54 protein-coding genes and 1 other RNA gene (2 of these 55 only partly in view) are annotated in these 54,954 nt (G+C 66.2%); 33 read left to right on the top strand and 22 right to left on the bottom strand.

Annotated features, from left to right (window positions below; translation table 11 throughout):
- Positions 1-709, top strand: partial view of an ABC transporter permease gene (locus ACCQ06_RS19445; RefSeq protein WP_316688780.1) — the 3' portion only. It extends 53 nt beyond the left edge of the window; the window shows 709 of its 762 coding nt (coding positions 54-762); its start codon lies beyond the left edge, outside the window; its stop codon occupies positions 707-709.
- A gap of 431 nt (positions 710-1,140) precedes the next feature.
- Here the strand turns inward: ACCQ06_RS19445 and ACCQ06_RS19440 are convergent, their stop codons facing one another.
- Positions 1,141-1,407, bottom strand: coding sequence for a DUF3297 family protein (locus ACCQ06_RS19440; protein WP_115562962.1), 267 nt, complete (start codon positions 1,405-1,407; stop codon positions 1,141-1,143).
- A gap of 164 nt (positions 1,408-1,571) precedes the next feature.
- Here ACCQ06_RS19440 and ACCQ06_RS19435 point away from each other — a divergent pair, with 164 nt between their 5' ends.
- Complete coding sequence (locus ACCQ06_RS19435; protein ID WP_055847893.1) at positions 1,572-2,123, top strand: DUF6630 family protein; 552 nt, start codon at positions 1,572-1,574, stop codon at positions 2,121-2,123.
- Positions 2,124-2,127: 4 nt separating this feature from the next.
- Here ACCQ06_RS19435 and ACCQ06_RS19430 read toward each other — a convergent pair.
- The 3 genes from ACCQ06_RS19430 to ACCQ06_RS19420 form a co-directional block, all read right to left on the bottom strand.
- Positions 2,128-2,203: non-coding RNA, sX9 sRNA (locus tag ACCQ06_RS19430), on the bottom strand.
- A 127-nt stretch (positions 2,204-2,330) separates the two neighbouring features.
- Positions 2,331-4,235, bottom strand: a complete 1,905-nt coding sequence (locus ACCQ06_RS19425; RefSeq protein WP_316688779.1) for a S8 family peptidase — start codon at positions 4,233-4,235, stop codon at positions 2,331-2,333.
- A gap of 63 nt (positions 4,236-4,298) precedes the next feature.
- Positions 4,299-6,740: a YadA family autotransporter adhesin gene (locus tag ACCQ06_RS19420; RefSeq protein ID WP_316688778.1), complete on the bottom strand. Its 2,442-nt coding sequence runs from the start codon at positions 6,738-6,740 to the stop codon at positions 4,299-4,301.
- A 203-nt stretch (positions 6,741-6,943) separates the two neighbouring features.
- Between ACCQ06_RS19420 and ACCQ06_RS19415 the strand changes: the two genes are divergently transcribed.
- Positions 6,944-8,347, top strand: coding sequence for a sensor histidine kinase (locus ACCQ06_RS19415; protein WP_316688777.1), 1,404 nt, complete (start codon positions 6,944-6,946; stop codon positions 8,345-8,347).
- Here the strand turns inward: ACCQ06_RS19415 and ACCQ06_RS19410 are convergent.
- The 7 genes from ACCQ06_RS19410 to msrB all read right to left on the bottom strand — a co-directional run bounded on the left by ACCQ06_RS19410 (position 8,329) and on the right by msrB (position 14,034).
- Positions 8,329-9,015, bottom strand: coding sequence for a response regulator transcription factor (locus tag ACCQ06_RS19410; protein WP_316692692.1), 687 nt, complete (start codon positions 9,013-9,015; stop codon positions 8,329-8,331). The genes ACCQ06_RS19415 and ACCQ06_RS19410 overlap by 19 nt on opposite strands.
- Positions 9,016-9,488: 473 nt before the next feature.
- On the bottom strand, positions 9,489-9,773 hold the full coding sequence (locus tag ACCQ06_RS19405) for a DUF4031 domain-containing protein (RefSeq protein ID WP_104615032.1): 285 nt from the start codon (positions 9,771-9,773) through the stop codon (positions 9,489-9,491).
- Positions 9,774-9,781: 8 nt separating this feature from the next.
- Positions 9,782-10,366, bottom strand: coding sequence for a hypothetical protein (locus ACCQ06_RS19400; protein WP_316688776.1), 585 nt, complete (start codon positions 10,364-10,366; stop codon positions 9,782-9,784).
- A 185-nt stretch (positions 10,367-10,551) separates the two neighbouring features.
- Positions 10,552-11,730, bottom strand: coding sequence for a flagellar motor protein MotB (gene motB / locus ACCQ06_RS19395; RefSeq protein ID WP_104615034.1), 1,179 nt, complete (start codon positions 11,728-11,730; stop codon positions 10,552-10,554).
- Between the two features lie 10 nt (positions 11,731-11,740).
- Positions 11,741-12,595, bottom strand: a complete 855-nt coding sequence (gene motA, locus ACCQ06_RS19390) for a flagellar motor stator protein MotA (RefSeq protein WP_228323607.1) — start codon at positions 12,593-12,595, stop codon at positions 11,741-11,743.
- 97 nt (positions 12,596-12,692) lie between these two features.
- Positions 12,693-13,175, bottom strand: coding sequence for an MliC family protein (locus ACCQ06_RS19385; RefSeq protein WP_316688774.1), 483 nt, complete (start codon positions 13,173-13,175; stop codon positions 12,693-12,695).
- Between the two features lie 394 nt (positions 13,176-13,569).
- Entirely contained in the window at positions 13,570-14,034 is a 465-nt protein-coding gene (gene msrB, locus ACCQ06_RS19380; RefSeq protein ID WP_104615037.1) for a peptide-methionine (R)-S-oxide reductase MsrB, read from the bottom strand.
- 586 nt (positions 14,035-14,620) lie between these two features.
- On the opposite strand from msrB, the gene ACCQ06_RS19375 reads away from it, so the two are divergent.
- Positions 14,621-15,049 carry a hypothetical protein gene (locus ACCQ06_RS19375; RefSeq protein ID WP_228323646.1) on the top strand — a complete coding sequence of 143 codons (429 nt, stop codon included), beginning with the start codon at positions 14,621-14,623 and terminating at the stop codon, positions 15,047-15,049.
- A gap of 256 nt (positions 15,050-15,305) precedes the next feature.
- Here the strand turns inward: ACCQ06_RS19375 and ACCQ06_RS19370 are convergent, their stop codons facing one another.
- Positions 15,306-15,785: an Lrp/AsnC ligand binding domain-containing protein gene (locus tag ACCQ06_RS19370; protein ID WP_104544170.1), complete on the bottom strand. Its 480-nt coding sequence runs from the start codon at positions 15,783-15,785 to the stop codon at positions 15,306-15,308.
- A gap of 147 nt (positions 15,786-15,932) precedes the next feature.
- On the opposite strand from ACCQ06_RS19370, the gene ACCQ06_RS19365 reads away from it, so the two are divergent.
- Complete coding sequence (locus tag ACCQ06_RS19365; RefSeq protein ID WP_316688773.1) at positions 15,933-17,222, top strand: D-amino acid dehydrogenase; 1,290 nt, start codon at positions 15,933-15,935, stop codon at positions 17,220-17,222.
- Positions 17,222-18,307 (top strand): alanine racemase, encoded by a 1,086-nt coding sequence (alr, locus tag ACCQ06_RS19360; protein ID WP_316688771.1) that lies wholly within the window; start codon positions 17,222-17,224, stop codon positions 18,305-18,307. The genes ACCQ06_RS19365 and alr overlap by 1 nt, the downstream gene beginning before the upstream one ends.
- 382 nt (positions 18,308-18,689) lie before the next feature.
- On the opposite strand, the gene ACCQ06_RS19355 is transcribed toward alr, so the two are convergent.
- On the bottom strand, positions 18,690-19,265 hold the full coding sequence (locus ACCQ06_RS19355; RefSeq protein ID WP_228323603.1) for a DUF3016 domain-containing protein: 576 nt from the start codon (positions 19,263-19,265) through the stop codon (positions 18,690-18,692).
- Between the two features lie 248 nt (positions 19,266-19,513).
- Here ACCQ06_RS19355 and ACCQ06_RS19350 point away from each other — a divergent pair, with 248 nt between their 5' ends.
- The 5 genes from ACCQ06_RS19350 to ACCQ06_RS19330 all read left to right on the top strand — a co-directional run bounded on the left by ACCQ06_RS19350 (position 19,514) and on the right by ACCQ06_RS19330 (position 24,347).
- Complete coding sequence (locus ACCQ06_RS19350; protein WP_228323602.1) at positions 19,514-19,960, top strand: hypothetical protein; 447 nt, start codon at positions 19,514-19,516, stop codon at positions 19,958-19,960.
- Complete coding sequence (locus ACCQ06_RS19345) at positions 19,947-20,237, top strand: hypothetical protein (RefSeq protein WP_104615043.1); 291 nt, start codon at positions 19,947-19,949, stop codon at positions 20,235-20,237. The genes ACCQ06_RS19350 and ACCQ06_RS19345 overlap by 14 nt, the downstream gene beginning before the upstream one ends.
- Positions 20,238-20,361: 124 nt before the next feature.
- Positions 20,362-22,395: a hybrid sensor histidine kinase/response regulator gene (locus tag ACCQ06_RS19340; RefSeq protein ID WP_104615044.1), complete on the top strand. Its 2,034-nt coding sequence runs from the start codon at positions 20,362-20,364 to the stop codon at positions 22,393-22,395.
- A gap of 217 nt (positions 22,396-22,612) precedes the next feature.
- Positions 22,613-22,921 (top strand): DUF3247 family protein, encoded by a 309-nt coding sequence (locus ACCQ06_RS19335; protein WP_104615045.1) that lies wholly within the window; start codon positions 22,613-22,615, stop codon positions 22,919-22,921.
- 88 nt (positions 22,922-23,009) lie between these two features.
- Positions 23,010-24,347 (top strand): PQQ-dependent sugar dehydrogenase, encoded by a 1,338-nt coding sequence (locus tag ACCQ06_RS19330; RefSeq protein ID WP_316688766.1) that lies wholly within the window; start codon positions 23,010-23,012, stop codon positions 24,345-24,347.
- Positions 24,348-25,036: 689 nt separating this feature from the next.
- Here ACCQ06_RS19330 and ACCQ06_RS19325 read toward each other — a convergent pair.
- A complete protein-coding gene (locus ACCQ06_RS19325; RefSeq protein ID WP_082862103.1) occupies positions 25,037-25,297 on the bottom strand; it encodes a hypothetical protein in 261 nt (86 codons plus the stop codon).
- Positions 25,298-25,523: 226 nt separating this feature from the next.
- On the opposite strand from ACCQ06_RS19325, the gene ACCQ06_RS19320 reads away from it, so the two are divergent.
- The 3 genes from ACCQ06_RS19320 to ACCQ06_RS19310 are packed head-to-tail and all read left to right on the top strand — an operon-like array spanning position 25,524 to position 27,978.
- Complete coding sequence (locus ACCQ06_RS19320) at positions 25,524-26,591, top strand: class I SAM-dependent methyltransferase (protein ID WP_316688763.1); 1,068 nt, start codon at positions 25,524-25,526, stop codon at positions 26,589-26,591.
- The gene (locus tag ACCQ06_RS19315) at positions 26,588-27,301 is read left to right on the top strand and encodes a pseudouridine synthase (RefSeq protein WP_228323599.1); all 714 of its coding nucleotides are present in this window, start codon (positions 26,588-26,590) and stop codon (positions 27,299-27,301) included. The genes ACCQ06_RS19320 and ACCQ06_RS19315 overlap by 4 nt, the downstream gene beginning before the upstream one ends.
- Positions 27,298-27,978, top strand: coding sequence for an HAD family hydrolase (locus ACCQ06_RS19310; RefSeq protein ID WP_228323598.1), 681 nt, complete (start codon positions 27,298-27,300; stop codon positions 27,976-27,978). The genes ACCQ06_RS19315 and ACCQ06_RS19310 overlap by 4 nt, the downstream gene beginning before the upstream one ends.
- A gap of 464 nt (positions 27,979-28,442) precedes the next feature.
- On the opposite strand, the gene ACCQ06_RS19305 is transcribed toward ACCQ06_RS19310, so the two are convergent.
- The 6 genes from ACCQ06_RS19305 to ACCQ06_RS19280 form a co-directional block, all read right to left on the bottom strand.
- Positions 28,443-29,249, bottom strand: a complete 807-nt coding sequence (locus ACCQ06_RS19305) for an SDR family oxidoreductase (protein ID WP_316688759.1) — start codon at positions 29,247-29,249, stop codon at positions 28,443-28,445.
- 189 nt (positions 29,250-29,438) lie between these two features.
- Positions 29,439-29,999 (bottom strand): DUF1415 domain-containing protein, encoded by a 561-nt coding sequence (locus tag ACCQ06_RS19300; protein WP_104615113.1) that lies wholly within the window; start codon positions 29,997-29,999, stop codon positions 29,439-29,441.
- Positions 30,000-30,129: 130 nt separating this feature from the next.
- A complete protein-coding gene (locus tag ACCQ06_RS19295) occupies positions 30,130-30,987 on the bottom strand; it encodes an alpha/beta hydrolase (RefSeq protein ID WP_316688758.1) in 858 nt (285 codons plus the stop codon).
- Entirely contained in the window at positions 30,965-32,704 is a 1,740-nt protein-coding gene (locus ACCQ06_RS19290; RefSeq protein ID WP_228323594.1) for an ATP-binding response regulator, read from the bottom strand. Before ACCQ06_RS19290 ends, ACCQ06_RS19295 begins: the two co-directional genes overlap by 23 nt.
- Positions 32,697-33,158: a hypothetical protein gene (locus ACCQ06_RS19285; RefSeq protein ID WP_228323593.1), complete on the bottom strand. Its 462-nt coding sequence runs from the start codon at positions 33,156-33,158 to the stop codon at positions 32,697-32,699. Before ACCQ06_RS19285 ends, ACCQ06_RS19290 begins: the two co-directional genes overlap by 8 nt.
- A gap of 152 nt (positions 33,159-33,310) precedes the next feature.
- Complete coding sequence (locus ACCQ06_RS19280) at positions 33,311-33,796, bottom strand: YajQ family cyclic di-GMP-binding protein (protein WP_228323592.1); 486 nt, start codon at positions 33,794-33,796, stop codon at positions 33,311-33,313.
- A gap of 106 nt (positions 33,797-33,902) precedes the next feature.
- On the opposite strand from ACCQ06_RS19280, the gene ACCQ06_RS19275 reads away from it, so the two are divergent.
- The 5 genes from ACCQ06_RS19275 to ACCQ06_RS19255 all read left to right on the top strand — a co-directional run bounded on the left by ACCQ06_RS19275 (position 33,903) and on the right by ACCQ06_RS19255 (position 38,783).
- Positions 33,903-34,799, top strand: coding sequence for a DMT family transporter (locus ACCQ06_RS19275; RefSeq protein WP_228323591.1), 897 nt, complete (start codon positions 33,903-33,905; stop codon positions 34,797-34,799).
- Between the two features lie 160 nt (positions 34,800-34,959).
- Positions 34,960-35,967: a methionine ABC transporter ATP-binding protein gene (locus ACCQ06_RS19270; protein ID WP_228323590.1), complete on the top strand. Its 1,008-nt coding sequence runs from the start codon at positions 34,960-34,962 to the stop codon at positions 35,965-35,967.
- Positions 35,968-35,969: 2 nt separating this feature from the next.
- The gene (locus ACCQ06_RS19265; RefSeq protein WP_316692691.1) at positions 35,970-36,662 is read left to right on the top strand and encodes a methionine ABC transporter permease; all 693 of its coding nucleotides are present in this window, start codon (positions 35,970-35,972) and stop codon (positions 36,660-36,662) included.
- A gap of 208 nt (positions 36,663-36,870) precedes the next feature.
- Entirely contained in the window at positions 36,871-37,671 is an 801-nt protein-coding gene (locus ACCQ06_RS19260) for a MetQ/NlpA family ABC transporter substrate-binding protein (RefSeq protein ID WP_055847969.1), read from the top strand.
- A gap of 554 nt (positions 37,672-38,225) precedes the next feature.
- Positions 38,226-38,783, top strand: coding sequence for a CcdC protein domain-containing protein (locus ACCQ06_RS19255; RefSeq protein WP_316688756.1), 558 nt, complete (start codon positions 38,226-38,228; stop codon positions 38,781-38,783).
- A 131-nt stretch (positions 38,784-38,914) separates the two neighbouring features.
- Here the strand turns inward: ACCQ06_RS19255 and ACCQ06_RS19250 are convergent, their stop codons facing one another.
- Positions 38,915-39,586 carry an OmpW/AlkL family protein gene (locus ACCQ06_RS19250; protein WP_228323588.1) on the bottom strand — a complete coding sequence of 224 codons (672 nt, stop codon included), beginning with the start codon at positions 39,584-39,586 and terminating at the stop codon, positions 38,915-38,917.
- Between the two features lie 144 nt (positions 39,587-39,730).
- Between ACCQ06_RS19250 and ACCQ06_RS19245 the strand changes: the two genes are divergently transcribed.
- From ACCQ06_RS19245 to ACCQ06_RS19215, 7 genes are all read left to right on the top strand, one after another.
- Positions 39,731-40,291, top strand: a complete 561-nt coding sequence (locus tag ACCQ06_RS19245; RefSeq protein WP_316688753.1) for a DNA-deoxyinosine glycosylase — start codon at positions 39,731-39,733, stop codon at positions 40,289-40,291.
- Positions 40,292-40,499: 208 nt separating this feature from the next.
- Entirely contained in the window at positions 40,500-41,267 is a 768-nt protein-coding gene (locus tag ACCQ06_RS19240; RefSeq protein ID WP_316688751.1) for a DUF2884 family protein, read from the top strand.
- 127 nt (positions 41,268-41,394) lie between these two features.
- The gene (locus ACCQ06_RS19235; RefSeq protein WP_316688750.1) at positions 41,395-43,158 is read left to right on the top strand and encodes a dihydrolipoyllysine-residue acetyltransferase; all 1,764 of its coding nucleotides are present in this window, start codon (positions 41,395-41,397) and stop codon (positions 43,156-43,158) included.
- The gene (locus ACCQ06_RS19230) at positions 43,155-43,802 is read left to right on the top strand and encodes a hypothetical protein (protein ID WP_104615063.1); all 648 of its coding nucleotides are present in this window, start codon (positions 43,155-43,157) and stop codon (positions 43,800-43,802) included. Before ACCQ06_RS19235 ends, ACCQ06_RS19230 begins: the two co-directional genes overlap by 4 nt.
- 16 nt (positions 43,803-43,818) lie before the next feature.
- On the top strand, positions 43,819-45,624 hold the full coding sequence (gene lpdA / locus ACCQ06_RS19225) for a dihydrolipoyl dehydrogenase (protein WP_316688748.1): 1,806 nt from the start codon (positions 43,819-43,821) through the stop codon (positions 45,622-45,624).
- A gap of 467 nt (positions 45,625-46,091) precedes the next feature.
- Complete coding sequence (locus ACCQ06_RS19220; RefSeq protein ID WP_316688747.1) at positions 46,092-47,369, top strand: Xaa-Pro dipeptidase; 1,278 nt, start codon at positions 46,092-46,094, stop codon at positions 47,367-47,369.
- A 297-nt stretch (positions 47,370-47,666) separates the two neighbouring features.
- On the top strand, positions 47,667-48,350 hold the full coding sequence (locus ACCQ06_RS19215) for a DUF6624 domain-containing protein (RefSeq protein ID WP_316688746.1): 684 nt from the start codon (positions 47,667-47,669) through the stop codon (positions 48,348-48,350).
- A 52-nt stretch (positions 48,351-48,402) separates the two neighbouring features.
- Here the strand turns inward: ACCQ06_RS19215 and ACCQ06_RS19210 are convergent, their stop codons facing one another.
- Entirely contained in the window at positions 48,403-49,215 is an 813-nt protein-coding gene (locus ACCQ06_RS19210; protein WP_170068561.1) for a hypothetical protein, read from the bottom strand.
- Between the two features lie 633 nt (positions 49,216-49,848).
- On the opposite strand from ACCQ06_RS19210, the gene ACCQ06_RS19205 reads away from it, so the two are divergent.
- The 7 genes from ACCQ06_RS19205 to atpG form a co-directional block, all read left to right on the top strand.
- Entirely contained in the window at positions 49,849-50,214 is a 366-nt protein-coding gene (locus ACCQ06_RS19205) for a hypothetical protein (protein WP_074059361.1), read from the top strand.
- Positions 50,215-50,239: 25 nt separating this feature from the next.
- Positions 50,240-51,040 carry a F0F1 ATP synthase subunit A gene (gene atpB / locus ACCQ06_RS19200; RefSeq protein WP_039421795.1) on the top strand — a complete coding sequence of 267 codons (801 nt, stop codon included), beginning with the start codon at positions 50,240-50,242 and terminating at the stop codon, positions 51,038-51,040.
- A gap of 73 nt (positions 51,041-51,113) precedes the next feature.
- A complete protein-coding gene (gene atpE, locus ACCQ06_RS19195) occupies positions 51,114-51,413 on the top strand; it encodes a F0F1 ATP synthase subunit C (protein ID WP_104615066.1) in 300 nt (99 codons plus the stop codon).
- 114 nt (positions 51,414-51,527) lie between these two features.
- A complete protein-coding gene (locus tag ACCQ06_RS19190) occupies positions 51,528-51,998 on the top strand; it encodes a F0F1 ATP synthase subunit B (RefSeq protein WP_055847997.1) in 471 nt (156 codons plus the stop codon).
- Positions 51,999-52,001: 3 nt separating this feature from the next.
- Complete coding sequence (locus tag ACCQ06_RS19185) at positions 52,002-52,529, top strand: F0F1 ATP synthase subunit delta (RefSeq protein ID WP_104615067.1); 528 nt, start codon at positions 52,002-52,004, stop codon at positions 52,527-52,529.
- Positions 52,530-52,576: 47 nt separating this feature from the next.
- Positions 52,577-54,124: a F0F1 ATP synthase subunit alpha gene (gene atpA, locus ACCQ06_RS19180; protein ID WP_104615068.1), complete on the top strand. Its 1,548-nt coding sequence runs from the start codon at positions 52,577-52,579 to the stop codon at positions 54,122-54,124.
- 181 nt (positions 54,125-54,305) lie between these two features.
- Positions 54,306-54,954 carry the 5' portion of a F0F1 ATP synthase subunit gamma gene (atpG, locus tag ACCQ06_RS19175; RefSeq protein ID WP_005992067.1) on the top strand. 215 nt of this gene lie beyond the right edge of the window, so the window shows 649 of its 864 coding nt (coding positions 1-649); its start codon is at positions 54,306-54,308; the stop codon falls past the right edge of the window.

Here is a 54,954-nt window from a genome sequence, read left to right as displayed (position 1 = left end):
CCGCACGCTCACTCAGTCGATCGCCTCGCCGGTGCTCTCGACCTCGCTGTATTTCGTGGTCTTCGGTGCGGCCATCGGCTCGCGCATGGGCGACATCGACGGTATCAGCTACGGCGCCTTCATCATTCCCGGGCTGGTGATGCTGTCGCTGCTCAACGAGAGCATTTCCAACGCCTCGTTCGGCATCTACATGCCGCGTTGGGCCGGCACCATCTACGAGGTGTTGTCCGCGCCGGTGGCGTGGTGGGAAATCGTGATCGGCTACGTGGGCGCGGCCGCCAGCAAGTCGGTGATGCTGGGCTTGTTGATTCTGCTCACCGCGCGGCTGTTCGTGCCGTATGAGATCGCCCACCCGGTGTGGATGCTGGGCTTTCTGGTGCTCACCGCGCTGACTTTCAGCCTGTTCGGTTTCATCATCGGCATCTGGGCCAACGGCTTCGAAAAGCTGCAGGTGATTCCGCTGATGGTGGTGACGCCGCTGACCTTCCTGGGCGGCAGTTTCTACTCGATCAACATGCTGCCGCCAATCTGGCAGAAGGTCACCTTGTTCAACCCGGTGGTGTATCTGATCAGCGGTTTCCGCTGGAGCTTTTACGGCAAGGCCGACGTTCATATCGCGGTGAGCACCGGCATGACGTTGCTGTTTCTGGTGGTGTGCCTGGGCGTGGTGGCGGCGATCTTCCGCAGCGGTTACCGGCTCAAGGCGTGAGTGGTGAGTGCAGTGGTGTTGTCGGTCGCATTCTGGTGGATGCCGTCGGAAGTCCAGGTCAAACGCTGAGTGGATCGAGTGCGCGGTGCCCTCACCGCTCGCGGGACACGCCGTGAACCCATCCCTGGGGGCTCGGTGGCGGCATCCATGCCGCCACACGGTCCCGCAAGCGGCGAGGACACCGCACCAGACAGGTTGCTGGTTGCTTTGTTGAAAGCCTCGCACACCGACCATCTCGACTGGTCCTTGCCCGCCCACCATCGCGGGACCTTACGCGGCATGGATGCCGCGTAAGAGCCTCCAGGGACGGATTCACGGCGTGTCCCGCGATGGTGGGCGGGCAAGGGCCCTGCAGCAAACTCGCAGCTCAGCAGCTCAGCAGCTGAGCAGCTCTGCAATAGAACAGCTTGAAGTAGTGTGGTCAGCTGCTCTTACTCGGCAGCAGGCTGGGCGTCGCTCTTGGTGTCCAGGAAGTAGGCCACCACCTCACCCTTGACCTTCATCGTCATCGGGTTGCCGCGGCGGTCGCGCGCCTTGCCGACCTGCACCTTGATCCAGCCTTCGCTCATCGAGTATTCCTCCACGTTGTCGCGTTCGACCCCGTTGAAGCGCACGCCGATACCGCGATTTAGGACGTCGGCATCGTGGAACGGGCTGCGTGGGTCGATGGCCAGATGATCGGGAGGGGTATCGCTCATGGGAAAGGCATCATGACGGACCGGGATAGCCGTCTTCGGCCGCACAGGATACGGGCCTGTGCCGGGAAGACCAGCCCTGATGCCACAGACGCGCTCGCCCGCCGGTTTGCTTGCGCCGCGTGAGGCGTCACACTTCGCACCTGCAATCCTTGAGCGAGACCGCCATGCCCGACAACAGTGCCGATTACGAAGACGACGAAGGCCTGCCGCCCGAGACCGACGAAGACGATGTCGACGACCATCCGGCGCGGGTCTGGAATTTGCTGGTGCTGATCAACCCGGGCGACGAAGACACCGCACTGGGGCAGTTCGACGCCTGGCGCGAAACGCAAGCCGAGGCGGACGACGATGAGGGCGACGATGCCTGGCTGTGGGCGCTGAAGGACGCGATCGACTGGCGCTCGGGGTTTTATGTCGACTGGAAGGATACCGATTCGTTCATTGCCGCCATCGACGAACTGAGCGCGCGCTGGAACCTGCGCATCGCGTGGGGCGGCGATCTGGACGATGAAGACTTCGCCAACGGCCTTGGCGTGCCCGACCTGATGGCGGTGGCGTTCGACCGTCTGCGCGAGCATGGCTATTCGCTGTGGAACTGGAACACCGGCGGCGATGCCTATGCCGGCTGGATCGCGCTCAGTCGCGACGACGAGGCGATGCTGGCACTGACCTCGCTGCTGGACGTGGAAGTGCGGCTGGGCAACGAGGCGTTCTAAGAGCGGCGAACACAACGTAGCGAATAGTCGTCAGATGGGTGTGGACGGTGTGGAGGAACCGGAGCGTACGCGTGGTCCATGCCGCACCGAGCACCGGCCGCGCCCGCACCCGCCTGGCGGTGAGCACGGTCCTCTTGTTAGCTGCTGCAAGCCAGCCGCACGCCTGGTGCCGGAGGTGGCGTGTACCCCCTCCGGCACGCTTGCCGATTACTGCCGCGCCATCAGCGACACGTTGTTGAACCCGCCTGAGCCGCCGACCAACTTGATGTAGTAGGTGCCGGTCTGCGGTGCGGTCAGCCGTAGCGTCTGCGCGCTGCCGGTGCGTGCGGACTTCAACGCGTAGCTGCTGGTGGTCGGCTCGACGTCGAAGCTGAGATACAGCGCGACGTTGCCGCCGCCACCGAAGCTGAGCACATTCAAGGCGCTGCCGGCGGTGGCGGCGAAGCGATAAGTTTTTTCCTCGCTTTGACCGCCGCTCTGACCGGTCAGGGCGACGCGGTTGGTCAGGCTCACGGTGACCGGTATGCAGGCGCTGCCGCTGCAACTGTTCTGCACGTAGTCCAGCGCCGCGGTGGCATCGACAATCCCGGTGCCGATCGCGCGGCCGGCCGGTGGTCTGACCGGGAAGGTGCGCGCAGTCTGGCGCAGCATGGCTTCCATCTGCGCAGGGGCCAGCGGGGTCTTGCCGGAGGCGGCCAACGCGCTCTGTACCAGGGCGGCCACCGCGGCCACATGCGGGGTGGCCATCGAGGTGCCGGCAAAGCCGACGTATTCGTACTCGCCGGAGGTGGGCGTGGTTTGGCCGCTGTAGCCGGTCGACAGCACCACCCCGTCCCAGCCGCCGTTGCCGGTATCGTCGGTGGCGCCGCCGCCGGGGCCGGACAGATCCACGCTGCTGCCGAAGTTGGAGTAGAACGCGATCCCGCCGGTGATGCGGGTGGCGCCCACCGTGATCACGTTGCCGCAGCTCGACGGGCTGAACTGCGAGGCATTGCTGGCCTCGTTGCCTGCCGCCACCACCACCACCGCACCGTTGGCCACTGCGGTGTCGATGGCGCTTTGGGTATTGCTGTCGCATGTGCCCGGGCCGCCCAGGCTCAGGCTGATGACCTCGGCCGGATGGGCATTGTCCGGCACTCCGTCGACATGGCCGCCGGAGGCCCACACCATGGCATCGGCGATGTCCGAGCTGGTACCGCCACATTGACCGAGCACGCGTACCGGCAGGATCTGCGCGTCGTAGGCGGCGCCGGCGCCGCCGATCGTATTGTTGGTGAGTTCGCCGACCGTGCCCGCGGTATGGGTACCGTGCCAGCTGCTGGAGCGTGCCGGCAGTCCGCAGAAGTTGTCCTCTTCGGTCCAGTCGCCGTAGTCCAGCGCGCCCGGCACGCGCGCGTCGCTGTCGCGGCGGGAGATCGTCGCATTGGTGATGAAGTCGTAGCCCGGCAGGATGTGGTCGTTGTTCTTCAGGTCCGGATGGTCGGGCAGGATGCCGGTGTCGAGCACCGCCACCACCACGCCGGCACCGGTGGAGCTCTCCCAGGCTTGCGGGGCACGGATGCCGCCGATGCTGTCCTGCAGATGCCACTGGAACCCGGCATACAGGCGGTCGTTGGGGGGCACGGCGGTGGCAGTGGCCTGCGGCGTCGCTGCGACGGCACCGGCCTTGAGCCTGGGCCCTGCAATGTCATCGACCGCGCGCAGCATGCGGTCGAATTCGGCGTATTGCACTTGTGGATCGGCGCGCAGTTCGCCCAGCAACTTGGCCTGGTCGGCGCTGCTGAGCGTGCGCGCAAGGTCCAGCAGGCTGGCGCCGGTGCCGGTACGCCGCAGCACGCGTGCGTTGAGCGGCGTGGCACGCGCCGTGCCGCTGGCCGCGCGCAGGACTCCGGCGCGGTTGGCGGCTGCAGACAGGATCGCCAGACGCGAGCCGTCGGACGGCACGCTGCTTTTGTATTTGACGATCAGGCGAGCGGGGAGTGCGGCAGGGTCGCCGGCCGTCGGCAGGCCGCGCAGGCTGAGTTGGTCGGTGGCCGCATGGGCCTGAAACGTGGCCGTGGCCAGGATTGCGCTCAATAGCAGGGGCTTGAGCGGTAGCGAAGCGTTGTTCATGGGATGGCTCTCGCAAGAATCGATGGAGTTAAGGGGGAAGACGTGTACGGCGCGGCGCAGGACCTACAAGTCCACGCCGAAGCCCAGGCCTGCCGACGCGTCGCTGCCGCTGAACGCACCGCCCAGGCTGAACGAGGCGCGCTCGCCCACCTTCTTGGCGTAGCCGATGGAGAGCGCACGCTCACCGCTCTGGAACCCGGCGCCGACCGCCACGCGACCGCGCGTACTCTGGGTGCCGGCAGCATTGATGCCCATGTTGAGCATCGCCGCGCTCATCGCGCCGATGCGGTCGATGCGGCGATCCATCGTCTGGAAGCGCCGTTCGCTGCCGTCGCGCAGTTGCGTGAAGCTGTCGCTCAGCGCCGACACCCGGCTGTCGGTGTAGCTGTTGGCCGAACTCAGCGTGCGGCTGTTGCTGGCGTTGAGCTGGGCCACGTTGGCGGCGTCGGTATCGCTTTGTCCGGCGGCGACATTGGTGATCTGGCGCGTGTTGCCGGCGCTGCCCACCGAGACGCTATTGGCGCGATCGGCCACCGCACCGCGCCCCAGCGCAACCGCGTTGTCGGCGTCCACGCGCGCGCCCTGGCCGAGCGCGGTGCCCGAAGCTGCGGTGACGCTGGCGCTTTCGCCCACAGCCACCGCGTTGGTGGCGGCGGTGGCAATGCTCGTATTCGCACCGACCGCAGTACTGCCGTCGGCATTGACCCTGGCATTGGCGCCCAGCGCGGTGTCCTGCGGGCCGTAGGCCAGCGCGTCGGCGCCGACCGCCAGACCGTTGTCGCTATTGGCGGTGGCGGACGAGCCGATCGCCACGGCATTGGTGCCGCTGCCGACCACCGGCGCCAGGCTGCCACCACCAACTGCCACGCTACCGGCAGACATGTTCTGCATGGCACCGAGGCGGCCATCGAACACGGTCAGCGCCGCATCGATGGCGCCCATCGCCTCGCCGACATTGCCGTAGTTCGCGCCCTGCACCAGGTAGCTGCCGCTGATCAGAGTGCCGGTGGGGTCGAAAGCACTGCCGGCGCCCAGGGCGGTGGCCACGCTGCGCAGCTGGGCCAGGTTGACCGCGTCGGTGGCTTCGCTGCCGGCCGCCACGCTGGTGATCTGCCGGGTCAACCCGGCCGCGACGTCGCCCACCGCCACGCTATTGCTGCGGGTGGCATGCGAATACGCGCCCAACGCAACTGCGCTGCTGGCCGAGCGGTTCCATGCATCGTCGACCCAGTCGCCGACCTTTGCGCCATAGCCGATGGCGGTTGCATCGACGCCGTTGACCTCGGTGTCGGCACCGATCGCGGTGCTGTTGGGGTTGAACCAGGAGGTTTCGGCATTGGCGCCGAGTGCCACGCTGTTGGCGGTGTAGGTCACTGCACGGTGGCCGATCGCCACCGACTCGGCATCCTGGGTCAACGCGAACCCGCCGATCGACACGGTGTTGGCCGCGAACGAGCCGGCACTGTGGCCGATCGCCACCGAATCGGTGTTGCCCGGCAGGTTGGGGAAGATGTTGGCGTTGTAGCCGATGGCGATGGCGTAGTCGGACTGGGTCTGCGCACCGGCGCCCAGGGCGATGGCGCCGGTGCCGGTGGCCGCCGCGATACCCACACTGTTGCCTGCGCTCTCCGCGGCGGTGCTGATGCCGCCGATCGCCACGCTGTCGGTGCCGCTGGCCAAGGAATTGAAACCGATGGACACGGTACTGTCGGCGACCGCGCGCGCGCCGTTGCCGAGCGCACTGCTGCCCAGCCCGATCGCTTGCGAGCGGGTGCCGATGGCGGTGGCGCCCTGCTCCAGCGCGCGGGCGCGATGTCCCAGCGCAGTGGCCTCGAAGACGCTGGCTTCGGCACCGCTGCCGACTGCAGTGGTCATCGCATCCAGGGCCTTGGCACCGCCGCCGAGCGCAGTGGACACGAAGCCGGTGGCTTCGGTGGACTCGGCGTGCACAGCGAGAATATTGCCGCCGTCGTCGTAATCGAACACGTCGGTGGTGCCACCCACCGCAACCGCCGATTCGCCGGTGGCCGCCGCCGCGTAGCCGGCGGCAATGGCGAACTTTTCGGTGACCGTGGCCCCGGCGCCCAGGGCGATGCCGCCCTCACCGAGCGCATTGCTGGCTTCGCCGATCGCCACGGCATACGGCTCGGCGGCGAACGCGCCTACATCGGTGGTGGCGTCGGCGCCGCCGACGATCTGGAAATGCTTGCCGGTGTCGGCAGCATCGTCCTGGTCGGCATCGGCATCGGCATCGGCCGGCGCGCTGGTGTCTTGATCGGTTGCAATGGCGGCTGCATCGGTCGCGGCTTGATCATGGGTGGTGCCGCTGTTGCGCTGGGTGGTGGCGACCTGCGCAAGCACCGCGCTACTGCTGAGCAGCAACGCGGTCAGCACTGCAACATGCAGCAGCACGCGCTGCGGACGTGTGCCGGCATGGGGGTGCGGCGCGGTGGTGGTCGCGTGCCGGGCGCAGGCCCGGTTCGAGAGGCGATCAATCTGGCTCATGGAGATTCCCTGGCGCGTGGTTGGAGTGGTCGACCGCTGCATATCGGCTCCCAGACATCCCCACATGTCTTGGAATTCCGTACATTTCATGTTGCGGGACAACGCAACATAGTCATGCGCTCGGCCACGTGTCACCAAGCCACGATTGCATCCACTCACCACGAATGTGAGGATGCAAAAACACTCAAAGACGTCCTGTCGCGATGCTGTCTGCCGCAAAATCCAGGTTCGTGCCGCGCTGGTTGGCCACGCGCTGGCGCGAGGATCCGATCGATCGACGGCAGGTGGCCTTCCTGCAACTGCTATTGGTCGCCATCGCGCTGTACAACCTGGGCGATGTCGGATTTTTTCTGTATGTCGCCGGGTTGAGCCGCTTGCAGGCGCGGCCCGATCTGGCCTGCGCGTTGGCCGGTGCCGTGCTCACCGCGTTCGGCGCGCTGGCGGGTGTGCCGATGATCCGGCGCGGACGCAGTGCGGCAGGCGTCAAGGTGTTCATTGCCGCCACGTTGCTCGGCACCTTCGTCACTTACGTGCGGGTCGATATCTTCGACCTGATGACCAATCCGATGCCGGTGATTGCGTTGGTGCTCGCCGGCATGGCGCTCGGTCGGCGCAATCTGTGGCGCGTGTTTGCGCTGCTGGCGACGGTGTGTGCGATGGCGCTGGTCGCGCAATTGCTGTGGTTTCCACCATCGCGTTCGACCTGGGGCAATGTCGGGCTGGGGCTGATGACGGTGGCGGTGTATCTGTTGATCACCTTGATGCTCGACCGCACCATCGCCGCGCTGCGCGACAGCCTGGTGGAATCGGAACGCCGCCGTCGCGAACTCGAAGCGGTGAACCGCAAGCTGGTGCGCGAGATGGCAGAGCGCGAGCGGGTGCAGGAGCAACTGCTGCACACGCAGAAGATGGAAGCGCTGGGACGCCTGGCCTCCGGCGTTGCGCACGATTTCGATAATCTGATCAACGTGATCATCGGCTTTGCGCAGCGTCGCGATGCATTGGAAGGCCGTGGCGAAGCGCCCTTGCTCAAGACGCTGGAAAACATCGAAGCCGCATCGCGCCGCGCGCTGACCGTCAGTCGCAGGATTCTCAACTTCGGCCGTGCCGAACCCGGCATTGCGCGCCTGTTCGATGCGCGCCACGCATTGCTGGAGATCGAACCCACGCTCAGGCAACTGTTCGGCCACGAGATCCGACTGCAAGGCATCGCGTCGGGGCCGCCGCTGTGGATCGCGATGGATCTGGACGAACTGGAACTGGCGTTGCTCAACATCGCCGCCAATGCGCGCGATGCGATGGACGGGCAGGGGCTGTTCCGCATCGAAGGCGAGCAGCAGGCCGGTATGGTGGTGCTGCAGTTTTCGGATACCGGCCCGGGGATTCCCGAACAGTTGCTGGCGCGGATCCTGGAGCCGTTCTACACCACCAAACCGGCCGGCAAGGGCACCGGTCTTGGGTTATCGGTGGTGAACGAAATCGTGATCGCCGCCGGCGGGCGGGTGGAGGTCGGCAACACGGGCGATGGTGCCTGCATCCGCCTGTTGTTGCCGGCTGCGGCGCCGCCGGAGCGAGCGAGTCGTGCCGATCAGGTGGCCAGCAGGTAACCCATTCCGCGCGAGGACAGCAGCGGAAACGCCGGCGCATCGGCTGCGGTGATGCGGGCGGCCTTGCGCCGCAGGCGATGGATCAGCATCTCCAACCGATGCAGGTCGAAATCGCCGACGCAGTCTTCCAATGCCGACACCAGCGTATCGCGCTCCACCGCCTGGCCGCGCTGTGCATCCAGGCAGCCCATCAGGCAGCGCTCGAGCGAGGTCAGCACCACAATCCGCGCATCCGGTGCGACCAGGCACCAGCCATCCGATTCCAATCGCCACGCCGGTTTTTCCGCGCTGCTGGCATCGGCCGGGCGCAAGCGCCGCGATAGGTTGCGTAGCGTCAGCGCCAGGATTTCAGGATCTGCGGGCTTGCGCAGGAACGCGTCGGCGCCACTGCTCAGCGCATGCACGTGGTCCGAGCGGCCGCGGTTGCCGGTGAGTACCACGATGCCCAACCCAGTGAACAGCGAACGCAGATGCGCAACTACGCTCAGGCCGCTTTCGTCCGGAAGCCCAAGGTCCAGCACCACCATGTCGAAGGTCTGCTCCAGCATCAGCCGGTACAGCGCCCCGGCGGTGCCGGCGCCACTGACCGCGAATCCGAACTCCTGCAGGCCGGGAATCAGGATTTCTTCGCGCAGGACGTCGTCGTCTTCGAGAACGGCGACGCGCAACATGGACGGTAGCTCGGAGGGCGGGACGCGAACAGGCAATGCAACGGCTCCGGAAGATAGGTCGCTTCGATAGTGACAGGCTTGTGCGTGGGCGCGGAAGCGGCTTCGCTGGTCACATGGGTGTGTGCGCCACAGGCGTCATCGGGTTGCAAAGATGCATGCGTTGTATGCACGAGCATGATGCGCAGTGGCTGCGCCATGGGTGTTTCGCCTGCGCGCGACTCGCATTGGTTGCGTCGTCGTGCTGATCTGCTTGCTGCTTGCTGCTTGCTGTCTGCTGTCTGCTGTCTGCCGTCTGCCGTCTGCGGCGTCAGGTGTGCGGCTTACGGCGTGATGTGGCGCTGCAACACAAGAGATGCCGGCGTGCTGTTGTCAGCCAACGCCCAGCATTGCGCGACTGGCGCGATGCTGGGGTCATGCGCTTTCGGTGGTGCTGTCCCTGTCGCGTGATTCGCGCGATCGCTGGACCGGCGCTACGGCACCTCACCGCGCGCCTGCGCTCGCGCATTGGCGATCAGCGCCTTGAGCAGTGCGCGATCGGTATGGCGGGAGATGGGGATGGTGCCCAGGGCGATGGCCTCCAGGCGGAGCGGTGCGGGCACGTCGTAATGCGCACCGCTGAGTTTGTTCTGGAAGGCGCGGCGGGGAATGCCCAACCGCGCCGCCATGGCATGCAGCTCGTCCAGCGTATCGCCGAGCAGGTGCGCCCAGCGCTGGTCGCGCCACAGATGCACCGCATCGTCGATGTAGACAGCCATCGGCCGGGTCAGGCCTTCTTGGATGTCTTCGGCTTCTTGCCGGCGTTCTCGCCGTCGGCGTCGTCCGTTGCGGCATCGCCGGCGTCTGCGTCTGCCGTGCTGTCGTCGTCGCTGGCAGCGTCGTCGCCAGCCGCCTCTTCTGCAACGGCGTCGGTGCCGGCATCGTCGGCTGCGTCATCGGCTTCGGCCTCGCCGTCTTCATCGGCATCGGCGTTCTGGAATTCGGCCACCAGCGCGGTCAGATATTCCTCGGCGGTCTGGCCTTCGTCGGCGGCCAGGTCGTCGATCATCTGTTGCAGCTGGGTCGAATATTCCAGCGAGATGGTCTTGCCTTCGGCTTCCTGCAGGTTGGCCAGGTGCTTGAGCATGGCCAGCATCGGGACCGGGTTGTCGGCGCTGCCCATGGTCTGGCCGCCGATCGACAGCATCCACTCGCTGCCGCCCTGCAGACCGATCGCGGCCACCACACGGCCATCGGCGTCCTGCAGCACGGCGTGGTTGGTGACCTGGGACGCCTGGCCCAGACGGACGATGGGGCGCTTGGGTTGCTGCTTCTTGCGCTTGTCGCGCTTGGCCTTGGAATTGCGGGACACGGTGTTCTCGACGCTGGGAATGGCCGGCCATTCTAGAGCGTGCGCCGCACGATGCGATGAGCAGCGGCAAGCGGTCGGGTCACGGGCCAGGCGCGGTGCACGCCCCGGGTGCGATTGCCTGGCAACTTCTGGATCTCAAATCCCGAATCCCGCAGACCCCGCCGATCCCGAATCCCCAGCGCCGATCACTGCCCCTCTACCGCCACCCGCGGCGAGGCCACGGCCGCTTCGGCCGCCTTGGCAAGTGCGGCGGCCGAGGCCACCTGTGCACTGGACGACACGCGCGGTGCGGCGGGGCGTGCCGCGGCGGTGCCGGGCGGTACCGGGGTGGTTCCCGCAGCGTCCTTCCCGGCAGCGGGCGGTGTCGCCGATGCAGCCGCAGTCGGCGCAGCGCCAGCCACGGGTGCGCCTACGCTGGCCGTGCCGGCGGCGGCGCTCAGGTCCGGCACCTGGGTGTCGGCGTCGTGCACCGGCTTGCCCAGTGCCACGCCCTGGCCGGCGCCGGCCAGCGCGGTTTGTTCGGCGTCCTGGGTCATCACCACGATGCTGATGCGGCGGTTGATCGGGTTCTGCGGGTCGGTCTTGTCGAACAGCACCGACGACGACAGGCCAACGACGCGCGTGACCTTGGCGTCGGACATGCCGCCGCCCACCAGCGCACGTCGCGCGGCGTTGGCGCGGTCGGCACTGAGTTCCCAATTGGTGTAGCCGGCTTCGCTGCTGTAGGCAGTGGTGTCGGTGTGGCCGGTGATGCTGATGTGGTTGGGCACCTGATTGATGAAGTTGGCCAGCTCGCGCAGGATGTCCACCGTGTACGGCTTGAGCTGGTCGCGGCCGATGTCGAACATCGGGCGGTTCTGCTTGTCCACGATCTGGATGCGCAGGCCATCGGGCGTGAGGTCCAGCAGCAACTGGTCCTTGAACGGCTCCAGCGCCTGGCTCTTGTCGATGGCTTCCTTCAGGTCCTGCATCAGCGCTTCCAGGCGCTTTTTGTCCTTGGCGCGGCTGTCTTCGCTGGTGTCGGCCGCGTTGTCGCGCTTGCGGCCCATCTCGTCCTTCTGCCCCTTGGCCATGTCGGCGGTGCCGCCGAGCTTGATCATCGAGGTGCTGGCCCCGCCGGGGCCGTTCATGCCGGGCGATGGCGCCGGCGATTTGCCGGACAACGGGCTGGGGTTGCGGAAATATTCGGAGATCGCCGCGCGTTGTTCCTTGGTGGTGGCGGCCATCAGCCACAGCACCAGGAAGAAGGCCATCATCGCGGTCACGAAGTCGGCAAACGCCACTTTCCAGGCGCCGCCATGATGGCCGCCGCCCTGCACCTTCTTGACTCGTCGGATGACGACGGTGGATTTGCCCTCGGCCATGACCGCGGTCCTACTTGATCGTCTTCAGGTGCGTTTCGAAATCGCCGAAGCTCGGACGCACGTTGGACGGCAGGGTCTTGCGCGCAAATTCCAGCGCAATCTTCGGGTTGTAGCCGCGCAGGCAGGCCAGCAGCGCGGTCTTGACCGCTTCGTACATGCGCCCGTCCTGATCGGCGCGCGCTTCCATCGCCGCCGACAGCGGCGCCACGAAGCCATAGGCCAGCAAAATGCCCAGGAAGGTGCCGACCAGCGCGGCGCCGACATGGTGGCCGATCTCTTCGATCGGGCCGCCGATCGACCCCATGGTGATCACGATGCCGAGCACCGCCGCCACGATGCCGAAGCCTGGCAGACCGTCGGAGATCTTGCTCAATGCATGCGATGGCGCCATCGCTTCGTGGTGGTGCTTTTCCAGCTCCAGTTCGAGCAGCGGTTCCAGTTCGTGCGGCTCGATGTTGCTGCCGATCATCAGACGCAGGCAGTCGGTGATGAAGTCCAGCAGGTGATGGTCGGCCACCACCTTGGGGTAGTTGCCGAAGATGGTGCTGTCCTGCGGTTTTTCGACATGGTCTTCCAGCGCCATGAAGCCGTCGCGACGCGCCTTGTTCAGCAGCTCGTAGATCAGGCTCAGGGTGTCCTTGTAGTCGTCGGACTTGTAGCGCGGGCCCTTGAACACGCCCAGCACGTCGGCGATCGTCTCCTTGACGATCTTGGCCGGCGTACTGACCAGGAACGCGCCCAATGCCGCGCCGCCGATGATCATCAGCTCGTACGGTTGCCACAACGCGCCCAGCTTTCCGTGCGACAGCACATAGCCGCCGAGGACGCTGACGATGACGACAATGAAGCCAACGATGATGAGCATGGCGAAGCCGGAAGCAATCTGGGAGTGCTAGTTGTTTCGGCTTGCGCGGCGGATTCTTGAAGCGCACGGCGTGAAGATGTGCGCTGTAACTGAACGCTCAGCCGATTGTCGTGGCGGCCTCATGCACGCATTTCACCGCTTCGCCGCCTGCCAGCGACAGGGTCGCCTCGCCGGCATGCTCCCAGAACTGATTGCCCTGGGCGTCGGCAAACCGCGCTCCGGATGCGGCCTGGGCACTGAGCAGGGTCAGCGTGCGGCCCTCGACGCTCAGCTGCACCGCATCGGTGGCCGGATCGAAGCGGGTGGTGATCGCGCGCGTGCCGCAGCGCCAGGGCACCGCGTCCACGGGACCAGCAAGCGATGCCGGCGCCGGTGGAGCGGCGTGGGCAGGGCGGGGCAACGGACCGGTCACGCTGGCATCGGTGCCGATGGGCGGCGGGCTGGCTGGCCCGCCGGACGCTGCGGCAGGTGACGTGTCTGCCGGGGGTGTGACGGCTGCCGGCGGCTGATCGGCTGCATGACAGCTGGCGAGCGCGGCCGCCAGCAGGCTGGAAAGTGTCAGGGTCGAGAATGGACGCATCTGCGGACTCCTACCTGGGACGTCGAGCCGTCGCCGGGGCAGTGACGGCGGCAACAGGCGCTGGGCGATGGTGCCGACATTGAAACGCCGTGCCGGCAATCGCAACCGAACGCGATTGGGAGAGTACCGGCTAGACGCCGCTACCCGAATCGGCCGCCCGAGCAGTCGTCGCGCTGTGCCTGGCGCCTGCGGGGATGCCGCACTCCGTCAACCGCGATGCCGGGCCGCGCGCGCGCCAGCGGGCCGACCGGCTACCCGTCGCCTGACGGGGATGCGCACCGCTTCAGGGCGCAATCCCGGACCATTCGTGCAGTGGCCGACCGGCTGCCTGGTCAGAACGGAGCTGCCTACCTGCTCCGCCGCTCAGCGACCTCGCCGGACCGCTCGCACTCCATCACGCCGGCTGCGCCTCGGCGCCATCGCGGTGCAGCGGGTTGGGCAGCGCCTGGCCATTTTCGGTAAAGCCCAGCGACACCGAGTTGAGGCAATGGCGCTCGCCGGTCGGCGGCGGGCCGTCCGGGAACACATGGCCCAGGTGGCTATCGCAGCGTGCGCAGACGATTTCGGTGCGGATCATGCCGTAGCTGACATCGCGGATTTCGCGCACATGCGCGGCATCGTAGGGGGCGAAGAAGCTCGGCCAGCCGGTGCCGGATTCGAATTTGGCGCTGGAGCGGAACAGCGGCAACCCGCACAGCCGGCAGGTGTAGACGCCGTCCAGCTTGTTGTCCAGGAAGACCCCGCAGAACGGCGCCTCGGTGCCATGGTGCAGCAGCACGCGCTGTTCCTCGTCGCTGAGCCCGGCGATCAGGGCATCGCGCTGGGCGGGGGAGGGAGGGGTCAGGTCGAACTGGCTCATAGGGCTCTCGCATGCGCGCGCTGGCGACGTACCGGCGTCTGCACAGGTGATATGGGCACGGCGGGGCTGGTTCAACCGTGATGGCTGGCGACGGCCGGCGACCAGCGACCAGCGACCAGCGACCGGTGAACGGTGAACGGTGAACGGGGAACGGGGAACGGGGAGCCGGGAGCGGGGCGCAACGCTGGCCGACCCGTTCACCGGTCGCTGCTGCCCGCAGGCGCTCCCAGGCGAGGGCACACGCTCGCCGAGTCTTGGCGCAGACGTGCGGGGATCGGCCTGGTTGCATCGGTCGTTCGCCGAACTGTCGTGGCGGCAATGCGCACCTGCGGAGCGCTTGCGGGGCAGGGGAGCATTGCCGACAAGGGATGGAACAGTGGGCACCAGGGTCCGCCAACGGTGGTTCCCATGCCTGGTCAGGATCCGCTGCCGCAGACACGTCTATTTCGCGCCCGGGTAGGTCCGTTTCCCGGCACCCGGATGGTTCGTCGAGCACTGACGTTCATGTGCCGGCCGGGCACATCCATTGCCACGCAACGGTGGCGCCCCCACTCCGTGAGTGTCCTTACTCACTGCGGTGGCTGACATGGCGATCCATCCTTCCACGCGCGCCCTGATGGCCTGCGCCCTGCTCGGCATTGCCGGCGCTGCCTGCGCGCAGTCCGCCACCAGCACGCGCTCGTCGAACACGCTGCAGCCCATCGCGACGCCGGCCCCCGCCCAGCCCAAGGTGGCGCCGCCGCGCGCGCTGCAGCCATCCAATGCGTTGAGCCCGGTGCCATCGCAGCTCAGCCAGCGACCGGCCGCTCCCAGCATCCCGACGCGTGGCCCGGCCGCAACGCCGGTTGCGCCAGCGGGCAGCCAGGTGCCGACCGCCACGCCGATGGTCTACGACCGCAACGGCCGTCTGTTGCAAGGTATGCAGCCAGCCGGCCCCAACCGGGTGCTGGATACCAAGACCGGGCGCTACTACGACGCCGTTCCTGCCGGCGACGGCATGCGCGTGGTGCGCTGACAGCGGCAGTAGTGCCTGCCGACTGTCAGCCAGTGGCAACGCCGGCATGCAGGGGCAACGTGGTCAGCGCCGCAGGGTGAATGTGCTTACCCCATCAACGGCCATCCAGCAGGAAGATGCTCAGCCGACACGCTCCCTGCACATCTGCCGCCAAACACCAAGCACCAAGCCGAGCCGAGCCGGCCGCCGCTCTACCCGCATTGCCAACGGCCCTCGCGAGCCGCACTTTCGAATCCCCAATCCCCAATCCCCAATCTCAGCCCTCAATCGGCAACGCCAGCGTCTCCTTCACCTCTTCCATCACGATGTAGCTCTTGGATTCGCGCACATGCGGCAAGGTGAGCAGGGTGCTGCCCAGCAACTTGCGATAGGACGCCATTTCGCTGATGCGGGCCTTGAGCAGGTAATCGAAATCGCCTGACACCAGATGGCACTCCAGCACGTTGGGCAGCTTCAACGCGGCGCGGCGGAACTCTTCGAAGATGTCGCCGGATTTGTAGGCCAGGCTGATTTCCACGAACACCAACAGGCTGGCCTTGAGATAGTGCGGGTCCAGCCGCGCGTAATAGCCGGTGATGGCGCCATCGCGCTCCAGCCGGCGTACGCGCTCGGTGCACGGCGTGGTCGACAGACCGACGCGTTCGCCCAGTTCGGTGAACGAAATCCGCCCTTCCTGCTGCAGGATGCGCAGGATCTTGCGGTCGATCTTGTCCAGCTCGCGGGCGCGGGTGGTCATGGGGTTTGTCTCCACAAGCTTTGACAGGAAGTTCCACTGCAAAGGCCAGCCGATTCCAGAAATGGCACTGCCTGGCTCGCAATATACTGCGTCTAACTATCTCCCTCAGCGCGTGGTTGTGGGGGAATACCCTTTCAGGAGAGCGACATGCGGGTGCTCATTCTCGGTAGCGGCGTCATCGGCACCACCAGTGCGTGGTATCTGGTCCAGGCGGGTTGCGAGGTCACCGTGGTCGACCGCCAGCCGGCGTCGGCGCTGGAAACCAGCTATGCCAACGCCGGCCAGCTCTCGTTCGGCTACACCTCGCCGTGGGCCGCTCCGGGGGTGCCGGGCAAGGCGGTGAAGTGGCTGTTCGAGCAGCATGCCCCGTTGTCGATCCGCCCCACCCGCGACCTGCGCCAGCTGGCGTGGCTGAGTCAGATGCTGCGCAATTGCACCGCCGAGCGCTACGCGGTGAACAAGGCGCGCATGGTGCGCATGTCCGACTACAGCCGCGACTGCCTGAACGCGCTGCGGGCCAGCACCGGGATCGAATTCGAAGGCCGCCAGCTCGGCACCACCCAGTTGTTCCGCACCCAGCAGCAACTGGACGCCGCCGCGCAGGACATCGAGATCCTGGCCCAATACGGGGTGCCGTACGAGCTGCTGAGCCCGGCGCAGATCGCGCAGTTCGAGCCCGGCCTGGCCGGGGGCGGCGCGCAGATGGCCGGCGCGCTGCGCCTGCCCGAAGACCAGACCGGCGACTGCCGCCTGTTCACCCAGCGCCTGGCCGAGCTGGCTGCGCAGGCGGGGGTGCAGTTCCGCTATGGGCAGCAGATCGAGCGCCTGGAACACAGCGGCGGCCGCGTCACCGGCGTGCAGATCGATGGCCGCATGGAAACCGCCGACCGCTACGTGCTGGCGCTGGGCAGTTATTCGGCCGACCTGCTGCTCTCGCTCGGCCTGCATCTGCCGGTCTACCCGCTCAAGGGCTATTCGCTGACGATTCCGATCGTCGATGCCGCGCGCGCGCCGACCTCCACGGTGCTGGACGAAAGCTACAAGATCGCGCTGACCCGCTTCGACGACCGTATCCGCGTCGGCGGCATGGCCGAGGTGGCGGGCTTCGACCTGTCGTTGAACCCGCGCCGGCGTGCCACCCTGGAAATGGTGGTCAACGACCTGTATCCCGGCGGCGGCGATCTGGCCCGGGCCGAGTTCTGGACCGGCCTGCGCCCGGCCACGCCGGACGGCACGCCGGTGGTGGGCGCCACGCCGTACGCCAACCTGTTTCTCAATACCGGGCACGGCACGCTGGGCTGGACCATGGCCTGCGGCTCCGGCCGTTACCTGGCCGACCTGATGCAAGGCCGCACGCCCGAGATCGATACCGAGGGCCTGGACGTGTTCCGTTACCTGTCCACGCGCAGCCAGCGCCCGCAGCGGGAGGCCGCGTAGTGCGTCCTGCGCAAGCGTCGATCAATCTGGAGGCATTGCGTCACAACTACCGCCTGGCCAAGCAGCTGGGCGGCGGCAAGGCGCTGGCGGTAGTCAAGGCCGATGCCTACGGGCACGGCGCGGTGCGCTGCGCGCAGGCGCTGGAGCCGGAGGCCGACGGCTTTGCGGTGGCGTGCATCGAAGAAGCGTTGGAACTGCGCCAGGCCGGCATCCGCGCGCCGATCCTGCTGCTGGAAGGTTTTTTCGAGCAGGACGAGCTGCGCCTGATCGCCGAGCACGACTTGTGGACGGTGGTGGCCACGCCGCAACAGGTACGCGCGCTGGCCGACTTCCAAAGCCCGCGCCCGTTGCGTATCTGGCTGAAGCTGGATAGCGGCATGCACCGGCTGGGGCTGTCGCCGGAGGATTTTCGCGCTGCCTGGTTGCGTCTGCGCGGGCTGCCGCAGATCGCCTCGCTGGTGTTGATGACGCATCTGGCGCGCGCCGACGAGCTGGACTGCAGCCGCACCGACGAACAGGCAGTGGCGTTCGCGCTGACCGCTGGCGGCATGCGTGCGGAAACCAGCATTCGCAATTCGCCTGGCCTGCTGGGCTGGCCGGCGCTGCGCAACGATTGGTCGCGCCCGGGCCTGATGCTGTACGGCGCAAATCCGTTCCCGCAGGACACCGAGATCACCACGCAGTTGCGCCCGGTGATGACGCTGCGCTCGCGCATCATCAGCGTGCGCGACCTGCCGGCCGGCGAGCCGGTGGGCTATGGCGCGCGCTTCGTGGCCGAGCGGCCGACGCGGGTGGGCGTGGTGGCGATGGGTTATGCCGACGGGTACCCGCAGTTCGCGCCCAACGGCACCCCGGTGCTGGTCGAGGGCCAGGTCTGCCCGCTGATCGGCCGCGTGTCGATGGACATGCTCACCGTGGACCTCACCGATCACCCGCAGGCCGACATCGGTGCCAGCGTCCAGCTCTGGGGCGATGCGCCACGCGTCAGCCCGCTGGCGACGCAGTGCAACGTCAGCGCGTATCAGTTGCTATGCGGACTCAAACGCGTGCCCCGGGTGTATGTGGGCGAGGCTGCAGCAGTTTGAACGACACCAGTGCTTCGCCCCCTCACCCCAACCCCTGTCCCGAGAGGAGATGAGAGGAGAGGAGATGAGGGGGGCTTCAAGCAGCAGCTCGACCGCTTGCCCTTCTCCCGCCGGGCGGGAGAAGGTGGCGCGCAGCGCCGGATGAGGGGACGGCCGAAGCCTCGCGCAGGCTGGGCAATACGAGTGCTTCGCTCTCCCGCGGGGAGAGTGACCTGAGCGGAAGCTCGACTGCTTGTCCTTCTCCCGCCGGGCGGGAGAAAGTGGCGCGCAGCGCCGGATGAGGGGACGGGCGAAGCCTCGCGCAGGCTGGGCGATACGAGCGCTTTGCTCATCCCCTCACCCCAACCCCTCTGCCGAACTGAGAGGTGCTTGAAGCGGCAGCTTACAACCCAGCCGTCGTGCGATCGCCGCGGAACTGCTTGCGTACCCAGTCGTCGATCATCGCTTTCTCGAAGCGCAGCGGGTCGCTGTCTGTCAGCCGCGGGCCACTCATCAGGAAGGCCGAGTCCACCAGCTTGCGTTCGCCCTGGTCGATCACCCGGCCGTCGGCGCCGGTCAGCGTGTAGCTAAAGCTCAGGCGCGGTGGGTAGATGTCCTTGACCACGCGCACGTCCTGCATCCGCGGCCCGTGCCAAGGCTCGTACTGGCCGGCACGGCGGATGTCGGTGATGGTCACGCTCAGGTGCTGGCCGTCTGGGAGCTTGCGGGCGGCACTCTGCTGGAAATGCGTCGCCAGCTGCGTCACCCAGTCGCCGCGCTGCGCTTCCCAGCGGTTGCCGCTGAAGCGGACTTCGGAAAATTCGGCCGGGTCGGTCCAACGCACGTCCACCTTGCCATCGCTGCTCAGCGCACGTGGTGCCTGCGGGTCGGTGACGTTGCGCACGCGGGCCTGCACACCGGTCGCCGCGAGCAGACCTGCCAGCAACAGGCCGGCGCCGGAAACACTGGAAAGTTTCATGGAAAGCCTCCAAGCGAAAGGGACGTTGCGTCCCCGCTGTCACAGCAGTGTGGGGCTGCACCTGGCCGCCCGCAACGCACGCTGCGCCGGCGTCGCACGCGCGTTGCCGCCCGGTTAATCCGCGCTGTCGCGGCCATGACGGCGAGTTCACTGCGCCTGCGCCCGCGCTTCACGGCGCAGCCCGGAAGATCGGCCGCATGGACACCCACTCTTTCCGCACAAAGTCAGCTTCATCGGCGCCGGCGCACATGCCGACGGACGTGCGCCTGCAGTTCATCGACTGGGCAAAACAGCACGGCCACAACCCCGCCACCGGGGCCGCCGCCTTCGTCGCCCTGCAAAGCGAGGTGGACCTGGACCTGGCCACACGTGGGTTGCGCATCGAGCCCGGCACCGACCCACGCGATGCGTTGCGCGAGCACCTGGCCGGGTTGGCACGCCAGGTCGATGTGGCCGTGCAGTTTCCACCGGTGTACGCCTACACCGCGGCAACGGGGGTGGAGTATCGCTACTCGCTGATGCTGGTGATCGCCGAGGACTGCGTCGAATGGACCGGGCGAGTCTGGCAGGACCTGGATTACCAGGGAATGTTGACCGGCCGTGGACAGGGGCCGCGTGCCAACTACACCCAGCTGGCGCGCATGGCGCTGGAAAACGAGCTAGATCAGGAGCGTCCGCGTTATGTCCAGGCATGAACTCGAACTGGAATTGCCGCTCGGTACGCAGGTGGTAACCGGCGAAGACGGCTTCAGCGAGCGCTGCCGTGGCGAGTGCGCAGAACTGGGGCTGTCGCGGGTGAGGCTGCTGTTGCTGGATGCCGACTACGCACGCTCCACCGCCTGGCGCGAAGAGGCGCAGCGCTGGATGGACGAGCAGCTGCGCCGTGAGGGCGAGTGGGTATTTCGCGGGGTGATTGCCGGCATCGTGGTGCTGGCGACCTGCATCGCCCTGGCCGCCGCCACGCTCTGGTAAGCGGAGCGGCATCACGCGAGCGACCAGCGGCGCAACGCAGGCGTGAATTACGTCGACCCCCTGTGCACCCGCTGACGACATCGGGCGTGGTTTCATCCGTCCGTCATCCGCTCCGGCAGCATCCGTGGTTTCCGATTTGAGCACCTCCAGTTCCAGCCCCGATCTGGCCGCCGCCTTGCCGGCCGTCATCGCCGAGCCGTTTCTCGATCCGGCGATGTATCACGAGATCTTCCACAACATCGATGCCGGTTTCTGCGTCATCGACATGGTGTTCGAGGGCGAGCAGGCGGTCGATTACGTGATCCGCACGACCAATGGCGCGTTCGAGCGCTATACCGGTCTGTCCGACGCGCTCAATGTGTCCATCCGCGGCATGCTCCCCGAGCATGAGCAGGAATGGTTCGACCGTTACGGCCAGGTCGCCCGCACCGGCAACCGTATCCATTTCGAAATGCAGGCCAAGGCGCTGCGGCGCTGGTATTCGGTGGACGCGTTCCGGGTCGGTCAGCCGGAACAGGCGCGGGTCGCGGTGCTGTTCATGGACATTACCGAGCGCAAACGCGTGGAGCGCGAGCTGGCCGAAAGCGAGGCGCGTTTTTCCGCGCTGGCCGACGGCCTGCCGATGCCGGTATGGGTACTGGACGCCCAGGGCGTGGTGCGCTTCGTCAACAGCGCCTACGGCGAATTCTTCGGCCTGGATATTTCCAGCGGCACCGTATCGGCGTGGAGCGAATTGCTGCACCCGGACGATCTGTCGATCTTCCAGTTCGAGCTGTCGGCTGCGCTGGAAGAACAACGCGGCCTGCGTGCGCTGGTGCGTGCGCGCCGCCACGACGGGCAGTGGCGCTGGATCGAAATGACCGCCACACCGCGCTATTCGGCCGATGGACGCTTCATCGGCCTGGCCGGCAGCAGCCCGGACGTGACCGAACAACGCGAAATCGAGTTGGCGCGCGAGCAATTGCTGGAGTCGGAGCGCAGTGCGCGCAACGAAGCCGAAAGCATGGCGCGGCTGAAGGACGAGTTCCTGGCCACGCTGTCGCATGAGTTGCGCACCCCGTTGACCACCATTCTGGGCTGGAGCGAGTTGCTGCTGCAGCGCGTGGAAGAAGGGCACCCCAATTACAAAGGCCTGTCGGTGATCGCCAGCAGCGCACGCGCGCAGAAGCGGCTGATCTCGGACATGCTCGATCTGAGCAGCATGTTGCTGGGCAAGGTGCAGCTGGAAGTCGAAGCGCTGGACCTGGCCGAGCAGGTGCGCGAGGCGCTGGGCACGCAGGAACTGGCCGCCGAGGGCAAGGACCAGGTGTTGGAATTGCACCTGCCGCCGACCCCGTGTCTGGTGCTCGGCGATGCCACCCGCCTGCAGCAGGTGCTGTGGAATCTGCTCTCCAACGCCATCAAGTTCACCCCGGCGCACGGCCGCATCGACGTCACCATCGAACGCGACGATGGGCATCTGCTGGTGTCGGTGCGCGACTCCGGCGACGGCATCGCGGCCGAGTTTCTGCCGCATCTGTTCGGCCGCTTCCGTCAGGCCGATGGCACCACCACCCGCCAGCACGGCGGCCTGGGGCTGGGTCTGGCAATCGTGCAGCAGCTGGTGGAAATGCACGGTGGGCAGGTCGGCGCCACCAGCGGCGGGCGCGGCAAGGGCGCCACCTTTACGGTGCGTCTGCCCGAGCATATTCCCGATCAGGCCAAGCGCCCGCGCCGCGAGTTGCGTCGGCGCCTGATGTCCGAACAGATCGTCGAAGCGCGTGCGCTCAACGGTCTGCGCCTGTTGGCGGTCGAAGACCAACCGGACATGCTCGACTACCTGCGCCGCCTGCTCGAAGAACAGGGCGCCGAAGTGGTCACTGCCGGCAGCGCCACCGATGCGCTGGCCTTGATCGATCACCGCGGTCACGCGCGTTTCGACGTGATGCTGACCGACATCGGCATGCCCGGCATGGACGGTTACGGATTGATCCGTACCGTGCGCGACAACCTGGGCCTGGATGGGCACGCGCTGCCGGCGGTGGCGGTGACGGCACTGGCCCGCGACGACGATCGCAAGCGCGCGCTGGACTCGGGGTTTCAGGAACATCTGGCCAAGCCGTACAGCGTGGCGCAGCTGGTCACCGCAGTCCGGGCAGCGCGCGAATCCGTGGAGTGATGCCGGCGCGGCGGCAATGTCGCGCAGGTGACGGTGGCGCGGTGAGCAGGGGGCGATCGCAAGGCGGTTGGGTTCGATAACGGTCCGCGCGAGCTGGCCGCCGATGCCAGCGCAGCGTGCGCATTCTGTAGACGGAGATGCAGCGATACGCCGCGTTTGCTGCATCGTTCACGCACGCTGGCCTAGCGTGATGCGCTCCGCTCATGGAGATACCGCGATGCCCAAATACGCCCCGCACGTCTATTCCGAACACGTGCAGATCGCCACGCTCGAGCATTGGGTGTCCCTGCTCGGCGGACAGGAACGTGTGCGCATCGAACTCGACGATGGCAGCACGCTCAGCGGCACCGTCGCGGTGCGCCCCACCATCCAGACCTATCTCGACGACCACGACAACGAAGGCGTCAACGGGCAGCTGCGTCTGGATCAGCTGGATGCCACGCAGGAGCCGCACTGGATCTGGATGGATCGCATCGTGGCCGTGCACCCGCTACTGCTGGGGGCCGATCCACACGCCATGCCGTGACGCGGGCGTGTTGACGATGTATTTACTTCTCCCTGGACAGTTGTCGGCATGATGGCCGACTGTCGCAACTGTTCAGGATTGGCTCGCAATGCATGCATCCCTGCCCACGCTCATTCGCTGGTCGCTGTCGTTGCTGGCGGTCGCCGTTCTTGCCGGCTGCGGCGACACCGCCACGCTGGCCATCGAACAGGGGACCGGGCCTGACCCGCAATTGCCCGAGCCGGTCAAACGCCTGATCCCCACCGTAAAGGTGGCCCCGGTCAAGCGCTGGGCCGCCAACGCCAAACCCATGGCGGCCGACGATTTGCAGGTCAACGCCTTTGCGCGCGATCTGGATCACCCGCGCTGGGTGTACGTGCTGCCCAACGGCGATGTGCTGGTGGCCGAAACCGCCGAACCACCTAAACCGGAAAATGCCGAAAGCGGCGGTGGTTTGCGCAAGAAGGTGCAGGGCGCGGTGATGCAGAAAGCCGGCGCCGTGGTGCCCAGCGCCAACCGCATCACCTTGCTGCGCGACGCCGATGGCGACGGTGTGGCGGAGGTGCGCACGCAGTTCATCAGCGGCCTGTTTTCGCCGTTCGGCATGGCGCTGGTCGGCGACCGCTTCTATGTGGCCAATGCCGATGCGCTGGTGAGCTTTCCGTACAAGCCGGGCGACACGCACATCAGCGCCAAGCCCACGTTCGTGGCCAATCTGCCCGGCGGTATCAACCACCACTGGACCAAATCGCTGCTCGCCAGTGCCGATGGCAGCAAGCTGTACGTGGGCGTCGGGTCCAACAGCAATGTGGCCGAAAACGGCATGGAGGCCGAGCTCAACCGCGCGGCGATCCTGGAGATCGATCCGGCTACCGGCAGCAGCCGCGTGTTCGCCAGCGGTCTGCGCAACCCGGTGGGCACCGCGTGGGAGCCGCAGAGCAAATCGCTGTGGGTGGTGGTCAATGAGCGCGACGAAATCGGCAGCGATCTGGTGCCGGACTATCTCACCTCGGTGCGCGATGGCGGCTTTTACGGCTGGCCGTACAGTTACTACGGCCAGCATGTGGATGAGCGGGTGACACCGCAGAACCCCGAACTGGTGGCCAAGGCGATCAAGCCGGATTACGCGCTCGGCCCGCATACGGCCTCGCTGGGCCTGGCCTTTGCCAGCGGCAGTTTGCTGCCGGAGCGGTTCCGCCAGGGCGCCTTCATCGGTCAGCACGGCTCGTGGAATCGCGACCCGCCCAGCGGCTACAAGGTGCTGTTCGTCCCGTTTGTCGATGGCAAGCCCAGCGGAACGCCGATCACCGTCCTGGATGGGTTTCTGGACGCCGAAGGCAATGCCCAGGGTCGCCCGGTGGGCGTTGCACCCGACAACAGCGGTGCCTTGTTGGTGGCCGATGACGTGGGCAATGTGATCTGGCGCGTGACGCCGAAGGCGCGATAAGCGGGGGCGTTCGCGGGCTTTCTCCCTTCTCCCCCCGGGAGAAGGTGCCCGAAGGGCGGATGAGGGTACGTGCGAAGCTTCATGGACGTGCAGTGCAGTGTGGCTTCGCCCCGTACCCTCACCCCAACCCCTCTCCCGAGGGGAGAGGGGCTTTGTCCCTTCTCCCCTCGGGAAAAGGTGCCCGAAGGGCGGATGAGGGTAGGTGCGCAACCTCGTAGACGTGCTGCGTGCTGGGCTTGGCCCCGCACTCTCATGACAACCCCTTTCCTGCGGGGGGGAGAGGGGCTTTGGTTTATCGCCGATCTCCTGCGGAGGCGCCCAAGCTGAGGACGTGCCGATTCGATCTTTGCAGCCGTGTTTGGCGACCAGAAGACAGTGGTGGTCGCAACAATGGCGTCCAGAAAAACCGGGCATTTGCCCGGTTCTTGATGGATATGCGGCGGGGGCACCATCGCCATGCAACGTAGATGCCGTGGCATGCAACGTGGACACCACATCGTCAATAGAAGCAGGACAGCTGACGCGTCCATGCCTGCCGCGCCAAGCTCTTATGCGCGCATCGACGAGCAGCCGCTAGCCAGATTTCCGAGCGGCCGCTAGCCAGATTTCAACGAGATGCTGCTAGTCGAACCGTTAATTGATACTGCACGTGCCGCAGGCAGTTCACTCATCTGCACAAAGCACCATGCTCAGCGTGGTGCCTCTGGCGATGCACTGAAACGACGTGCGTAGCCGCGTTCCTCGGTGATGCGGCTGATGTCGTCGTCGGCCATTTCCGGGGCGCCATAGACCGCGTAGGCCACGCTGCCGTCGTCGCGCTCACCGACCTGATGCAGGCGGTAACGGGGGCGACCGGCGCCGGTGTTTTCGGGGTAGTGCATCGGTGGCGGCGTGTCGTCCAGGTCCATTTCGCTGTTGTCGACAACTCCACCTACGAACAGGGCTCGCATCGCGTATCTCCGGTGTGGGCTTGAAGTCCAGACTAGGCCGGCAGATGTTGCGTATGCATCAACGCTCCGTATAAACCGTGCAAGGCGAGCCGTTCGCAGATCACGCAATGGTTGACCCGCGTCAGCGCGCAGCGATTTGCCACGCGGCAGGCCGGACCGCGCGCCGAGGACGGGCACCAGGCAGCGCTCCCTTACAATGGCGGTCTGTTCACGACCCGATGATCCGATGGCTGGCCCGCACGATGCACCGCTTCAAGCCCTGTTCCTGCCCTTCGCCCAAGGCGCGCTGCCGTGGCCGACCGGCCCTGTGCTGTTCCTGCGTGCGCGCGATGGTTTCCCGCTGCGCGAGCATGCATCCGCCGATGCGCTGACCTGCGAGCAGAGTTTCCGCCCGTTCGCGCAGGCATTGGAAGGCAGCGGCTGGCGCGTGCGCGAAGAGGGCGAGATCGAGGCCGACAGCACGCGTTATGCGCTGGTGCTGGTGCTGCCGCCGCGGCAGCGCGAAGAAGCGCGCGCGCTGTTCGCACGTGCGCTGGCACTGACCGCGCCCGGCGGCCGGGTGGTGGCGTGCCAGTCCAATAACGAGGGCGCGCGCTCGGGCGAGGCCGATCTGCGCCAGCTCGCCGGTCTGGCCGGCAGCCTGACCAAGCACCACTGCCGCACCTATTGGACCGCGCCGCTACCGGCCAACACCGATGCCGCGCTGCAGGCGCGCTGGGCGGCGCTGGATGCGCCGCGCAAGATTTTGGATGGGCGCTTCGTGAGCCGACCGGGCGTGTTTGCCTGGGATCGCATCGATCCTGCGTCGGCGTTGCTGGTCGAGCACCTGCCGGCCACCCTGGCCGGCCACGGTGCCGACCTGGGTGCGGGGTTCGGGTATCTCTCGGCCGAAGTACTGGCCCGCTGCGCCAAAGTCACCGCGCTGGATCTATACGAAGCCGAAGCGCGCGCACTCGCGCTGGCGCGGCGCAATCTGCAGGACATCGCGCATCCGGCGCAGTTGCAGTACCTCTGGCAGGACGTCACCGCCGGGCTGGCGGCGCAGTACGACTTCATCGTCAGCAACCCGCCATTCCACACGCCCTCGCGCGCCGATCGCCCGGACATCGGCCAGCGTTTCATCGCCGTGGCCGCGCAGGCATTACGCCCGGGCGGGCAGCTGCTGCTGGTGGCCAACCGGCATCTGCCTTACGAGCAGGTGCTTAACGAAAGCTTCGGCCAGGTACGCGTCGCCGCCGAGCGCGACGGCTTCAAGTTGATCGCTGCCGTGCGCGGCAAGGCGGCGCGCGCATGAAGCTGGTCAAACACATCGCCAATCTCGGCTATGGCAGCCGCAAGCAGGTGACTCAGCTGTTTCGCCAGGGCGCCGTGACCGATGCGCAGGGCGAGGTGCTGTATGCCGATGACCAGGTGGAGCACGACGCCATCCGTATCGATGGCGAGCCGCTGGACCCGCCGCCGGGTTTCAGCCTGTTGCTGCACAAGCCCAGCGGCTACACCTGTTCGACCAAGGACACCGGCCGGTTGATCTACGAGTTGCTGCCACCGCGGTTTCGTTCGCGTGCGCCGGTGTTGGCGCCGGTGGGGCGGCTGGATCGGGAGACCAGCGGCATGCTGTTGATGACCGACGATGGCGCGTTACTGCACCGGATCATTTCGCCCAAATCGGCGTTGGACAAAGTCTACGAGGTCAGCCTGGCCGAAGACCTGCGCGGCGACGAAGCGGCGCTGTTTGCCAGCGGCGAGCTGCTGCTGGAAGGCGAAACCAAGCCATTGCTTCCCGCCGAGCTTGAGGTGCTTGGCGCGCGCCAGGCACGGCTGACCTTGCACGAGGGCCGCTATCACCAGGTGCGTCGCATGTTCGCCGCCGCCGGCAATCACGTGGCGGCATTGCATCGCAGCCGCATCGGCGGCTTGTCGCTGGACGCGCTGCCATCGGGGCAATGGCGTGCCTTGGAGGCACGCGATCTGGAGGTGTTGTTCGGGCGCGGAGCGACTGCATGACGGCGGCCACGCCGCTGCCGTTTCGCCCGCAGGCGGTGATCTTCGATATGGATGGTTTGATGCTCGACAGCGAGCGCGCCATCACCGCCTGCCTGGCGCAGGCGGCCGATGCGCAGGGGCTGACAATCGAGCCGACGTTCTGGTTGCAGATGGTCGGTACCGGCGATGTGGCCTGCCGCCGTCTGCTTGGCGAACGCGTCGGCGACGCCGCTGCCGAACGTATGCTGGCGCGCGCGCAACTGCTCTATGACGCCGTCGCAGAGCGCGGTATTCCGCACCGGCCCGGCATCATTGCGTTGCTGGAGTATCTGGTGGCGATCGGCATGCCGCGTGCGGTGGCGACCTCCACCCAGCGCCCGCTTGCGTTGCGCAAGCTTAAAGCGGCCGATCTGCTGTGGCGCTTCGATGCGGTGTGCACCGCCAGCGATGTGCAGCATCCCAAGCCGGCGCCGGATATCTACCTGCTGGCAGCGCAGTCGCTGGGCGTGGAGCCTGCACACTGCCTGGTGCTGGAAGACTCGCCGACCGGCGTGCGCGCCGCATTGGCAGCAGGCATGACCCCGATCCAGATCCCGGACCTGCTCGAACCCGATGCGGACGTGCGCGCGTTGGGCCATCGCATCATGCCCTCGCTGGGCGATGCGCAGCGCCTGCTGGAAGCGCAACTGTCGGGTTGATCAGCGGGTGTGGGTGAGCCTCCGAAAAACCCTCTGGAAAAGCGTCTGGAACGCAGCGCCCAAATGACAGGCGCAGCAACACGTGCTGGCGATCAGTCCACCACGCGCGGGCGCTGCGTGCGCAACCATCAAAGCCCCTCTCCCGGCGGGGCGAGAAGGCACGGTTTGCGCGGCACTGGTGCGCGTGCCTTGGAGCGCCCGCGTCGCAAACGCGAGCTGTGGCGCGGAGCGGGGGTTGGGGTGAGGGTGCGAGCAAACCGACCCACACCACACCACGCATGGACAACGCCCAAAGCGCAGCAGCAGCGGATGCACGACGCGCGCCGATCTCCAAGCTTCCGCCTCGCCCATCCCAACGTCGATGTCGTGCATGACGAACACCACAGACCGGCAAGCACGCGCGTACCTGCGTCGCAGCAGCGTGCTGTAAACCGCATCACCCAAGCCGTACCGGCAGCACGCCCTCACACGTACTGCATCTTGCGCGACATGCCGCCGTCGACGATGAAGTCCTGCCCGGTGACGAACCCGGATAGCTGCGGCGACAGCAGGTACACCGCCAGCTGCGCGATGTCTTCCGGCGTGCCCACACGCCCGGCCGGGTGCTGCGCATGGTCGCGTCGCGACAGCTTGGGCGCACGACGACGTTGCGGCGCACGCCAGGCATCGGTGCTGATCCACCCCGGACTGATGCTGTTGACGCGCACCTGCGGGCCTTCGCTCATTGCCAATGCGTGGGTCAACGCGACCAGGCCACCTTTGGCTGCCGCATAGGCTTCGCTATGCGGCTCCGACTGCCAGGCGCGGGTGGAGGCGATGTTGACGATCGCACCACCGCCATCTGCCTGCTTCAGTGCAGGCAAGGCGTGTTTGCTGCATAAGAACGCGCCATGCAGGCTTGCCAGACGCCGGTTCCAGTCATCCCACTCCAGCTGCGGCAACGGCGCGACATGCGGGTCCGCTACGCCAGCGTTGTTGACCAGGCCATCGAGTCTGCCGAAGCGCTTGCGCGCCGTGGCGATCAAGCGTGCGGCCTGCGTCTCGCGCGCCGCATCGCAACGCACGAACGCACTGCGTTGCGGCAACGCCCATTCCTGCAGACAGGCCTTTCCGGCAGCGGCGTCCAGATCGCCGATCACCACGCTGCCGCCGGCACCGAGCACGGCCTGCGCAATGCCGCGTCCAATGCCTTGCGCGCCACCGGTGATCACCACCACGCGGTCCTGCAGCGGCAACGGGTTCCATGCGGAAACAGCGGGAATCAGGGCCATGGCGTGCGCACTTGATGGAAGGGTGCAGCACTGTAGCGCGCGCCATGTCAGCGCTGCAGCAACGCCAGGTACGCCCACGACAATCACGCAAACCTGCTGTTTACCGGTACTTCAAGGGATTACCTGCCGTCGCACGGTGCCGACAATCTGCCGTTGCTGCACGCAATGGCGCACCAGCAGCCGACACGTTCAGTGCTCGGCGCCATTCAATACGCGGTCCCAGCCCGCATGGCCCAGCCGTTCCAGCGTCTGGATATTGCGCTCGACGATCACGTCCGGATCCGGGAACGCCGCCACCGCACGCTCCACGCTGTCCTCGCGCAGCAGGTGCAGGGTCGGGAACGGCGAGCGGTTGGTGAAGTTGGCCACATCGTCCGGCGCAGCACCTGCGAATTGATAATCGGGGTGGAAGCTGGCCACCTGCAGGATGCCTTGCAGGTCCAGCGCGTCCACCGCTGCGTCGGCGTTGTCGAGGAAGTCGTTGTACTCCAGGAAGTCGGTGAGCACGTCCGGATGCACGATCAACGTGGTGTCGATCTGCTCGGCCGGCGTGTCGCGCAGCAGCACCAGTTCTTCGGCCAGTTGTTCCAGCAGCGCCTCGGGCGTGCTGGCATCGCTGAGCACCAGACGCACCTGGTCCTTGACGTACACCGCCTTGGCGAACGGGCACAGGTTCAGCCCGATCACTGCGCGCTCGATCCAGGTGCGGGTCGCGGTCAACGGATCGGGCGTGGCAGGCGTGGTGGTCATCGTGGCGGCGGCGTGATGGCGCGTCAGTGTATGCGATCGCTGCTATCGCGGCGGTGCGGGCCGATTCATCGGCGATGATGCAGCAGACCCAACCGATGCTGCCCGGCGCCATGCTGCCGCGGCCAGGCAATCAGCGCGTGTCGCTGTCGTCGCTGCGCAGCGCCTTGCCCACCTGCGCACCGACATGCGCACGCAGGAATTCCACCGACACCTGTGCGATGTGCTCGGCCAGCGGCGTCTTGTGCGGCGACCCGATGGCATGCGCGCCGCTGTCGAAGGCGATCGCCTGCTTGAGCGGGGCAGGCGTGCCCAGTGCTTCGAACATGGACAGCATCGCCGGCACCGAGGCAATCTGATCTTCGTCGCCATTGGGTGCGCGGTAATAGCCCAGCAGCACCGGGCAGCGCACCTGTGGCCACGGCGGGGTGGCGGCGAATTCTCTGAACACGCCGCGCAAGGTGCGAAAGCCGTCCGGGTGGATGGTGTCCGACCAATACGCCAGTTCCTCAGCGCTGCGCGGGTACGGGTCGGCGATCGGCGCATCGGCGTCGCAGAGCCGATCGAGCAAGCCCGCATTGACCGGCTGGATGCCGGGCGACCATGCCACCACCGCCGCAACCTGCTCGGGATGCTGCGCCGCCAGCCAGAGCGCCAAGCTGCCGCCCATCGATGAGCCGACAATCGCCACGCGCTCGCCCATGCGCCGCGCCTGCGCCAGCGCCTCCAGCGCAGAGCGCTGCAGCGCCGTCGTCGTCAGCCCCTGCATCGCATCGGGTGCGCTGCCTCCGTGGCGGGGCCAGCGGTGCACGTAGCCGTTGGCACCTAGCGCATCGGCCATCTGTTCGGGCAGCGCGCCGGCCTCGCCCGGGCTTGCAGAAAATCCATGCAGGAACAGCAGCGCCACAGCGGTGCGTGTCTGGGCCGCGCCGCGCCAATGCATGCGCGCCGCATTGCCGGGCTTCAACTCAGTGCTGTCGTTGGTGTGCATGGTGGGCCAGCAGTGCGAGCAGTTCGTGGGCGTTGATCGGCTTGGATAAATAACCGGCCACGCCGGCGGCTGCCGCTTCGCGTATCGAATCGATGCGCGTGTCGGCGGTCAATACGATGATCGGCGGTAGTGCGGCAATCGCATCGCGGGCCTGGCCCAATGCATCCCAGCCGGAGGTGCCGGGCATGTGCAGATCGAGAAATACCAGATCCGGCGCGGCCTGGGCGATGCGCTGCACCGCATCGGTGCCATCGACATGAAAACTCACCCGATGCCCGGCGCGCGTCAGCAGATTGCCGATCACCAGGCGATTGGTGTCCATGTCCTCGAAGACCAGGCAATGCAGCGGCGGCACCGTCTGCGCGTGGTGCGCCAGCGCATCGCGCAGGCCGAGCGTGCGGCTGCTGTCGGCCGCGGCTACAGGCAGCTCGAAGATCCAGCGGAAGATGCTGCCACCGGCGGGGTTGTCGCTCACCGTCAGGCTGCCGCCCATCGCATCGGATACCGACAAGGCGATATACAACCCGAGGCCGACTCCGCCCTCGGCACGGCCGAATCCGGTGCTGAGCTGGGTGAACGGGGTAAAGATGTAGGCCTTCTTGTCGTCGGGCACACCGATGCCGGTGTCGGTGATCGTCGCGGCGATCGACCAGCGCTGCTGCAGCTGCGTGGCTTCGATCAGCAACTCGACCGCACCACCGGCCGGGGTGAACTTGATCGCATTGATGACCAGGTTGCTGATGACCTGCTCGATGCGGCCCTCGTCGCCCAGCACATGGGGCGTGTCCGGTGCCTCCAGGCGCACGCTCAGCGACACGCCCTTGGTGGATGCGGCGGTCGCGCAGACCGCTTTGACGGTGGTCAGCACGTCCAGCATGCTCAGTGGCTTGCTCTGCAGCTGCAGCCGCCCACCGTCGATGCTGGCCACGTCCAGCACTTCATTGACGCGATGGCGCAGCGCGGTCGCATTGACCGTCACCGCCTGCATCAGGTCGCGCTGTTCGGCTGGCATGCCGTCGGTATCGATCAGCTGCGCGCAATTGATGACCGCATTCAACGGCGTGCGCAGCTCATGGTTCATGGTGCTGATGAAGCGGCTTTGCGCATCGCGCGAGGCCAGCGCCTGCAGCGCCACTTCCTGCATCGCAAGCACGATGCGCGCCACCAGCAGCGGCAATACCATGCTGAGCGCCACCGCATACACAAAGTACGCCGGCCGCGACAGCCAGTAGCCGCTGGGTGCGGTCAACAGCATCAGCACGAAGGTGCTGAGCAGCACCGGGAAGGTGGCGCGTTGCCCATAGCGCGCCACCGCAGCGATGGTGATGAACGGCAGAAACGCGTTCAACGACATCAACAGGATGAAGGCCAGCGTGGTCTGTATGCCGATGAACAGCAGACTCATCGCAAAGCCCATCGCATCCAGCCACTCACCCGGCGGGATGATCCGGCGCCGCACCAGCACCATCCACGTGACCGAGATCACCCACACGGTCACTGCGGTGGGGAAGACGTTATGCGCATCCTTGACCAGCACCGGCTGCGGGCCGTACAGCCAGCCCAGGCACCACAAGGTCACCATGGTCTGCACGATCACGCGGCCGACGCAGGCGCGGTATTCCAGAAACGACTCGAACAGCCGCACCAGTCTGTCGTTGCGCAGCTGCCGGGCTGCCAGAATCAGGCCGGGCGCTGCGCGATCGGAAGTGCTACGCATGAGGCTCCGCGTCGTCGGTGGGAAGAGTGCGCCGGTAGCGCTTGACCAGTAGACCTGCGGCAGTGGCCACGGCGGTGAAGCGGTGCGCAAGCATGTCGCTCAACGCGTCGCGTTCCACATCGCCACGCAGCTGGTCGCAGGCCTTGAGCAACGGCTGGGAGCCGGTCAACGAGATGGTGTTCTTCAACGAGTGGATCTGTTCCAGCGCCTGCGCCTGGCTGGTGTTGGCATCGCCCAGCGTGCAGCGCGCAATGGCGTGTTCGATCTCCACCGCGAAGGCGTCGGCAAAGGCCGCTGCAGCCACTGGGTCGAGGGCGGCCATGGTGTGCAGCGTCGATCCGCGTTCGATCTGCGGTTGCGCATGAATCTTGACCGCGTGCATGCCGCCTGCAGCAGGCGCGTTGGCCTGCCCGGTGCGCAGGCGATGCAACAGGCGGGTGAGCAGGGAGCGCATCGCGCCGCTAGACCTGCGGCCTGCGGCAGCGATTGCGATCGCCGCGGGCGCACCGCAGGCGGTGCCGGCCCCCCTGCGCGGCGCCGCAACGCACTGCAGGCGCCTGCATGTCCGCGTCGGCCAGCACACTCACCGGCATCGCCCAATCACGCTCAGTCGCGGAAGTTGTCGAACTGCAGCGGCTGCTCGAAATCAGCCTTTTTCAGCAGCGTGATCGCATCCTGCAGGTCGTCGCGCTTCTTGCCGGTCACGCGCAGCTTGTCGCCGTTGATCTGCGCTTCGACCTTGATCTTGGCTTCCTTGAGCTTGGCCACCAGCTGCTTGGCCTGCTTCTGCTCGAGGCCCTGCTTGACGGTCACCTTCTGCCGTGCGCCGGCCAGATTGGTTTCCACATCGCCAAAGTCCAGGCAGCGCACATCGATACTGCGCGCCAACAGCCGCGCCCGCAGGATGTCGGTCATCTGCTTGATCTGGAAGTCGCTGGGGGCGGACTGGTTGATCACCTTGCCGTCTTCCAGTTCGAACTTGGCTTCCACGCCCTTGAAGTCGAAACGCGTGTCCAGTTCACGGTTGGCCTGGTCCACCGCATTGGTCAGTTCGTGCTTGTCGACTTCGGACACCACATCGAAGGAAGGCATGCAAAGCTCCTGCTGTCTGAAAACAGCGGCCATTCTAGGCCATCACGCCACGATGGCCGTCATCGACGCATGGCGGTCGGCGCGCTGCGATGGCGATAATGCACCAATGCCCAGCACCCGTTCTCCGCTTCCCGCCATCGCCTGGATGGTCGCCGCCGTGGCCTGCTTCTCGCTGATGGATGCGGCGATGAAGCTGCTGGCTGCGCAGTACCCGCCGCTGCAGGTGACGCTGTTGCGCGGTGCCGCGTCGCTGCCGTTCGTGCTGGTGTGGGTGTTCGCCACTGCCGGGCCGCGTGCCATCGTGCCGGTGCGCTGGGGCCTGCATCTGCTGCGCGGGGCCCTGGGCATGGTGATGATCGGCTGCTTCGTCTACGGCCTGAAGCGCATGCCGCTGTCCACCGCCTACACCATCTACTTTGTGGCGCCGTTGCTGGTGGCCGCCTTGTCGGTGCCGCTGCTGGGCGAGCACGTGGGGCCGCGGCGTTGGACGGCGATCGGCATCGGCCTGGTCGGGGTCATCGTAGTGCTGCGCCCGGGCGTGGGCGGCTTGGTCTCGCTGCCTGGCCTGATGGTGCTGCTGGCGGCCACGGCCTACGCCATCGCCGCGGTCACGGTGAGCCTGCTGACCCGCACCGACACGCCGCAGTCCATGGTGGTGTGGTTCCTGCTGTTCATGGCGATCGGCGCCGGGTTGCTGGCCATCCCCGACTGGGTGCCGTTACAGGCCGGCCACGGCTGGCTGATCGCCGGCATGGGCCTGGCCGGCGCGTTGGGGCAGATTGCGCTGACCCAGGCATTCCTGCGCGGCGAGGCCTCGATGATCGCACCGCTGGAGTACACCGGCCTGGTCTGGGTGATCGGCTGGGACTGGCTGCTGTGGCAGACCTTGCCCGACGGCTGGACCTGGACCGGCGCCGGCATCATCGTCGCCAGCGGGCTGTATCTGTTGCGGCGGGAGCGGATACGGCAGACCGACAGGCCGCCGCCGTTGGATAGGCCGTGATTGGGGATTGGGGATTCGGGATTGGCAACAGCAGGAATGCCGTTGTCCTTGCGAATCCCCAATCCCCAATCCCCAATCCCCAATCCCCAATCCCCAATCCCGACTCCCGGCCGTGAACATTGACTGGTAGGCTTCACGACCCCCCAATCGGCCACGCGCGGTGATCCAGTTTCAGGGCCTGCACAAGTCTTACTCCGTCGACGGTCGCCAGATCGTGGCGCTGCACCCGCTCGATCTGCGGATCGGCCCCGGCGAGGTGTTCGGCATCATCGGCCATTCCGGTGCCGGCAAATCCACGCTGATCCGGCTGATCAACCGGCTGGAAGAGCCCAGCGGCGGGCGTTTGCTGATCGGCGAGGACGACGTCACCGCGCTGGATAGCCAGGGCCTGCGTGGCTTGCGCCGGCGTATCGGCATGATCTTCCAGCACTTCAATCTGCTGTCCTCGCGCACCGTGGCCGGCAATGTCGCCTTTCCGCTGGAACTGGCCGGCACCGCGCGCGCCGAGATCGATGCGCGGGTGGCCGAGCTGCTGGCGCGGGTCGGGCTGCAGGAGCACGCCACCAAGTATCCGGCGCAGCTGTCCGGCGGCCAGAAGCAGCGCGTGGGCATTGCGCGCGCGTTGGCCACGCGCCCGCAGATCCTGCTGTGCGACGAGGCCACCAGCGCGCTGGACCCGCAGACCACCGCCTCGGTGCTGCAGCTGCTGGCGCAGATCAACCGCGAGCTGGGCCTGACCATCGTGCTGATCACCCACGAGATGGACGTGATCCGCCGCGTCTGCGACCGCGTGGCGGTGCTGGATGCCGGCACGCTGGTGGAAACCGGCCCGGTCACCGAGGTCTTCCTGCATCCCAAACATGCCACCACGCGGCGCTTCGTGTCCGAAGCCGAGCACGTGGACGAGGCCGAGCTGCACCGCAATTTCGCCGCCGTCGGCGGGCGCGTGGTGCGGCTGACCTTCCTGGGCAACGGCACCTATGAGCCGGTGCTGGGCCGCATCGCCCGCGAGACCGGGGTGGACTACAACATCCTGTCCGGGCGCGTGGACCGTATCAAGGACACGCCGTACGGCCAGCTCATCGTCGCCCTGACCGGTGGCGACCAGAATGCAGCGCGCGCCGGCTTCGTCGCCGCCGGCGTGGACGTGGAGGACCTGCGCGTATGAACCTGCTGCCGATCGCCGCCGCTGGCGGCTTCTTCCGCAATCTCGATGCCGCCAAATGGGGCGACATCGGGCAGGCGACTCTGGATACCTTGCTGATGCTGGCCGGCGCGTTGCCGCTGACCTTGCTGATCGGCCTGCCGCTGGGGGTTGCGCTGTTCCTGTGCGGCGCCCCGCAGCTGCGCCGTCGCCCGGTGCTGTACGGCGCGCTGGCGCTGGTGATCAACCTGCTGCGCTCGGTGCCCTTCATCCTCCTGATGATTGCGATGATTCCGCTCACCCTGGCGTTGATGGGCACCTCGCTCGGCGTGCGCGGCGCGATCCTGCCGCTGGTGGTGGGCGCCGCGCCGTTCTATGCGCGGCTGGTGGAGACCGCGTTGCGTGAGGTGGACCGCGGCATCATCGAAGCCAGCCAGGCGATGGGCGCCACCACCCGCCAGCTGGTGCTGTGGGTGCTGTTGCCCGAAGCGCGCCCCGGCCTGATCGCCGGCGCCACCGTCACCACCATCGCGCTGATCGGATTCACCGCCATGGGCGGGGCGATCGGCTCCGGCGGCCTGGGTGATGTGGCCTACCGCGAGGGCTATATGCGCTCGCATGCGGACGTCGCGTTGATCACCGTCATCGCCTTGCTGGTGCTGGTGCAACTGCTGCAGATGCTGGGCGACCGTCTGGTGGCCCGCTACAGCCGCCGCTGAGCCAGCTGCCTCGCCGCGCGCGGCCGGTAGCTGCGACGCTGCAGCCGGCACCGCGTCCATTGCTGCTGCGGGCTGCAGGCGGATGCGCTGGCACCGTCCTGGGGTAGTTGTGTTCCATGCACGGCCCGTGCGGATCGCCGCTGCACCTGCGGTCTGCTAGGTTTAACGCCTGCGGCCCGTCCGCATTCCTCCTCCCACGGACCCTTTCATGAGCACATTTGCGTTTCGTTCACTTCTTGCTGCGGCCACGCTGGCATTGGCGTCCTGCGGCGGCAATGGCGGCAGCGGTGGCGACACCCTCACCGTGGCCGCCACCGCCGTGCCGCATGCCGAAATCCTGGAAGTGGTCGAACCGCTGCTGGCCAAGCAGGGCGTGAAGCTGGACGTGCGCGTGTTCAACGACTACGTACAGCCCAACGACCAGGTCGTACAGAAGCAGATCGACGTCAATTACTTCCAGACCGAGCCCTATCTGGACGCGTACAACCGCGACCGCAAGAGCCAGCTGGTGACCGTGGTCGGCGTGCATATCGAGCCGTTCGGTGCCTACTCGCGCCGCTTCAAGGCGCTGGCCGATCTGCCGAGCGGCGCCGATGTGGTGATCCCCAACGATCCGAGCAACAACAGCCGCGCGCTGATCCTGCTCGACAAGGCCGGCGTGATCAAACTCAAGGACCCGAGCAACGCGCTGTCCACCCAGCGCGACATCGTCGACAACCCCAAGCAGCTGAAATTCCGCGAGCTGGACTCGGCGATGCTGCCGCGTGTGCTGGATCAGGTCGACCTGGCGCTGATCAACACCAACTACGCGCTCGACGCCGGGCTCAACCCGACGCGCGATGCGCTGGCGATCGAAAGCAAGGAGTCGCCGTACGTGAACTTCCTGGTGGCACGCGCAGACAACAAGGACGACCCGCGCGTGCAGAAGCTGGCCAAGGCATTGACCAGCCCGGAAGTAAAGGCCTTTATCGAACAGAAATACAAGGGCGCGGTCCTGCCGGCGTTCTGAGCGCGATAACGACACGGGCGCGCACACCAGCTGGTGTGCGTGGCCGATGGTCTGGGAGGGGCATGCAGTACGCGAGCAATACGCGTGGCGTCCGAGTCCGAGCTGTAAGCGCTTCGCTGATCGCCGCGTCCATCCTTGCTTGACGGCTTCCAACACTAGCCTTCTTTGCTGTCTGACAGCGATCAACGACGAGATGCGGGGTTTCCAAGCGGAACCAGGCACGGTTGCGACGGTTGTCTCCCATCCTTGAGCTATTCGCACATGCGCGCTGCCAATGCCGAGCGCGGACTGTGCTGCTTTCTGCATTGCAGCCGGTCGCGATGCGTTGCGTTGCAAACTGCCTGCGAGGCTGCCGAGATCCTTCGTGCAACGTTCTCGCATCCACGCGATGTGCTTTGAACACAGACCGCCCACACAGCCACTCACCACGCCGCGCGCTGCACAGTGGAACGCGCGCAAGCGTACGCGGCCGATTGCGCGTGCAGCGCCGAAAACACGCGCGCCTGACGCAGGCGTAGTAGCGTGGTCTGTCCTGATCTCCGGCTCCTGACGCGATGCCCCTGCTTCTTGCCATCCCGCTGGCCGTGATCATCGCCCTGGCGGTGTTCGCGGTGCTGTTTCCGTTATCGCTGCTGCAACGTTTCCGTGTCGGTACCGCGCGCCGTCAGGCACGTGGCTGGTTGCTGATGATCAACCTGGCCTCAGCGGCGCTGTCCAGCGTGTTGTTCGTCATTTTTACCGCGATCGCCGCGGCATTCTGGCCCGGTGCGATCCGTCATGCCGCCTTCGGTTGGGCCTGCGGGCTGGCGCTGGGGGTGCTGGCGTTGCGCCTGACCCGGTTCGAGCGCACCGCCCAAGGGTTGTTCTATCGCCCCAATCTCTGGCTGGTGCTGGCATTGACCGCGCTGGTGGTGGTGCGGGTGATCGCCGGCATGGTGCAGGGCTGGCGTAGTGCCTTGCAGGGCGTGGCGTGGCCGGTCGATGGCTGGCTCAGCCACGCCAGCCTGTTGGGCGCCGCCGGCGTGCTGCTCGGCTATGCGTTGGCTTACGCCACCTTGCTGTGGTGGCGTTGGCGCAGCGCGCGCTTGCGCGGCAACGTCTACTGGCGTTGAAGCGCGCCGCGCACGCCAGCCAGCAATGCCGAATGCGTCGATGCAGGTGGGCGCAGTCATGGATGTTGCGCATAAAAAAACGGGCCTTGCGGCCCGTTTTTTCGACTCAGACGTTGTGTGTCGCGACGTGCTTAGAAGCGCGCGCCGACACCGAAGCCAACGGTCCACGGATCCAGTTCCAGCTCGCTGCCGGTGCCCTGGCCGCCCACACGCAGTTCCGGACGCGAACGCATGTAGCGGGCGTCGGCACGTGCGAACCAGGTGGAGTTGATGTTCATGTCAACACCGACGGTGCCGATCACGCCCTTGGCGGTATCCAGGCCCACGTGCTGGCCGGTGGTCGACGCCGCATCGATCTTCTCGTTGCTGAAGTTCGACTCGTAGTAGCCCACGCCCACGAACGGACGGAACACATTGTCGGCCTGGCCGAAGTGGTACTGGCCGCTGATGGCGATCGGTTGCTGCTCGACGGTGCCCACCTTGCCCACGCCATCGGCGTTGACGCGGTGGTTGAACTTGTCGGCGGCGCCCCACAGTTCAACGGCCCAGTTGTCGTTGATGTAGTAGCTCGCGCTCAGCGTCGGTGCCGGGCCGCCATCGACGTCCAGGCCCGGAGCCGGATCGTTCTTCGGCTTGATCAAGGCGACACCGCCGACCACTGCCCAATGCTTGCCGGACGCGCTATCGGCGCTGGTGGAAGTCGAGGAGGTATCGCTGGTATAGGTCGTGTCCTGCGCGAACGCGGACGGTGCAATCGCAAGAGCGGATACAGCAGCCAGGCTCAGGATGGAAATGGCACGCATTGGAGGTCTCCTCGCATAATTTTTGTTAGGCCCGTGGAGTGGGCCGCGCCAAAGCTATTCCTGAAAATCTGAATCCACGCCCACCTGCGACTCGCTAAAATTTCGTTTGTTCAGGAACTTTCCCAAGAAGGCCGTGGTTGCGACATGCAGGCTGAAAAAGACATTCACGCAGGTATGATTGCCGTGACGAAAAACGACGTACGTGACGGCTTATCAGCGCACATTCCTAACGATTGCCGTGTCCTGGTGCTCGGCTCGATGCCCGGCATCGCCTCGTTGGACGCAGGTCGCTATTACGCGCATCCACGCAATCGGTTCTGGCCCTTGATGCATGCTCTTTTGGGCATCGATGCTGCCGCAACCTATGCCTTGCGCTTGCAGACGCTGAACGCGTGCGGCGTCGGCCAATGGGATGTGATCGGCCAGTGCGCGCGTCGCGGCAGTCTGGACGCTGCGATCGTCGCAGACAGTGTGGTGGTCAATCCGCTGCCTGCTTTGCTCACGCGCTTGCCGCAGCTGCGCATGGTGGCCTGTAATGGCGCGGCGGCGGCGCAGGCCTGGCATCGCCACGTGCATCCGCTGCTGACGCCGGAGGCGCGCAACGTGCCGCTTGTGGCCTTGCCGTCCACCAGTCCGGCCAACGCCGCTTGGTCGTTGCCGCGTCTATGCGCCGCATGGCAACCGCTGCGCGATGCGTTGGACTGATGCGGCTCTGGCCCACGTCAATGAATCGCCGACGATGATGCGTGTCTGCGCGCAATGCATGCCCGTCAGCGCGTGTGCATGCAATCAGCACGCTGCCACCTGCCACCTGCCACCTGCCACCTGCCGCCATACGTCATGCCAGCGTCCGGCACAGGCAGCCCGCAGCGCGTGGCCGCACAGTGCAGGCAGTACATGAAGGAGCACCGCGATGATGATCGGACACGCAACGACGATGGCGGCAGCGCTGGCACTGGGCCTGTTCGCCGTGGCGGATGTGGCCGTTGCTGGGGAGATGCAGTGCGATGTCAGCAGCGATTACGACCTCACGCTCAATCCGCGCAGCGTCATCCTGATCCGCACGCCTGAATCCCCCGGCGCGCCCGCGCGCGTCGTGATGCGCGAGGGTGCGTTGTTCGTCGACGATCGCTGGGTGACGCTGAGCGCAGACGACCGTGTGCGCCTGATCCAGTTCGAGCGGCAGACCCGCGAGGTGGTGCCGCTGGCGCAGGAGGTCGGGCGCGAGGCCGCCGACATCGCGGTCACCGCGCTCGGCGAAGTGGCGGCTGGATTCAGTCGCAGTCCCGAGGCGACTCGTGCGCAATTGGCCAGCGTGCGCGAAAAGATCGATCTGCGCTTGAAGCAGAGCTTCAGCAAAAGCCAGCTCACGCCCGTGAATATCGACGACGACATCGGCGCACTGGTGGCCGAGGTGTTGCCGCAGTTGATCGGCGATGTGGTTGCCGGTGCGGTGCAGTCCGGGCTCACCGGCAACGAGATGCAGCTGCGTTCGCTCGATGGGCTGGAAGCGCGCATCGAGCGTCTGGTCGAGCCGCAGGCGCGTGCATTGAGCCCGCGTGCGCAGCGCTTGTGCGACCGCGTCGAAGCGCTGGATGGCTTGGACAATGCGCTGGCGTATCGTTTGCCCTCGGGCGCGCCACTGCAACTGTTGCGGGTGGATCGACGCGCCTCGAAATAAGCATGCACGTGCGTGTGCGGACGCTGCATCCTGCCGGCTGTGCGTTTTTTTCCGCGCCAATGGTTGGCGCTGCGGCCCGTGGCCGGCCACAATAGGGGTTTCCCCATCTGTTGCCGGAGTTCCCCGTATGGCCGAAATCAAGGAAGCACTTGTCCCCGATATCGGTGACTACAGCGACGTCCCGGTAATCGAGGTGCTGGTGTCGGTCGGCGATACGGTCGCGAAGGACCAGAGCCTGGTCACGCTGGAATCGGACAAGGCCACCATGGAAGTGCCCTCGTCTGTCTCCGGCGTGGTCAAGGAGATCAAGGTCAAGGTCGGCGATTCGCTGTCGCAGGGTGCCCTGGTGGCGCTGATCGAAGTGGCCGATGCCGGTGCCGACACCGCGGCCAAGCCCGCAGCAGCAGCTGCTCCTGCCGCTCCGGCCAAGTCTGCTCCCGCTGCTGCACCGGCACCTGCCGCCAAGGCCGCGCCGGCTGCACCCGCCGCCGAAGGCGGTCTGGTCGAAGCGCGCGTGCCCGATATCGGCGACTACACCGACATCCCGGTGATCGAAGTGCTGGTCGCCGTCGGCGATACCGTTGCCAAGGACCAGAGCCTGGTCACGCTGGAATCGGACAAGGCCACGATGGAAGTGCCGTCCTCGGCCGCCGGCGTGGTCAAGGAGCTCAAGGTCAAGGTCGGCGACACCCTGTCGCAGGGCAATGTGGTGGCGATCATCGCTGCCAGCGATGGCGGCGCCGGTGCGGCGCAGTCTCCGGCCAAACCCAGCACCGACACCGCCGAAACTGCCGGCAAGGTCGAGCCGGTCGCGGTGTCGGCCGAGCCGGACAAGCTGGCCCAGCGCGAGATCGCGCAGGTGCAGGGCGCACGTTCCAGCGATGCCTCGCAAGGCAGCCAGCCATCGGCCGGCAACCCGAGCAGCCCGCCGGTGACCTTCGACGCCGACAGCGTGCTGCCGTCCAAGGTGGCCTATGCAAGCCCGGTGGTGCGGGTGTTCGCACGCCAGCTGGGCGTGGATCTGAACCAGCTCAAGGGCAGCGAAAAGGGCGGGCGCATCACCCGTGAAGACGTGCAGCGCTTCGTCAAGGCCGCGCTCACCAGTGGCGCGCCTGCCGCAGCCGGTGCCGCACCGGCCGGTGGTGGTAACGGCCTGAACCTGCTGGCCTGGCCGAAGGTGGACTTCAGCAAGTTCGGCGAGACCGAAACCCAGCCGCTGTCGCGCATCAAGAAGATTTCCGGTGCCAACCTGGCGCGCAACTGGGCCATGATTCCGCACGTCACCCAGTTCGAATCGGCCGACATCACTGACCTGGAAGCACTGCGCGTGGCGCTGAACAAGGAAAACGAGAAGGCGGGCATCAAGCTCACCATGCTCGCCTTCCTGGTCAAGGCCAGCGCCGCGGCGCTGAAGAAGTTCCCCGAGTTCAACGCCTCGCTCGATGCGGCCGGCGAAAACCTCACGCTGAAGAAGTACATCAACATCGGGTTTGCCGCCGATACGCCCAATGGGTTGGTGGTGCCGGTGATCCGCGACGTCGACAAGAAGGGCGTGCTGCAGATCGCCCAGGAAAGCGGCGAGCTGGCCAAGAAGGCGCGCGACGGCAAGCTGGGCCCGGCCGACATGAGCGGCGGCTGCTTCTCGATCAGCTCGCTCGGCGGCATCGGCGGCACCGCGTTTACGCCGATCATCAATGCCCCAGAAGTGGCGATCCTGGGCGTGTCCAAGTCGGCGATGCAGCCGGTCTGGAACGGCAAGGAGTTCGTGCCGACGTTGATGCTGCCGTTGTCGCTGAGCTACGACCATCGCGTCATCGACGGCGCGCTGGCGGCCCGCTTCACCACCTACCTCAGCCAGGTGCTGGCCGACATGCGTCGCGTCCTGCTGTGAGGATTGCGCTGCTGACGATCGCCGTGCTCGGCGTGTTGCCGTGGACCTGCGCGACGGCACGCGAGTGCGACAGCACGCTGGGGCGCGGCTGGCCGCCGGCCGTGGGCAACTACGGCACTGCGGTGAGCACGCTGCTCGACGGCGGCAACAAGCCGGCATTGTCGTTGCTGACTCTGCCCACACGTGGCGTGGAAAGCGGCGTGTCGCTGGTGCCGGGTAAGGACGGCGCCGACTGGACCCTGCGCCACAGCCGCGCCGACGAGCGCGTCTACAGCTGGGTCAGCCAGAGCGATCGCGGCAGTGTGCAGTTCCGCACCGAGCAGACGCCTGAAACGGTCGAGATCCCGATTCCGGCGGCGTTGGCCAAACGGCTGGTCAGCAACTGGACCGCGGCCTTGACCCAGCTGGCACCGAGCGGCCGCACCGCGCCGGTGACTGAGGGCGAAGTGCTGTCGTTCCAGGTCGAGGGCGTGCGCTACAGCGGCACGCGCCCGAGCTGCGGCGCCGGCGAACTGCTGCTGCAACAGGCCGCGCTGCTGATCGAAGCCAGCGACGGCAAGGAAAAGAAGCGCGACAAGCGCTGGACCCAAATCGAATCGTCGCTGGATGAACTCCAGCAGACGCTTGCCGGCACAGCCGGTTAAGCCACAGGAGAAGCAAATGGCGGTCATTGAAATCAAGGTTCCCGACATCGGCGATTACAGCGATGTCCCCGTCATCGAAGTGCTGGTCGCCTTGGGCGACAGCGTGGCCAAGGACCAGGGCCTGGTCACGCTGGAATCGGACAAGGCCACGCTGGAAGTGCCGTCCTCGGCTGCCGGTGTGGTCAAAGAGCTCAAGGTCAAGATTGGCGACACCTTGTCCGAAGGCGCCGTAGTGCTGCTGCTGGAAACCGAAGGCGAGGCCGCCGCGCCTGCGCCCGCCAAGGCCGAGACCAAGGCCGCCGCACCCGGCAGCAAACCGCCGGTGACGCCGTCGCACCGCGCCCCGGCCGAGCCGGCAGCGCCCAAGCCGGCGCTGGCCAGCGGCAAGGCCGCGGATATCGACTGCAAGATGGTGGTGCTCGGTGCCGGCCCGGGCGGCTATACCGCCGCGTTCCGCGCCGCCGACCTGGGCCTGGACACGGTGCTGATCGAGCGCTACGCCAGCCTCGGCGGCGTCTGCCTCAACGTCGGCTGCATCCCGTCCAAGGCGCTGCTGCATGCCGCCGCGGTGATCGACGAGGTCGCACATGCCGGCGACTTCGGCGTGGACTTCGGGCAGCCGAAGATCACCCTGGACAAGCTACGCGAGTACAAGGAAAAAGTGGTCGGCAAGCTCACCGGCGGCCTGGCCAGCATGGCCAAGCAGCGCAAGGTGCGCACCGTCACCGGTGTGGCCAGCTTCGTCTCCCCCAACGAGTTGGAGATCGTCGGCGACGACGGCAAGACGCAGCTGCTGCGCTTCGAGCACTGCGTCATCGCCGCCGGGTCGCAGGCGGTGAAGCTGCCCAACTTCCCGTGGGACGACAAGCGCGTGATGGACTCCACCGACGCGCTGGAACTGCACGACATTCCCAAGACCCTGCTGGTGGTCGGCGGCGGCATCATCGGCCTGGAAATGGCCACGGTGTACAGCGCGTTGGGCAGCAAGGTCACTGTGGTCGAGTTCATGGATCAGCTGATGCCGGGCGCCGACAAGGACCTGGTCAAGCCGCTGGCCGACCGCCTGAAGAAGCAGGGCGTGGAGATCCATCTCAAGACCAAGGCCACCGACGTGAAGGCCGACAAGAGCGGCATCACCGTGTCCTTCGAAGCGGCCGTGGAGGGCGAGAAGCCCGGTCTGCCGGCCACCGCGTTCGATCGCGTGCTGGTGGCCGTGGGCCGCTCGCCCAACGGCAAGAAGATCGGCGCGGAGAAGGCGGGCGTCACCGTCACCGAGCGCGGCTTCATCCCGGTGGACCGGCAGATGCGCACCAACGTGCCGCACATCTTCGCCATCGGCGACATCGTCGGTAACCCGATGCTGGCGCACAAGGCCACCCACGAAGGCAAACTGGCCGCTGAAGTGGCGGCCGGCGAGAAGAAGGAATGGGTGGCGCGGGTGATTCCGTCGGTGGCATACACCAACCCGGAAATCGCCTGGGTCGGCGTCACCGAGAACGAAGCCAAGGCCAAGGGCCTGAAGGTTGGCGTGGCCAAGTTCCCGTGGGCCGCCAGCGGCCGCGCGATCGGCATTGGCCGCACCGAAGGCTTCACCAAGCTGATCTTCGATGAAGACACCCACCGCATCATCGGTGGCGCCATCGTCGGCGTGCATGCCGGCGACCTGCTGGCCGAGATCGGCCTGGCCATCGAGATGGGCGCCGAAGCCGAAGACATCGGCCACACCATCCACGCGCATCCGACCCTGAGCGAGTCGGTCGGCATGGCGGCCGAGGTGTACGACGGCACCATCACCGACCTGTACATCCCGAAGAAAAAGTAACGGCTCGCCTCGGCTGCTGTCAGCAACGCCCCGCCTTGTGCGGGGCGTTGTCGTGATGGGGATTGGTGCGCGTGATCGCCTTTTGCTGTGGTCGTTGTCGTTGCCGTTGCCTTTACGGTGCTGTTCCTTGCGTTTGGTAGGCGTCAAGTGCATGCGGCGCTACTGCGCACGTGCGGATTTTTCCTGGGTTTCCAGGGTAGTACGCAGCCGCATGTGGCTGCCCCGCTTGGCGGCTGCACTCGATCGCATGCGTCGACAATGCTGACCCCTGCAAGCAGATTTCGCAGGTTATCCGGCAGCCTCCAGTCTGGGTGCGTGGCGATCGTGCATCGCTCGCGCGCGCGTCAGGGCTGACCACGCCACGCAGGGCATTGCCACGATGCGATCTCCAGGGCGCTTGCGCAGTCCGCAGCGGGCTTGCACCATCGATGCGCGGACACGCCGTTCGCAGCTCAGGGACGACCCCGATGTCGAAGATGCGTTTGCCGGTGCTGCTCGCCGCTGCTGGCTGCCTGTGTGCATCGCTGTGCGCGCACGCACAGACCACCGTGATCACCGCCGCGCGCCTGCTGGACGTGCAGACCGGTCGCTATGTGGACAAGCCGCAGATCGAAGTGGCCGCCGGCCGCATCACCCGCGTCGGTCGGCAGGGCGATCCGCTGCCGGCCGCTGCGCAGCGCATCGATCTGGGCGAGCGCACGCTGCTGCCGGGGCTGATCGACATGCATGTGCATCTCACCGTGGACCCCACCTTGGGCGGCTACAAGGGCCTGGAGTACACCGACAATTTCTGGACCGTGGTCGGCGTGGCCAATGCCGCAAAAACGCTGCGCGCAGGGTTCACCACGGTGCGCAATGTCGGTTCGCTCAACTACGACGATGTCGCGCTCAAGCAGGCGATCGAGCGCGGCACCGTGCCCGGCCCGCGCATCGTGCCGGCGACCTACGCCATCGGCGCGACCGGTGGCCACTGCGATGCCACCGAATTCCCGCCCTCGGTCAAGGTCACCGGCCCCGGTGTTGCCGATGGTCCGGACGCGATCCGCGCCGCGGTGCGGACGCTGCGCAAATACGGCGCAGAAGTGATCAAGTTCTGCGGCACCGGCGGGGTGCTGTCCAAGACCGACAGTGTCGGCGGGCAGCAATACAGCCTGGAGGAAATGCGCGCGCTGGTGGACGAAGCGCACCGGCTGGGCCTGAAGGTCGCCGTGCACGCGCATGGCACCGCCGGCATCAACGATGCGATCCGCGCCGGTGCCGACACCATCGAGCACGCCAGCCTGGCCGATGCGGAGTCCTTCAAGCTGGCCAAGGCGCACGGCACCTGGTTTTCGATGGACATCTACAACGACGACTACATCCTGGCCGAGGGCGAAAAGAACGGCCTGTTCGCCGAATCGCTGGAAAAGGAGCGCCAGATCGGACGCAAACAGCGTGAGACCTTCCGCGCCGCGCACGCGGCCGGAGTCAAGCTGGTGTTCGGCAGCGATGGCGGCGTGTATCCCAACGGCGACAACGCCCGCCAGTTCGCCAAGATGGTGGAGTGGGGCATGACGCCGTTGCAAGCGATCCGCGCCGCCACCGTGGAGGCAGCCGAGGCCCTGGGGCGCAGCAACGATGTCGGCGCCATCGCCCCGGGCCGCTACGCCGATCTGATCGCCGTCAGCGGCGATCCGCTGCAGGACGTCACCGTGCTGCGGCAGGTAGAGGGCGTGATCAAGGGCGGCGAACGCGTCGCCGAGTGAGCACCCTGGCGCTCGCCGGTGCGGAGCTGCACGCGCGCGGCTGCCTGACGATATGCGCGCCACTGGCGCGTTGATCGGCACGGGACTCACCGAACCTGCGAGCGGCCACGTCTGCGCACGCTGCCCACAACGCAGGCGCCCGCTCAGCCGCTGCAAGATCGCGTCGCCCCGTCTTGCACGAGGCATCGTGGCTTGGGCATGCTGCAGGTGGAAGCTGTGCGGAGGTCCGGCCACGCAGTCCATCACAGGGAGTGTCGATCGATGCGCAAGGCCGTGCTCGGAGTATGGATGAGCTGCATGCTCGCGACGGTGCACGCGGCAGCTGCGTCCACGCAGGACGATCCGGCCATGGCGGCGGCGCTGGCCAAATGCCCGGGAGCGGCAGCGTTCGTTCGCACGCAGGAGCGGGCCAAGGCGGATGCCGCCACCGCCACGCCTGCCGAGGCGGCGGCTCCCAGCGAGCCCGCATTGCGCGCGCGATTGCTGGAAATGGAGCGCCTGGATCAACAGGTCCGCAACGGTGACTGGTCGCAGGCAGCGATGGGCAAGATGCTGGCGCTGGACGCCGAGCATCTGCCGCAGATGCGTCGCATGGTCGCCGAACACGATGGCTTGCCCAGTGTGGCCCAGGTCGGACGCGACGGCGTGGCCGCCGCCTGGCTGCTGGTGCAGCATGCCGACGCCGATCCGGCCCTGCAGGAGCGCGTGCTGGGCACGCTGACCCGGCAGGGCGCACGCCGTGGCGAGGTGTCGGTGCACCAGCAGGTCTTGCTGACCGACCGCGTGCTCGTCGCGAACGGCAAACCGCAGCGTTACGGCAGCCAACTGGTGCCCGAGCAGGGGCGTTGGGTGCCCAAGCCGATCGCCGATCCGGCGCAGGTGGACGTACTACGCGCCGGCATGGACGAGATGCCGCTGGCCGACTACGTGTGCGTGGCCACGCAGCTGTTCCCGGTGCCGTCGACGCCGCCCGGCAGCTGAAACGCAAACGGCCCGCACAGGGCGGGCCGTTCGCTAGCAACGGTGGCGCAGATCAGAACGCGAACGTCACGCCTGCCACCGGGCCCTTGAACTCCTGCTTCAGGCCGATCAGACCATCGCTGCCGCGCTGGTCGACGTCGAGCTTGAACCAGTCGTAGCCGGCGAAGATGCCGAAGTTCTTGGTGAAGCGGTATTCGGCGATCGCGTTGGCGCGGCTCAGGTCGCCCTCGTAGTCGTCGAAGTTGCCCCAGCTGGTGTTGAGGTACTGGCCCTGCACGTTGAACAGCCAATGCTCGCTCGGACGCGCGGTGAAGCGGATACCCACCACCGGTGCCACGCCGTCGGCCTTCTCGTCCAGCACGTCGCCGGAGAACACGGTGCCCAGATCGGCATATCCGTTGGCTTCGACCTTGGCATATTCGGCACCGATCTGCAGGCCCAGGCTGAATTCCGGCGCATCGATCACCGAGTAGTCGTACACCAGGGTCGCGACCTGATACTTCAGCTCGCCCTTGATGAAGCTGCCGCTCGGCACGGTTACGCCGCCTGCGCTCAGATCCTGGGTCAGGGTCTCGCGGCGATCCTTGTCGTACTTGAAGTAATCGAAGATCAGGCGCTGACGGGTGCTGATGCGGAACACGCCATCGACGCGCGGCTCCCATTCCTTGCCGCCCAGCTTGAAATCTTCATTGACCGACACGTTGTTGCCCGCCAGCAGCGTGTTGCCGCGGATGGTGTTGTCGTTGTCCACATTCATCGCACCGAGGCGAATCTGGAAGCGGTCATCGGTATCTTCGGCGTGTGCCGGCGCGACGTAGGCGACGGCCAGAACGCACGGGATCGCCAGTGCGAGGAGGTGTTTCATGGGGAGCTCCGTAATCTTGGAATGGTCAGGCCGATGGGCCAGTGGCGCGCACTATCGATAAGCCCGCGTCTTCCATAAGTGAAGAGCCTGTCGCACATCCGTGAAGGCGGACATAGCAATCGGACAAAACGGTCCGCATGCCTAATAGGCATGGGCATCGCGCGCTGGTGGCGCCCAATCCGGCGCTGATGACGACATGCGAAAAGTGTGCCGTAGTGCATACCTGCGGGTAAGTTCGTCGCTGCCAACTGCGCAGCCGATGACGCTGCACGCGGCAATCGGGCCTCCATCGTGGCCCTGCATAGAGCGAAACGAGCGTGCAATGCAGCGGATTGGACCGCCGATGGGAAAGTGTCAGGGTGCGACAAAATGCGTAAAAAGCAGGAGCCCCGGTCTCCCAGGGCTCCCATACGCGACCTGCGGCGGTACCTTTCGACGAGGATGTGCAGGCCTCGCAGGTTCCGACCGCCAGTTTGTGGCAAAGTTCCCACCCGCCGCCGCCGTGCATGTTTGGTGCGTTGCAGCAGCCGATGACCTTTGCCGGTTGTCTCGCAATTTGTCCCATTGCTATACTTTCGCGGCTCGACGAGGCGCAACTGCGCCTCCCCCTCATTCACACGTAAGGTAACCGTAGTGCTGAACTCCGTTGACGCGGGTCGGCGGTTGATGCTGCGCGCTGCGGTATATCCGCTTGCCGCCGTAGCTATAACCAGTCTGGGGTTGCTGTTGGTTGGTCCCCGTTACTCTGCCGGTCTGGCATTGACCGGCTTTGCAACGGTACTGGGCGGTTGGGTTGCGGCACGCACCGCGCTCGGCGGCGGCATCCAGGCAGCAGGCATCGCGATGGTGCGGTTGGTGCTGGCGATGGTGCTGAAGTGGGTGTTGGTATTTGCGGCGTTGTCGCTGGGCTTTGCCCTGTGGCGGCTGCCTCCTCTGGCTCTGTTGGCGGGTATCGCCATCGGGTTGATTTTTCAGGTTCTGGCTCTGGCCAGACGTTGATTCGAACTTAAAGGGCTCCAGACACATGGCGGGCGAGGCAGCAACCCCTACCTCCTACATCCAGCATCACTTGCAGAACCTGATCTATCCGGTTCGCGAGGGTGGCGGCACGTTTTGGACCATCCACGTCGACACTCTGGTCATGGCCGTGTTGATGGGCCTGGTCATGGTGCTGGCGTTCTGGACGGCGACCCGCAATGCCACGGCCGGCGTGCCGGGCAAGTGGCAGGCATTCGTGGAAATCTGCCTGGAGTTCGTCGACCGGCAGGCCAAGGACACCTATCACGGCAGCAGCAAGCTGGTGACGCCGATCGCGATCACCATCTTCTTCTGGATCCTGTTGATGAATCTCATCAAGATGATTCCGGCCGATTTCATCGCCATTCCGCTGGGTTGGGCAGGCATCCACGCCTGGAAGCCGGTGCCCACCGCCGACGTCAATGCCACCTTGGGCATGTCGATCAGCGTGTTCTTCCTGATGATCGTCTTCTCGCTGCGCTCCAAGGGCGTGGGCGGCATGACCAAGGAATTCCTGACGGCGCCGTTCGGCAAATGGATGATGCCGTTCAACCTGCTTTTGAACATCGTCGAGTGGCTGAGCAAGCCGATTTCGTTGGCGATGCGACTGTTCGGCAACATGTTCGGCGGCGAGATCGTCTTCCTGCTGATCTGGGTGCTGGGCGGTGCGGGCATCGCCGGCATGGTCGCTGGCGGCGTATTCGGCCTCGGCTGGATGCTGTTCCACCTGTTGGTGATTCCGCTGCAGGCCTTCATTTTCATGATGCTGTCGATCGTGTATCTGAGCCTTGCGGAAGACAGTCACTGAGTTTCGCTACACCCTTCATACGCTTCATCCCGATTCATCCATCACCCTTAGAAACTTTCGTTCGGAGATCACCATGTACCTCGCCGTCCTGACCAACCTCGCTCAAGTCCAGAGCTCCACCGTCCTCGCCGTCGGCATCATGATCGGCCTGGCCGCGCTGGGTGCCGGCCTCGGTCTGGCCATCATGGCTGGCAAGTTCCTGGAATCGGCCGCCCGCCAGCCGGAACTGATCCCGGTGCTGCAGGTGCGTATGTTCATCACCGCCGGCCTGATCGACGCCGCGTTCATCATCAGCGTCGCCGTCGGCCTGCTGTTCGCCTTCGCCAACCCGCTGGCCCAGGTGTTCATCGAGCGTCTGTCGGCTGCCGGCTGATCCAGCGGTAGCAGGATGTGGAGGCAGCCAGTGCGGTTGCATCCGCGGATGAAGGTCGGAAAGCGTCGCCAACTGCGGCGGCGCTTTCACCCCTAAACAGCGATTGAGCGACCCATGGATATCACCCTTACCATCTTTGCCCAGGCGTTGGCCTTCGCCGGTCTGATCTGGATCGTCGCGACCAAAATCTGGCCGCCGCTGCTGCAGGCGATCGAAGAGCGTCAGCAAAAGATCGCTGAAGGTCTGGCCGCAGCCGATCGCAGCCAGAAGGATCTGGCGCAGGCGCAGGAAAAGGTCAACGAAGCACTGAAAGACGCACGCACCAAGGCCAACGAGATCATCGATCAGGCCCATGCGCGCGCCAACCAGATCATCGAAGCGGCCAAGCTCGAGGCGATTGCCGAAGCCAACCGTCAGAAGGATCTGGCCCAGACCGAAATCGACGCATCTGCCACCCGTGCCCGTGAAGAACTGCGCAAGCAGATCTCGGTGCTGGCGGTCAGCGGCGCCGAGAAGCTGCTCAAGCGCGAAATCGATGCCAACGCCCACAAGGCGCTGCTCGACGAGCTGGCGGCGGAGATTTAATCGATGAGTCAGGCCCTCACACTTGCCCGTCCCTACGGCCGTGCCGCGTTTGCAATCGCGCGTGAGGGCGGTACGTTCGCGCCCTGGTCCGATGCGCTGGCGTTTTCGGCGCAGGTGGCTGGCGATCCGCGCGTGGCTGCGCTGCTGCTTAACCCGGCCCTGCGCCAGGAACAGGCAGTGACGTTGCTGGCGCCGCCGCAGGCGAGCGAAGACTATCTGCGTTTCCTCGGCCTGCTGGCCGATGCGCAGCGTTTGTCGGCGCTGCCGGAAATCGCAGGCTTATACGAACAGCTGCGCGCCGAGGCCGAACACGTCGTCAAGGCGACCGTGACCTCGGCAACTGAGATGACCGCGGCCGAGCTGGATACGATCGCCGTTGCACTGAAGAAGCGCTTTGGCCGCGAGGTGGACATCACCACCGCGGTGGATGCATCGCTGATCGGCGGCGCGGTGATCGACACCGGCGACGTGGTCATCGACGGCTCGCTGAAGGGCAAGCTCGCGCGTCTGCAAAGCTCGCTCGCCCACTGAATTCACATAAACGCATGGCCCTCGCGGCCGGCACCTAGGACTGAACGATGGCAACCACGCTCAACCCCTCCGAAATCAGCGACCTGATCAAGACCCGCATCGAGACGGTCAAGCTGTCCGCGGAGTCGCGCAACGAAGGCTCCGTGACCAGCGTGTCCGACGGCATCGTGCGCATCTTCGGCCTGGCCGACGTGATGCAGGGCGAAATGATCGAACTGCCCAACAACACCTTCGCCCTGGCGTTGAACCTGGAGCGCGATTCGGTCGGCGCCGTGGTGCTGGGCGATTACGAAAACCTGCGCGAAGGCGACGTGGCCAAGACCACCGGCCGCATCCTGGAAGTGCCGGTGGGTCCGGAACTGCTGGGCCGCGTGGTCAACGCACTGGGCGAGCCGATCGACGGCAAGGGCCCGTTGGGCGCCACCCAGACCGCACCGGTCGAGCGCGTTGCGCCGGGCGTGATCTGGCGTAAGTCGGTCGACCAGCCGGTGCAGACCGGTTACAAGTCGGTCGATGCGATGATCCCGATCGGCCGCGGCCAGCGCGAGCTGGTCATCGGCGACCGCCAGACCGGCAAGACCGCGCTGGCGATCGATGCGGTGATCAACCAGAAGGGCACCGGCATCAAGTGCGTGTATGTGGCGATCGGCCAGAAGGCCTCGACCGTTGCCAATATCGTACGCAAGCTCGAAGAAAACGGCGCGCTGGCGCACACCGTGGTGGTGGCTGCGACCGCGTCCGAATCGGCCGCGATGCAGTACATCAGCCCGTATGCCGGCTGCACCATGGGCGAATACTTCATGGACCGCGGCGAAGACGCGCTGATCGTGTACGACGATCTGTCCAAGCAGGCCGTGGCCTACCGCCAGATCTCGCTGCTGCTCAAGCGCCCGCCGGGTCGCGAAGCCTATCCGGGCGACGTGTTCTATCTGCACTCCCGCCTGCTGGAGCGCGCCGCGCGCGTGTCCGAGGAATACGTGGAGAAGTTCACCAACGGTGCGGTGACCGGCAAGACCGGCTCGCTGACCGCGCTGCCGATCATCGAAACGCAGGCCGGCGACGTCTCCGCGTTCGTGCCGACCAACGTGATCTCGATCACCGACGGCCAGATCTTCCTGGAAACCGACCTGTTCAACGCCGGTATCCGCCCGGCCGTGAACGCCGGTATCTCGGTGTCGCGCGTCGGTGGTGCGGCCCAGACCAAGATCATCAAGAAGCTGTCCGGCGGCATCCGTATCTCGCTGGCGCAGTACCGCGAGCTGGCGGCGTTCGCGCAGTTCGCCTCGGACCTGGACGAAGCCACCCGCAAGCAGCTCGAGCGCGGTCAGCGCGTCACCGAGCTGATGAAGCAGAAGCAGTACGCACCGATGTCCATCGCCAACCAGGCGCTGTCGATCTACGCCGTCAACGAGGGTTACCTCGATGAAGTGCCGGTCAACAAGCTGCTGGCGTTCGAAGAAGGCCTGCACGCGCACTTCGCCAACACCCAGGGCGAGTTGATCGACAAGGTCAACAGCACCGGCGGTTGGGACAACGACATCGAAGCCGCGTTCAAGAAGGGCATCGCAGAGTTCAAGACCACCGGCACCTGGTAAGGCGCCGGGATTGGGGATTGGGCATTCGGGATTTGTAGGAGCGGTGGTTCAGGGCGTTGGCCCATGTCGAATCACCGCTGCCGAATCCCAGATTTAGGAATTAGAGAGTCGTGAAGTGGGACGCGGGAGGCTCTGGCCATTCCCGATTCCCGATTCCCGATTCTCACGAGCGGAGCGAGCAATGGCAGGCGGACGCGAAATCAAAACCAAGATCAAGAGCGTGCAGAACACCCGCAAGGTGACGCGCGCGCTCGAAATGGTCTCGGCCTCCAAGATCCGCAAGGCGCAGGAGCGCATGAAGACCTCGCGTCCGTATGCGCAGGCGATGAAGCAGGTGATCGGGCATCTGGCGCAGGCCAGCACCGATTTCCAGCATCCGTTTCTGGTCGAGCGTGAGCAGGTCAAGCGGGTCGGTTACATCGTGATCTCTTCCGACCGCGGCCTGGCCGGTGGTCTGAACAACAACTTGTTCCGCAAGATGCTGGGCGAAGTGCGCCCGTGGCAGGACAAGGGCGCCGAGATCGACGTGGTGACCATCGGTCAGAAGGCCTCGGCGTTCTTCCGTCGCATCAAGGTCAACATGGTCGGCAGCGTGACCCACCTGGGCGACAGCCCGCAGGTCGAGCAGCTGATTGGTGTGATCAAGGTGATGATCGATGCCTACATCGACGGCAAGGTGGACCGTGTGTATCTGGTCTACAACCGCTTCGTGAACACCATGACGCAGAAGGCCAGCTTCGATCAGCTGCTGCCGCTGCCGGCCGCCGAGCACAAGGTGGCGCATCACGATTGGGACTACCTGTACGAACCCGATGCCGCGACCGTGCTGG

Source organism: Xanthomonas sp. NCPPB 4467 (assembly GCF_041475665.2).
Classification (GTDB): Bacteria; Pseudomonadota; Gammaproteobacteria; order Xanthomonadales; family Xanthomonadaceae; genus Xanthomonas; species Xanthomonas dyei.
Note: the sequence above shows the minus strand (reverse complement) of the source record. Positions and strands in the feature narration are given on the sequence as shown.

Excerpts from the sequence above, each read along its gene's own strand:
- ACCQ06_RS19440 (WP_115562962.1), bottom strand. The coding sequence starts at position 1,407 with ATGAGCGATACCCCTCCCGATCATCTGGCCATCGACCCACGCAGCCCG.
- ACCQ06_RS19435 (WP_055847893.1), top strand. The coding sequence starts at position 1,572 with ATGCCCGACAACAGTGCCGATTACGAAGACGACGAAGGCCTGCCGCCC.
- ACCQ06_RS19425 (WP_316688779.1), bottom strand. The coding sequence starts at position 4,235 with ATGAACAACGCTTCGCTACCGCTCAAGCCCCTGCTATTGAGCGCAATC.
- ACCQ06_RS19420 (WP_316688778.1), bottom strand. The coding sequence starts at position 6,740 with ATGAGCCAGATTGATCGCCTCTCGAACCGGGCCTGCGCCCGGCACGCG.
- ACCQ06_RS19415 (WP_316688777.1), top strand. The coding sequence starts at position 6,944 with ATGCTGTCTGCCGCAAAATCCAGGTTCGTGCCGCGCTGGTTGGCCACG.
- ACCQ06_RS19405 (WP_104615032.1), bottom strand. The coding sequence starts at position 9,773 with ATGGCTGTCTACATCGACGATGCGGTGCATCTGTGGCGCGACCAGCGC.
- motB (WP_104615034.1), bottom strand. The coding sequence starts at position 11,730 with ATGGCCGAGGGCAAATCCACCGTCGTCATCCGACGAGTCAAGAAGGTG.
- motA (WP_228323607.1), bottom strand. The coding sequence starts at position 12,595 with ATGCTCATCATCGTTGGCTTCATTGTCGTCATCGTCAGCGTCCTCGGC.
- ACCQ06_RS19385 (WP_316688774.1), bottom strand. The coding sequence starts at position 13,175 with ATGCGTCCATTCTCGACCCTGACACTTTCCAGCCTGCTGGCGGCCGCG.
- msrB (WP_104615037.1), bottom strand. The coding sequence starts at position 14,034 with ATGAGCCAGTTCGACCTGACCCCTCCCTCCCCCGCCCAGCGCGATGCC.
- ACCQ06_RS19375 (WP_228323646.1), top strand. The coding sequence starts at position 14,621 with ATGGCGATCCATCCTTCCACGCGCGCCCTGATGGCCTGCGCCCTGCTC.
- ACCQ06_RS19370 (WP_104544170.1), bottom strand. The coding sequence starts at position 15,785 with ATGACCACCCGCGCCCGCGAGCTGGACAAGATCGACCGCAAGATCCTG.
- ACCQ06_RS19365 (WP_316688773.1), top strand. The coding sequence starts at position 15,933 with ATGCGGGTGCTCATTCTCGGTAGCGGCGTCATCGGCACCACCAGTGCG.
- ACCQ06_RS19355 (WP_228323603.1), bottom strand. The coding sequence starts at position 19,265 with ATGAAACTTTCCAGTGTTTCCGGCGCCGGCCTGTTGCTGGCAGGTCTG.
- ACCQ06_RS19350 (WP_228323602.1), top strand. The coding sequence starts at position 19,514 with ATGCCGACGGACGTGCGCCTGCAGTTCATCGACTGGGCAAAACAGCAC.
- ACCQ06_RS19345 (WP_104615043.1), top strand. The coding sequence starts at position 19,947 with ATGTCCAGGCATGAACTCGAACTGGAATTGCCGCTCGGTACGCAGGTG.
- ACCQ06_RS19335 (WP_104615045.1), top strand. The coding sequence starts at position 22,613 with ATGCCCAAATACGCCCCGCACGTCTATTCCGAACACGTGCAGATCGCC.
- ACCQ06_RS19330 (WP_316688766.1), top strand. The coding sequence starts at position 23,010 with ATGCATGCATCCCTGCCCACGCTCATTCGCTGGTCGCTGTCGTTGCTG.
- ACCQ06_RS19325 (WP_082862103.1), bottom strand. The coding sequence starts at position 25,297 with ATGCGAGCCCTGTTCGTAGGTGGAGTTGTCGACAACAGCGAAATGGAC.
- ACCQ06_RS19320 (WP_316688763.1), top strand. The coding sequence starts at position 25,524 with ATGGCTGGCCCGCACGATGCACCGCTTCAAGCCCTGTTCCTGCCCTTC.
- ACCQ06_RS19315 (WP_228323599.1), top strand. The coding sequence starts at position 26,588 with ATGAAGCTGGTCAAACACATCGCCAATCTCGGCTATGGCAGCCGCAAG.
- ACCQ06_RS19310 (WP_228323598.1), top strand. The coding sequence starts at position 27,298 with ATGACGGCGGCCACGCCGCTGCCGTTTCGCCCGCAGGCGGTGATCTTC.
- ACCQ06_RS19305 (WP_316688759.1), bottom strand. The coding sequence starts at position 29,249 with ATGGCCCTGATTCCCGCTGTTTCCGCATGGAACCCGTTGCCGCTGCAG.
- ACCQ06_RS19300 (WP_104615113.1), bottom strand. The coding sequence starts at position 29,999 with ATGACCACCACGCCTGCCACGCCCGATCCGTTGACCGCGACCCGCACC.
- ACCQ06_RS19295 (WP_316688758.1), bottom strand. The coding sequence starts at position 30,987 with ATGCACACCAACGACAGCACTGAGTTGAAGCCCGGCAATGCGGCGCGC.
- ACCQ06_RS19290 (WP_228323594.1), bottom strand. The coding sequence starts at position 32,704 with ATGCGTAGCACTTCCGATCGCGCAGCGCCCGGCCTGATTCTGGCAGCC.
- ACCQ06_RS19285 (WP_228323593.1), bottom strand. The coding sequence starts at position 33,158 with ATGCGCTCCCTGCTCACCCGCCTGTTGCATCGCCTGCGCACCGGGCAG.
- ACCQ06_RS19280 (WP_228323592.1), bottom strand. The coding sequence starts at position 33,796 with ATGCCTTCCTTCGATGTGGTGTCCGAAGTCGACAAGCACGAACTGACC.
- ACCQ06_RS19275 (WP_228323591.1), top strand. The coding sequence starts at position 33,903 with ATGCCCAGCACCCGTTCTCCGCTTCCCGCCATCGCCTGGATGGTCGCC.
- ACCQ06_RS19260 (WP_055847969.1), top strand. The coding sequence starts at position 36,871 with ATGAGCACATTTGCGTTTCGTTCACTTCTTGCTGCGGCCACGCTGGCA.
- ACCQ06_RS19255 (WP_316688756.1), top strand. The coding sequence starts at position 38,226 with ATGCCCCTGCTTCTTGCCATCCCGCTGGCCGTGATCATCGCCCTGGCG.
- ACCQ06_RS19250 (WP_228323588.1), bottom strand. The coding sequence starts at position 39,586 with ATGCGTGCCATTTCCATCCTGAGCCTGGCTGCTGTATCCGCTCTTGCG.
- ACCQ06_RS19245 (WP_316688753.1), top strand. The coding sequence starts at position 39,731 with ATGCAGGCTGAAAAAGACATTCACGCAGGTATGATTGCCGTGACGAAA.
- ACCQ06_RS19240 (WP_316688751.1), top strand. The coding sequence starts at position 40,500 with ATGATGATCGGACACGCAACGACGATGGCGGCAGCGCTGGCACTGGGC.
- ACCQ06_RS19235 (WP_316688750.1), top strand. The coding sequence starts at position 41,395 with ATGGCCGAAATCAAGGAAGCACTTGTCCCCGATATCGGTGACTACAGC.
- lpdA (WP_316688748.1), top strand. The coding sequence starts at position 43,819 with ATGGCGGTCATTGAAATCAAGGTTCCCGACATCGGCGATTACAGCGAT.
- ACCQ06_RS19220 (WP_316688747.1), top strand. The coding sequence starts at position 46,092 with ATGTCGAAGATGCGTTTGCCGGTGCTGCTCGCCGCTGCTGGCTGCCTG.
- ACCQ06_RS19215 (WP_316688746.1), top strand. The coding sequence starts at position 47,667 with ATGCTCGCGACGGTGCACGCGGCAGCTGCGTCCACGCAGGACGATCCG.
- ACCQ06_RS19210 (WP_170068561.1), bottom strand. The coding sequence starts at position 49,215 with ATGAAACACCTCCTCGCACTGGCGATCCCGTGCGTTCTGGCCGTCGCC.
- atpB (WP_039421795.1), top strand. The coding sequence starts at position 50,240 with ATGGCGGGCGAGGCAGCAACCCCTACCTCCTACATCCAGCATCACTTG.
- atpE (WP_104615066.1), top strand. The coding sequence starts at position 51,114 with ATGTACCTCGCCGTCCTGACCAACCTCGCTCAAGTCCAGAGCTCCACC.
- ACCQ06_RS19190 (WP_055847997.1), top strand. The coding sequence starts at position 51,528 with ATGGATATCACCCTTACCATCTTTGCCCAGGCGTTGGCCTTCGCCGGT.
- ACCQ06_RS19185 (WP_104615067.1), top strand. The coding sequence starts at position 52,002 with ATGAGTCAGGCCCTCACACTTGCCCGTCCCTACGGCCGTGCCGCGTTT.
- atpA (WP_104615068.1), top strand. The coding sequence starts at position 52,577 with ATGGCAACCACGCTCAACCCCTCCGAAATCAGCGACCTGATCAAGACC.